The organism is Actinacidiphila oryziradicis (assembly GCF_005047355.1).
Classification (GTDB): Bacteria; Actinomycetota; Actinomycetes; order Streptomycetales; family Streptomycetaceae; genus Actinacidiphila; species Actinacidiphila oryziradicis.
Window position 1 is genome coordinate 1 of record NZ_SUMC01000049.1, and the last position, 56478, is coordinate 56478.

Genomic DNA, 56478 nt, shown 5'->3' on the forward strand with positions numbered 1-56478 from the left:
ACATCGACAACTGGAACACCGACGCCAAACCCTTCACCTGGACCGCGACCGCCGACGAGATCCTCGCCAAGGTCCGACTCGTCCAGACCAACATCAAGAAACTCGTCGACAACAACGCGAAGTGACATAAACAGGATCACGAGACACTAGAGCATTCCACGCATTCAAACTGCCCACCTCTGTGCCGGCCCAAGCAGGCCGCCGACCGGGTCCGCGACGACACGTGTACCTGGTCGGCGGAACATCCGCACGGCAACACTGCCTCACGGCCTGGTTTCCGTTCCCATCATGATGTGAGGGTCCTGGACCCCGGCGAGCCTTGCGAAGGCCAGGACATATTCCCTCGTGTTCATTTGGACCTGCCGCAGATCCCTGCGGCATTCATCCGCGCGTGGCCAAGCAGACTCGGTCAAGTCAGGCTCCGATTTCTCGAACTCGCGCAAAATCGGATGCCACTTGGACAGAAAGGGTCGTAGCTCTCGGTTCAGGAGGGTCACTGCCAAGCTTTCGACGGTGAAGCCGTTTTTACTAGTTGACGGGCGACTGGATTTCAGGATTTCGCGGGTGGTCGCGAACAGCCCGTAGAGAGAAGTCAGTGCTTCCCGGAGCAGGCCTTCATTGTCATCCAACTGCTGAGTCGAAGTTCTGGTGACCGATTCCACGAATAACTGCCATGCAACTCGCTGAGCATCATTGTTGACCACGAACGTGAGCTCACTCAGTTGGGGCACGGTGATCCGCACCTCGGTCAACCTTGCCGTTCGCCCGTAGACGTCCATGCCGAGCGCTACGACCACACCTAGTACTGCCCCGCCTATGGCGAAGACGTAACTGCTGTTGATTTGTCTCAGCCCATACAGGGCGATACCTGCTCCGCAACCGGCCAGCGCCGAGACGACAACACGGACTGCACGTCCGCCAAATACTGCGATCACGGTCGCTCCGCTCCTTCGAGGTGCGCTCAGTCTGCCACCGTGTGCCTGATCAGGTCGCCCTCGTGTCAGCACCGCGCGATCCCCTGAAAATGACGATGTTGAAACGGGGCTGTTCGTTCGGATTGGGCGGGCCCAGGGCCTGGTGCCGCGCTCGTCCGTGGACGCGTGGAAGCAGACCGACCGCCACCGCCACGAGCGCGAACTACAACGGGCACGTTCCCTGCTGTTCGTCGCCGCGACCCGGGCACCCGATGCCCTCACCATCTCCTGGAACGGAGAACCCAGCCGGTTCCTCCGCCCGCTGGGAGCGCGCCGCACCCTGAGGTGACCCAGCGGCGTCCTTTCTCTGCGCGGCTGGGGGACCGCAAAGCGGAGTTTCAGCAATCGATCCATTTCCGGCCTGCGTCGGCGACGGTCGAGCGGATCAGAAGGAGCCGCTGATTTCGCTCGCGGGCTGGGCGAAGGCCACTCGGCCATCCCCCTCCACGACTTCGCCTGTGATGGTGGAGGTGGTCCGCCAGGACACGTCCGTACCGTAGACCTCGGCCAGGCGCGCGGAGATCTCGCCGGTCGTCAGCCCCTTGGCGGCGACTAATCACGTCTCAGCATTGGTGTCGAAGACGAGCAGGGCGCCCAGCTCCGGGGCGTCCAGTGCCTGCCGGGCCCGCGGCAGCCGGTTGGAGCGCAGCCGGGACGAAGTAAACCCGCACGTCGAAGTCCACGCTGTGCGGCCGGGGGCCGGGGTGGGCTGGGGTGCGGCGGTCATGGGGAATTCCTCCCGGCCAGCCCGTCGTCGACTGGCGTGTCCTCCGGTTCGAGGGCGAGTCCCGCGGCGCGCGCCTCCTCCAGCAGCAGTGCGGCGAAGTCCACGCCGCCGTGCCCGGCGCCGACCGCCGCCTGGACCAGCTGGTGGACGGCGGCGGCGACCGGCATCGGGACTTCGGCGCCGCGGGCGGCTGCGAGACCGAGGTCGAGGTCCTTGCGCAGCATTGTCGTGGTGAAGGTCGGGGTGAAGTCGAGGTGCACCAGCGCGGGCGCCTTGTAGCGGGTGAAAGGGGAACCCATCACGGAGGAGTTGAGGAACTCCAGGAACGCCGCCCGGGACACCCCGTACTTCTCCGCGAGCACGGTGATTTCGGCCAGCGACTGCGCCACCACCCCGAGGAACACGTTGTGGGCGAGCTTGACCAGCCGCGCCGCCTCCCCGTCGCCGACGTAGGTGACCGAGCTGCCCAGCGTCTTGAGCAGTGGCTCGACGCGGCGGTAGACGTCCTCGGGCCCGGAGAGGGCCAGGCTCGCCCGCCCTGCCGCGACCACCTTGGGGTTGCCGCTGATGGGTGCGGCGAGCAGGGCGGTGCCGAGCTTCGCGGCGGCGGCCCGTACGGTGGCGGACACCTCGGCGTCGACGGTGGAGCAGTCCACGATGACGCCCGGCGAGGGAGGACCGGCCAGCAGTCCGTGCTCGCCTAGGGTGACCTCGGCGAAGTCGTCGGAGGCCGCCACCATGGTGAAGACGACATCGCATCCGGCGAGGTCCCGGACCGAGTCGACGACCACCGCGCCACGGGCGGCCAGCGGCTCGGCCTTGGCGCGGGTGCGGTTGTAGACGGCCAGGGGGGTTCCCGCGTCCAGCAGCCGGGCCGCGAGTACGAAGCCCATCCTGCCAGTGCCGATCCAGCCCGTCCGTGGTGCCTGGCTTTCGCTTGCCATCCGTTCAGACCTCTTCTTTCCGTGTTCCGCCGCCCGCGCCCAGGTACAGGCGCGCGACCCTGGGGTCGGCGAGCAGGGACACGCCGCTGCCGGTCAGCCGTACGCGCCCTGACTCCATGATCGCGCCGCGGTCCGAGACCGCCAGTCCTGACCTGGCGTTCTGCTCGACCAGCAGGATCGTCCGGCCGCCGTCGGCCAGGGACCGCACGGTCTCGAAGACGGCGTGCCGGGCCCGGGGTTCCAGGCCGATGGACGGCTCGTCGAGCAGCATCAGCGCGGGGTCGAGCATCAGGGCGCGGGCCAGTTCCACCTGCTTCTGCTCGCCGCCGGACAGCGACCCGGCCGCGTCGCCACGGCGGGCCGCGACGATCGGGAAGCGCTCCGCGATCACGTCCGCCCGCCTTCGTACGTCGGCCCGGCCACCGCGGCTACCGGGCAGTATGTGGCCGCCCATCAGCAGGTTGTCCCATACGCTCATGGCCGGGAAGAGGCTGCGCTCCTGCGGTACGTGCGCGATGCCGCGCAGCAGCCGCTCGCGGGGCGAGAGCGCGTCGACCGGTTCACCGCGCAGCAGCACCCGGCCGCCGCCCGGCCGCAGCAGGCCGCTGACGGTGCGCAGCACCGTGGACTTGCCGGCCCCGTTGGGCCCGATCAGGCATACCACCTCTCCTTCCGACACGGCCAGGTCCACGCCGTGCAGTACGTCGCCGAGTCCGTACCCGGCGGTGACGTTGTCCAGGACGAGCAGCTGACCGGCCATCGCGCGTCACCCTCCGAGGTAGGCGTCGAGGACGCGCGGTTCGGACTGCACAACGGAGGGCGGCCCCTCGGCGATGACGGTGCCGCCATCGAGCACGATCACCGGGTCGCACAGCCGCATCACCAGGTTCATGTCGTGCTCCACGAGGAGGAAAGCGGTCCCGGAGGCGTGGCGCTCGCGTACATGCCGTTCGATCGTGGCGATCATCGTCGGGTTGACCCCGGCCGTCGGCTCGTCCAGCAGCACCAGTGCCGGGTCACTCATCAGCAGCGCCGCGAATTCCAGCAGCTTGCGCTGGCCGTAGGACAGTTCACCGGCGGGTGTGTCGCGGTGCCGGGCGAGGGCGAATTCCTCCAGCAGCGCCTCGCCGCGCGCGGCGTCCCGGGCGCCGAGCCGCCGTCCGGCCAGCGCACGCCATCCGTGCCCGGCGGCGATCACCAGGTTCTCCAGCACCGTGAGCCCGTCGAAGGCCCGGGGCTGCTGGAAGGTACGGGACAGGCCGCGCCGGTACAGCCGCGCGGGGTCGGGCCGGGTCACGGCACGGCCGTCGAACACGATCTGACCGGCGTCCGCGGCCAGATAGCCGGTGATGAGGTTGAAGACGGTGGTCTTGCCCGAACCGTTCGGGCCGATGAGCGCGGTGACCGTCCCGCGCCGGACGGTGAAGGAGCAGTCGTCGACGGCGGTGACCCCGCCGAAGCGCTTGGTGAGGCGGCGGACTTCGAGCAGCGGTGCGGTGGTCATGTCCGTACCCCCGCCGTCCGCCGTCGCCGCCAGTCGGTCCAGGTGGGCAGCGCGCCGCGCGGCATGAGCAGCATGATGACGACGAACAGCGCCGCGTACGCGATGAGATAGAGCTGGCTGGCGCCGAACCGGTAGGCCAGGTACTGCTGCGTGGGCGCCACGACGAACGCCCCCAGTACCGGCCCCCACAAGGTGCCGCGCCCGCCGAGGAAGACCATCAGCACCATTCCGATCGACAGCAGCGGATCAATGGCGAACTGCGGGTAGATGAATGACAGGTAGTACGCCCACACTCCCCCGGCCATCGCCGTGACCGCCACCGACACGGCGAACGCCGTCAGCTTCGCCGCGGTGACCGGCACGCCCACACCGCGTGCCTTGTCCTCGTCGGCACGTACCGCCACCAGCGCGAGTCCGAGCCTGCTGCGGAGCACGGCGTACGAGAGTGCCAGCGCGGCCGCGAACAGCACCAGCATGGCGTAGTAGAAGGGCCGCTCGAAGGTGTCCGGGGCGAAGGGTGCGACGGGCATGGCCAGTCCCTGGGCGCCGCCGGTGAGCCCGCGCAGGTTGAAGGCGAGGGTCTGCACGACGAACAGCAGGGTGATGGTGACGATGGCGAAGACGTCCGCACGGGTGCGCATCGCGATCCAGGCGACCGGGACCGCCAAGGCGGCCGCCACCAGGCCCACCAGTGGCAGCGTCCAGAACGGGCCGTAGCCGGAGCCGGCGCTGCGGTGTGTCCACCAGATCGCCTCCGTGTACGCGCCGATGCCGAAGAAGGCGGCGTGGCCGAGGGAGGGGTAGCCCGCGTAGCCGCCGACCAGGTTCCAGGCGCTGGCCAGCGCCGCGTACATGAGAGTGAACAGCCCGATGTTGACCATCCAGGGCGCGGACACCACGACCGGGAAGGCGACAAGTGCTGCGCCGCCTGCGGCGAGGGCCGCAATCAGGCCGGTCCGACGGCTGACGGGGGCACCTCCCAGCCGGAGTCCGGGGGAAATCCTCGGCCGGTCGCGGCGGTTGACGGCTGTCACAGCGCACCCCGCAGCCGGGAGCCGAACATGCCCTGGGGCCGCAGCAGAAGTACGACCAGCAGCACCACGAAGAAGCTGAAGTCGGACCAGACGGGCGAGACCAGCGAGCCGACCAGCGACGAGGCGACGCCCATCACGAGGGCCGCGACCACCGTGCCGCCAAGGCTGCCGAGCCCGCCGAGGATCACCACGGACAGCAGCCGCGAGATCAGGTCGTAGTGACTGTTGGGGTTGAACGAGTAGACCATCCCGTACACCGCGCCGGCGGCCGCCGCCGTCGCCGCGCCGAGTCCGAAGCCCAGCGCCGAGACGCGCGCGGTCTCGACCCCCAGCAGCCGCGCAGCCATCGGATTCTGCACGGTCGCGCGCACCGAGCGGCCGAAACGGGTCCGGGACAGCAGCAGCCACAGCCCGCCCAGCGTGGCGAGCGACAGCGCGAAGGCGGCCAGCCGCACCTCGCCGACCTGGTACCCGGCGATCCGCCAGGACCGGTCGACGTAACTGGGCCGGGTCGAGCGGTAGTCGGTGCGGTAGACCAGCGTGAGCACGCCCTCGATGCCCAGCGCGACGGCGAAGGTGACCAGCAGGGACAGCAGCGCGGCGTCCTCGCGGTGCAGCGGCCGCAGGAACAGCCACTGCACCGCCGTGCCCAGACCGAACATCAGCGGCGCGGTGATCAGGATGGAGAGGAACGGGTCGATGCCCCAGGAGGTGAACATGCTGTAGCTGAGAAAGGCGGCCAGGATCACCAGCGCGCCCTGCGCGAGGTTGACGACCTTCATCACACCGAAGATCAGCGTCTGGCCGCTGGCCATCAGCGCGTAGACGCCTCCGGTGAGAATGCCGAGGATGACTGCCTGAATCGTCGCGTGCATGGCTCAACCACCCCACGGCAGCGCGGTGGTCACAGGAGAGTGGCGCGCGGTGCCGGGCGGATAGACCGGCAGCATCGCCCCTCCGATCCACTGCACCAGGACGTACGAGGAGTTGGCCGCGCCGTCCGCGTTCCAGCTCAGATTCCCTTCGAGCGTCTGCCAAGTGCCCGAGTGCAGGGTGGAGATGAGGGTGGCGTTGTTGACCTTGCCGGTCTTTTCGGCCACCTCCTGGAGCAACTGGCCGCAGGAGAAGGCCTCGGCGGACGTGCTGTCGATCGTGCCGGCGGTGCCGCCGTACTTGGCGGTGTACGCGCTGAGGAAGGCGGGGTTGCCGTATGTGGTGGAGCTGGGGAACCAGTCGCCGGAGGAGAAGATCCCGTTGACGTTGGACGGGCCGACGTTGCCCGGGAAGTTGTGCGGGTCGTTCGCGCCGTTGGACAGATACAGCAGCTTGGGCGCCCACTTGAGCTGGACCATGGCCTTGACCATCCGGTAGGCGTCGTCGGCCTGCGTACCGCCCACCACCAGGTCGGGCTTCTTGTCCGCCATGGCGGAGACCACCGGCGACAGATCGGTGATCTCAGCCGGATAGATCTGCTTGTACACGGTCTTGATCCCGGCTGCCTCCAGCCGGCCGCGTACCTCGTCGGCGATCGGTGAGGCGAACGGGTCGTCCAGTGCCGGGTAGGCGGCCGTCTTCGGGCGCTGCGCGGCGGGCAGCGAGAGGATGTAGTCGGCGAAGACATCGCCCTGTTTGACGACCGGCGCGGGCTGTACGAAGAACAGGTTGTGCAGGTGCTGGTCGAACACCTTGGGGCCGCCACCGGCCGGTTCCAGGAAGGCGTAGCCGTATCGCTTGGCCACCTGGGACGCGGGGATGGTCAGGAGGCTGGAGAACGGGCCGAAGGTCAGGTCGACATGGTCCTTGGTGATCAGGTTCTGGTAGTTGGTGACCACCTGGGTGGGACTGGAGGTGTCGTCAACGATCTTCAGCTGCACCTTGCGGCCGAGGATCCCGCCTTTGGCGTTCACGGTGTCGGCCCAGAGCTGGTAGCCGCGCTCCGCGTTCTTGCCCGGGTCGGAGAAGTCACCGGTCAGGGAAAGCGAGATGCCGATCTTCAGTGCCGCGTGGGAATTCCCGGATGTGGCGGGCTTGGACGAACTGCAAGCGGCGAGAACCAGCCCGGCGGCCGTGACCGCCGCGGCGGCGGCTCGGCCGTTACGCAGGTGACGCACGTGACGCATAGTCAGATACCCTTCCTGGCAGATGCGGTGGGTCTCCGGTGCGATCGATTGCAGTGGAGTGTCCTGCCGCCCGTCGGCACTGTCAACGAGGGAAGGGCAAAGCGACCGCAATGGATTGCGGTGGGCAACGCCTCCGCCTAGCGTGACTGTCATGACCCACGACCGCGCTCCCACCCTCGATGATGTGGCGCGCGCCGCGGGCGTCCACAAGGCGACGGCATCGCGTGCACTCAATCCGGCCACCCGCGACCAGGTGAGGGCGGAGACCGCCCGCCGCATCACCGTCGCGGCCCGGCGCCTCGGTTACGTACCGAACACCATCGCGCGAGGCCTGCGCACCAGTCGTACCGCCGCCGTGGGCGTGCTGATCCCCGACCTGACCAACCCGCTCTTCCCGCCGATCGTGCGCGGCATCCAGGACCGGCTCGAACAGAACGGCTACACCGCACTGCTGGTCAATACGGACGGCGACGAGGCCCGCGAGCGCGCGGAGTTCGCCGCGCTGCGCAGCCGCCGCGTGGAGGGCTTCATCGTGGCGACCGCCCGCCGACGGCATCCGCTGCTCACCGAGGCGGTGCGGGAGCAGATCAGCTTTGTCACGGTCAACCGGAGCGTCGAACTCCCCGGTGTGCCGGCCGTCGTGGGCGACGATGCCGACGGTGTCACCCAGGCGGTGGCGCATCTGCGCTCGCTCGGCCACACCCGGATCGCCCACCTCGCCGGGCCACAGGACCTGTCCACCGGAGCGGTCCGGTTACGTGCTTTCCAGCACGCCGCCCCGTCGTCACCCGTCGTGGAGTGCGCCGCCTACACCGAGGCCGCGGGCCGTACGGCCGCCGGACACCTCTTCGAGCACTTCGCCGACACCACCGCGATCGTGGCGGGCAACGACCTGATCGCGCTCGGCGCCCTCGCGGTGATCTGCGCCCGGGGGCGTTCGTGCCCGCGCGATGTGTCGGTCGTCGGCTACAACGACATGCCCTTCGCGGACAGATTCCGTCCCCCGCTGACCACTGTCCATGTCCCGCACCATGAGATGGGCGCGCAGGGCGCGCAGCTCCTCCTCGAACGCCTCCGCGATCCCGGCTCGCCGGCCAGAACCGTCCTGCTGCCGGCCCGGCTGACCGTACGCGGCTCAACCGCTCCGGTCCGCTGACGTGGCCGGAAAGCCCGGTGGGCCGGTGGGTGACTGCCCGGTTGTTCAGGTGTGCGTGCCGCTGGTCACGATCTTCACCGCGGTTCGCATGCGTGTGCGGTAGGTCGTGGGTGTCGTGGCTGTGTGCGTGAGGCCCGTCGATGTGGCGTAGAGATGCTCGGCGAGGTCATGCGCCGAGATGCCGGCCTCCTTCCACCCAGTGGCGACACCGGTGCGGGTCAGGAGATCGGCGACGCTGTTCACGAGGTCCTGTTCCATCTCGTGCACGAGTCGTCCCCCGAGCGACGCTGCGGTCTCGAGGAGCTCGTTGATGCTCTGGCTCCCCGCGGTTCCGATGGCGTGGCCTTGGAACGCCTCGAACGCGCCGAGAAGTCGTTCCTCCAGGTCGAGGTCGTCGCGGTCGATCGCGGCGCGCGCGGCCGCCCGGATCTGCGACGCCAGACGCAGGAGGGCGGCGGTGAAGAGTGCTTCCTTGGTCTTGAAGTGCAGATAGAGGCCCTGGCGGGACAGGCCCGCCGCCCGGGCGAGGTCGTCCATCGACGTCTTCTTGTACCCGTAGCGGAGGAAGACTCCCGTCGCGGCGTCGGTGATCGCCTCACGTCGCTCCGACGTTGCTTCCTTTGCTTCCGTGCCCATCATCAGGCCGCCTTGCTGAGGCGCGGAGTGAACGCGAAGGTGACCCCGGTGAGCTTCTCGCTCTCTTCCCAGAGCCGCTTTGCCACCGCGGTGTCCTTCGCGCGCTTGGAGATCCCGGCGGGGCCGGGAGGACCGTTCATCTCGAAGAGGCGCGCCGGCCCCCAGTAGCTGCCGCTGCCCGCGGAAAGGTCGGTTGCCGCGCGGAGTGTGGGGAGGGCGCCTGCTCGGACCGCGGTGCGGCCGGTCTGGTCGGGGATGCCGTCCAACGTCCAGCTCGTCATGGTCGGCTCCTTCATATGCACACTTGTCGAATGAGACGAACTTGACGCAGTAGGCACATGTTGTCAATGAAGCCTAGGGCCGGAGGATTGCCGCACCGGATCATCCGGATCCGCATGCTATCGACGCATCACCCGATATATCTACACATCATGCTATCTTCGGAACGATGATCTCTAAGCGCGCGCTGCTGGCCGATGGGCTGGACCGCATGGCCGACGCGACCGACACGACGCCAGCTCCTCGGCACGCACCTCGCAGGCGGGACGGCCGCGGTGGATGACCCTGGGGGCGTGGTGCTCGACGCTGTGCAGGGGCCGGTGGGGATGACCGGCGCGGTGATAGCGGTGGTCGACGCGGAAGGGACTGTGGTCGGGTGGTCGCAGGCCGCCCAGCGGCTTGTCGGCTACTCGGCCGCGGAGGTGGTGGGCCGGCCGGCCGCTGCCATGCTGCCCTCCGCCCAGGATGCGGCGAAGGCAGCGGCGTTCGCGCAGCGGTGCCGAGACCAGGGGCGCTGGTCAGGCCTGGTGGCACTGCGCCACCGCGACGGCCGCAGGCTCGAGGTGAGCCTGCGGGTCGCCCCGTTGTCCGGGCTGGACGGGAGGGCGCAGTGGCTGGTCTCGGCGACCGGCATGGCCGCGGTCGCCTCGTGGGCGGTGAACGGATCGGGGCTGGAGTCGCTGCTCACCCGCGCACCGATCGGGATCATCGTCCGTGACCTGGAGCTGCGCTGCACCTGGGTGAACGAGACCCTGGAGATGCAGGACGGCATCTCCCGCGAACAGCGGCTGGGGCGCCGGCTGACGGAGACACTGCCGGGCCCCGAGGCCGAAGCGGCCGAGGAGGTGATGCGGCAAGTACTGAAAAGCGGCACTTCGGTGGTCGACCACGACTTCCGGGCACGGCTGCCGTTGGACCGGCACCGGGAACGCGCTTTCTCGGTCTCCTTCTTCCGCCTCGAGGACGCGGACGGCCATGTGCTGGGCGTGTGCGCCATGTGGGTGGACGTCACCGGCAGAGAGCGGGCGCGGGAGCGCCTGGCGATCATCAGCGAGGCCAGCACCCGTATCGGCAGCACCCTGGACGTCATGCGGACCGGGCAGGAGCTGGCCGATCTCGCGGTGCCCCTCCTGGCCGACTTCGCCACCGTCGACCTGGCGGAATCGGTCCCGCTGGGCGAGGAGCCCCTGGCCCGGCTGGGGCCGATGGGCCGGCACACCCCCGTCTTCCGCCGCGCGGGCCTGGCATCGATCCACCAGGGCGCCCCGGAGGCCGTGTGCGCACGCGGGGAGGCGGTCTTCGTCCCGCCGACCTCGCCCTACACCAGCGTCCTGTCCTCCGGGAAGTCCCACCTGGAACCGGTCATAGACACCTCCCCCGGCACCTGGCTCGACCAGGACCCGGCACGGGCGCAGAAGATCCGGGAGACCGGGCTCCGCTCCTGGATGATCGTGCCGATCCACGCGCGCGGCACCGTGCTGGGCATAGCGGTCTTCGCCCGTACGGATAACCCGGTGCCGTTCGAGCAGGACGACCTGCTTCTGGCGGAGGAACTCGTCACCCGCGCCGCGCTGAGCCTGGACAACGCCAACCGGTACACCCGCGAACGCACCGCGGCCCTCGCCCTCCAGCGCAACCTGCTGCCCCAGCATCTGACGGGCGGGTCCGCGGTCGAGGTGGCCTCGCGCTACCTGCCGGCCGACATCCACCACGGCGCCGGCGGCGACTGGTTCGATGTGATCCCGCTGTCCGGGGCCCGGGTGGCGCTGGTCGTCGGCGACGTGGTCGGGCACGGCATCAACGCCGCGGCCACCATGGGCAGGCTCCGCACCGCCGTGCACACCCTCGCCGACATGGACCTGCCCCCCGACGAACTCCTGGCCCACCTCGACGACCTGGCCATCCGCCTCATCGAGGAGGACGCCGACGCGAAGGACAAGGAGGGCATCGCCGCCGCGGTCCTGGGTGTCACCTGCCTGTACGCCGTCTACGACCCCGTCACCCGGCGCTGCACGATGGCACGCGCCGGCCACCCCCCGCCCGCCATCGTCGACCCGCACGGCCACGTCACCTTCCCCGACCTCCCCGCCGGAACCCCTCTCGGCCTCGGACTGGTCCCCTTCGAGGCCGTGGAACTGGAACTACCCGAAGGCAGCACACTCGCCCTCTACACCGACGGCCTCGTCGAAACCCGCGACCAGGACATCGACGCCGGCATGCACCGCCTGAGCACCCTCCTCGCCCACCCCCGCCTCCCCCTGGAAGACCTCTGCGCGACCGTCGTCGACACACTGCCCACCCCGGCACCCTCCGACGACGTCACCCTCCTCCTCGCCCGCACCCGCACCCTCAGCCCGGACCAGGTCGTCTCCTGGGACCTGCCCACCGACCCCGCCGTCGTCAGCAGCGCCCGCTCCCTGGCCGTCCGCCAACTCACCCACTGGGGACTGCAGGACCTGGCCGTCACCACCGAACTGATCGTCAGCGAACTCGTCACCAACGCCATCCGCCACGGCACCGGCCCCATCCGCCTGCGCCTGATCCGCCACCAGGTCCTGACCTGCGAAGTCTCCGACACCAGCAGCAGCCTCCCCCGCCTGCGCCATGCCCGCACCACCGACGAGGGCGGCCGCGGCCTCTTCCTCATCGCCCAGCTCTCCCACCGACGGGGTACCCGCTACACACCGGACGGCAAAATCGTATGGGCCGAACAGGAACTGCCACCCGCGAACTGAGCAGGGGGCCAGGACCGGGTGGCGGGGCAGAAGCCGTCCCGGCGCCGCTGCCGGTCCCGGGACGGGCCATGCCGGTATCACGTCCGGTCAGCTGCTCACCGCGCACTTCCCGCGGTCGGCGGACTTGGGTCCGGCGGCGGTGGGACGGACGTCGAAGTCGAACACGGTGGTGGGGAGGTAGAGCGAGCAGCAGGCGTTGGGGATGTCCACGATCCCGCTGATGCGGCCCTCGACGGGGCAGGCTCCGAGCAGCAGATACGCCTGCTCGCCGCTGTAGCCGAACCTCTTGAGGTACTCGACGGCGTTGAGACACGCGCGGCGGTAGGCCAGCGTCGCGTCGAGGTAGTAGTTGGTGTCCGTGTCGTGGTCGACGGAGATCCCGATGAAGGTCAGGAACTCCGCGTACCTCGGCTCGACGTTGCCCGGCATGAACACGGGGTTGGTGGAGACGCCGTACTTCTCCATGCCGCCTTTGATGAGGTCGACGTGGAAGTCGATGAAGCCGCCCATCTCGATGGCGCCGCAGAAGGTGATCTCTCCGTCGCCCTGGCTGAAGTGCAGGTCGCCGCCGGAGAGCTTGGCATCCTTGACGAGTACGGGGACGAATACCCGCGAGCCCCGGGTGAAGTTCTTGATGTCCTGGTTGCCTCCGTTCTCACGGGCGGGCACCGTGCGGGCGCCATCGCGCGCGATCAGCTGCGCCGTGTCCCCGGTGGCCTTGCCGGCGAGCGCGTTGTCGGCCACCGGTGGGACGGCCAGTGGGGGAACCCGGTCCGGGTCGGTGTCGATCAGCGCCCGCTCACGGGCGTTCCACCGCTCCAGCAGTTCGGTGGACGGAGCGGTGCCGAAGAGCCCGGGGTGGGTGATTCCGGTAAAGCGGACCCCGGGCAGGTGCCGGGAGGTCGCCATCTGGCCGTGGAAGTCCCAGACCGCCTTGTACGCGTCAGGGAAGTAGTCGGTCAGGAAGCCTCCGCCGTTGGCCTTCGCGAAAATACCGGTGTAACCCCAGCCCTGGCCGGGTGCGCTGCCGGTCTGCTGCGGAACGGGGCCCAGATCGAGGATGTCCACGATCAGCAGGTCGCCGGGTTCCGCGCCCTCCACACCTATCGGCCCGCTGAGCATGTGGGGGACGGTGAGGTCTATGTCGCGTACGTCGTTGGCAGAGTCGTTGTTGCCGATCTGCGCGTCGGTCCAGTCGCGGCACTCGATGCGGAATTCGGCCCCCGGCCGCACCATGGCCACGGTCGGGACGTCCGGGTGCCACCGGTTGTGTCCCGGAACGGCCTGGTCGCGCATTGACTTGGTTTGGTCAACGGTGAAAAGAACTTCAGGCATGACAACTCCTGGATGATGATTCGGTCACGATGGTGGTCCACGGCAGGGGCGGACGCCTGGATCCTGGCGTGGGCGCCATGCCGGTGACTGGCGTCTCGTCCTGACAGGCACACCTCCGAACTCTCGACGGTGCTGCTTCCCGCGGCTGCTGGTCTAGTGCGCTCCGGCCGCCGTGGTGCCTCCGGCCCTCGATGCGCCGCGCGTCACCGAGCCGGGGGGCTTGGTGACCGGCCACAGCGCCGTGAACACCACCACGGCGAAGATGCCCAGCGCGATGCCGATCGCCTGGTTGTGCTCAGGCCTCCAGTAGCCGGAGAGCAGCAGCCCGGCGGGGATCACTCCGGTGACCCAGCCCTCGATGGCCGTGACCGAGCCCACATAGGTGGTGAGGGTCTCCATCTTGAGGCCGAGCAGCAGGAAGAACAGGAACCACAGGAACGACCAGTAGAGCCAGATGGCCCCGAACGCGTAGTCGTGGAGGAGCCGGAAATTGGCGTACGAGTACCCCAGCGCCGCGACCGCCACAAAGAGCGAGTAGTAGCCGACACCCGTGGTGTCCAGTCCCATGAGCAGGCCTATGCCTACATACAAGTAGGTGAAGCCGAACAAGTAGAGTCCGGAGGCCGTCAGAATCTTGTGCGGGTCGCCTCCGGAAGTGAAGATGAGATAGGTCGGCGTCAGTACCTGTAGTGCTCCTATGAAGAGGTTGAACACCGCGGCGGACCGCGCGTCGACCTTCCCCAGAAGCATGATTCCGTTGAGGAAGAGCACCGCACCGACGAAGAGCAGTCCTACATTTGCCACGCGCACGCACCTCCTGGGTCCGCGTGCGGGATAACCGGCACCGGCAACACCGGCGCCGTACCCCGCCCCATACTTGCCGCCGCTTTTACGGCCGGGGCAGCCGGGAGAGCGAGGGGTGCGGAGAGCGCCGCGGTGCCCGTGCTCGCGTGGGTACCTCGGAGACCACGGCAGGGGCCTCACGGGACTGTTCCTGCCGGTCGTGGAGGGAGGCCACGGCCTCCGGGGTCGCCCTCAGGCCCGGAGCGGAGAAAACCCGCCTCGCGGCGCCCGCACAGACGGGGCACCCGTACGAAACGGGCGCGGTGCCGATCGCCAGCCGCACCTCAAAAGGTCCGCAACGGCTGCAAGAGTATTCATAGGTCGCCATTCAAGCCCGCCTCCGGATGCCGGTGCACGGCTCGTCAACCTGGACTTTCGCGGCGTGCCCGGTAACCGCACGCCGTTATAACTTTCTTCTCTTTCAGGAGACGCCTGGAGAATCCCGATGTCAAGCTCAGGACGACCGTTCGGGCCCGCTGCCCGCAAAGTCCGGACGACGGGGGCGAATTGAGTAGGCCGGCCTTTTCGGAGCGCCCCGACCGATGATTGCGCGTCGAACGCACAGTCGACTAAAATTCGAAGAGCCCAGGCGCACGGGCACGTGTCCCGGCGGAAAGGCCGGACCGGACAGTCCGGCTGCCCCAGCGACGGAGGCAAGGAGCCATGGCAAAGATCCTTCTGGTGCTCTATCCCGACCCGGCGGACGGTTACCCTCCCGAATACGCCCGCGACGAGATTCCCGCCATCACCGCCTACCCCGGGGGACAGACCACGCCCACCCCGGAAGCCATCGATTTCACCCCCGGCCAGTTGCTCGGCAGCGTGTCCGGCGAACTAGGACTGCGCCGCTTCCTTGAGGACCGGGGCCACACCCTCGTCGTCACCAGCGACAAGGAAGGACCGGACTCGGTCCTCGACCGCGAGCTTCGCGACGCCGATGTGGTGATCTCCCAGCCGTTCTGGCCCGCCTATCTGACCCCCGAGCGGATCTCCCGGGCGACCCGGCTCAAGCTGGCGATCACCGCCGGGATCGGCTCGGACCATGTCGATCTGCCGAGCGCCATCGCCCATGGCATCACGGTCGCGGAGATCACCTTCAGCAACAGCATCAGCGTGGCGGAGCACGCCGTGATGCAGATCCTCGCCCTCGTCCGGAACTACCTGCCCGCGCACGAGTGGGTGGCCACCAAGGGCGGATGGAACATCGCCGACAGCGTCTCGCGCGCCTACGACCTCGAAGGCATGCAGGTCGGCGTCCTCGGTTCGGGCCGAATCGGCCAGGCGCTGCTGCGCCGCCTCAAGCCGTTCGACGTGAAGCTGCACTACTACGACCCGCACCGGCTGTCGCCGGAGGTCGAGAGGGAACTGGGGGTGACCTGGCATCCCGACGTACGCTCCCTGGCCTCCTCGGTCGACGTGCTGTCGATCCACGCCCCGCTGCATCCGCAGACCGAGAATCTCTTCGACGACGAGTTGATCGGGGCCATGAAGCGCGGTTCGTACATCGTCAACACCGCCCGCGCGCTCATCGTGGACCGCGACGCCGTGGTCCGCGCCCTGAACAGCGGCCGGCTCGCCGGGTACGCGGGCGACGTCTGGTACCCGCAGCCGCCACCGGCCGACCACCCCTGGCGCACCATGCCCCACGAGGCGATGACGCCGCATGTGTCCGGCACATCCCTCTCCGCGCAGGCCCGCTACGCCGCCGGCACCCGGGAGATCCTGGAGTGCTGGCTCGACGGGCACCCCATCCGCCCGGAGTACCTGATCGTCGACGCCGGCAAGCTGGCCGGTACGGGAGCTCTCTCGTACACCGTCCCCGAGGCCGAAAGCTGACAGGAGCAGACAACTCACCCCCACCCATCCGGCCGGCACCCCTTTCCGGGGCCGGCCGGAGCACTGTGAGCCGATTCACTCGGTTTTCGGTGGACGGGTGCCGACGGCCGTTTTACCGTCCCTTGGAGATATCGATTTCACGAAATGCGGCGGCAAGCGCGCCCGTCTCCGTGTGTGCGGACAGTACGTACGGATGGTCAGTGCCGGTCGGCCGGGAAATGCGTTGCCCGAAAGTCAGGGGCGAGGCGAACACGGGAAAGGTGAACCAGTGAGCATCGACGCCGTCTGGGTCCGGGGCGTGACGGGAATTCAGCTACACCACGTGACAAACCTTCAGGATGCCGGAAGATTCCTGGGCAACGCCGCGATGGCATTGCGGGCCGCGCATGTACGGACCGGCGACGACCGGTACTCCGCCCTCGCCGCCCAACTGAAGGCCGTGGTCACCCACGCCCGGGAACTGGAGAACGAGGCCCGGGCGGACATGCACGAGCTCCACGCCACCGATCCTGAGCGGTTCGTCCGCTGCCGTGAGGGCGAGGAGCCGTGGCCCAGTGAGATCGCTGCGGGCTTCATCCCGCGCCACACCTGCCGGGACGAGTGCCTCTACCACGATCACGACGTCCTCGACGCCATCATGCAGTGCACCTGCGGCCGTCCCCCGTGCCGGGCCTGCGAGGTCGGCGGCAAGCCCTGAGCGCTTCGCCGTCGCCGGTTCACCGCCGCTCGCCGGCCCAGCCCGACGAGTGGGAGCCGCTCACCGACCGCCAGGCGTGTGAGGCTTCAGGACTGCGATCCGCCATCGGTCTTCCGTCAGCCTGGGCTTGAAGAACACCTTGGGCTGGATGGGGTAGCACAGGGCGACCAGGACGTCCCCCGGTCCGAGCACCACATCCCGGGGAAGGACGACCCGCCGCGCGCGCGTGCCACCTGGAACCTCAACTCGTGGCGCCCGGGGGCCAGTGCGCGGTGACGACGCGGGCTCCAGCACCTCCAACGGCAGCCACATCCAGCTCTACACCTGCAACGGCACTGACGCCCAGAACTGGACGGTCATCCCCGACGGCACCCTCCAGGCCTTCGGCAAGTGCATGGACGTAGTCCAGGGCGGCACCGCCAACGGCACCAAGGTGCAGCTCCACGTCTGCAACGGCACCGCATCCCAGCAGTGGCAGGCCAACTCCGCGGGCGAACTGGTCAATCCCCGGTCCGGCCTGTGCCTGGACGACCCGGGCGGCACCTCCACCGACAAAACCCAGCTACAGATCTACCACTGCGTCGGCGGCACCGCCCAGACCTGGACCCTCCCGCACTGACGCCCCTCTCCGGGATCCGCGCGCGGTTCCCGGAGCGCGAGGCATGCTGGTATCCACACGCACGGATCGGTCGGGAGGTGCTGGGATGCGGTGCTGGGCCGGGTGGTGGGTCGCCGCCGGGGTTGCCCTACTGGCGGCGTGCAGCGGGTCGGCAGGCGGCGCCGCGGGAGGCCCCTCCGGGAGCCGCTCGTCGGGCCCGTCGCCGAGCCCGTCCGCCCCGGCCACCGGGTCATCGGCGGCGGGGAGCTGCGCCGCCGGGCACACGGAGGTCACCGTCGTCCCCGGGGACGCGGCCGAACGGCCGCTGTGCGCACGGCCCGGGGCCGTGGTGACCCTCATCCTGCGGCCCCGTGCGGACGACCGGCGGTGGACGGCGGTCCACAGCTCCGCGCCCGTATTCGTGCTGGTGTCCGGATGGCAGGTCGGCGCGGACGGCACCGCCCGCGCCGACCTGAGGTGCGCCGCGACCCGGGCCGGCGCCGCCGAGGTCACTGTGCTGGCGAAGGCGCCGGACCTGGCGGGCCCGGCGCACACCGCCTTCACGCTCCACGTGAGCGTGGTCCCGTACGCGAAGGAGGGGTGACCCCGGTACGGGGCCACCCCTCCCTCATCCGCGCGTGGGCGTCACCTCAAACCGCGGACGCCGATCGTGTAGATCCCACGGCCGTGGGTGGCCGCGTACAGCGTGCTGCCGTTCGGGCTGAGCTTCAGCTGGAGCACAGCGACCGCCGGGAGCCGGCCGATGCGCTTCCAGCTCGTACGGCCCGGCGCACGGTAGACCACGCCGAGGTCGGTGGCGACAGCGAGGCCGCCGTTCGGCAGGACGACCGCGGAGTCGGCCGGCACATCGGGCAGGTTCGCCGAGATGTCGGTCCAGGTGGTGCCTCCGTCCTTGGACTCGAAGACATGCCCGACACCCGCGCCCGGCCCCTCGGTCCACAGCCGGGAGAAGCCGTTGACCGTGAGGTACACGTGGTTGGCGTTCGACGGGTCGATGGCGAAGCCGCTGAGGTAGCGGTTGGGCACTGTACCGGTGGCCGGGAGGGTGATGTCGTGCCAACCAGTGCCGTCCGCGTTGCCGACGGCGATGCCGCGCGTGAAGCCCTGGTTGTTGCAGGGGCCGCACCAGGCGGCGTACACCTTGCCGCCCGACGAGGCGACGGCGGTAGCGGTGTGCCCGGCACCGAGGTCGTACACGCTGGTCCACTCGTCACTGCTGCGGATGGCGTAGCCGTGAGTCTGCACCCACACATGACGGCCGCCCGCGATCCAGGTGGAGCTGTTCTTCTGGTCGGCGGCGAGCGGGGCGATGAAGCGGGCCTCGCCGGTGGCGTTGTCGGCCGGGGCGACACTGTACGAGGTGATCTTGCTGGCGTCATTGATCCAGGAACCGTCGTTGACGGCACAGTTCTGGGTCACCTGGACTGCGAGGTAGACATACTCCTCGGCGATGTTGCAGCCGTTGGCGGGGTCGGTGAGCGTATCGCCACCGTCACCGCCGAAGTTGGAGCCCATGACGGTGTCGTTGCTGCGCAGCACCGACTGGCCGTTGTCCTGGAGACCGCCGGTGACCGAGACGCCGCCGTACGTCAGGTCCTTGCCGACGCCCACCGAGTAGTACTGGAGGGTGTCGATGGTGCCGTCGTTGAGCGAGGTCCAGTCGGTGGCGTGGCCGGAGGAGTCCTGCGCGCCGTTGACCGGCCGCTTGTAGGCACCCCCGTCGTTGCCCACGTAGACGTAACTCTTGCCGTGGTAGCTGCCGATGGCCACCCCGTGCTGGTCGGAGTGGGTGGTCTGGCTGCAGTCGCCGGTCTGCTTGGTGGGGTCGATGCTCCAGCAGGAGAAGCCGAAGTTCCAGTACGGGCCTACGGTCGACCAGCTGCTGCCGCCGTCCTTGGTCTCGTAGACCTCTTCCAGGCCCGCGTAGACATGCTGGGCGTTGGCCGGATCGACGGTCAGGAACTGGTTGTACCAGGCCTGTACTCCCGGCATGTACCCGGAGCCGGTCAGCGCCGAGTTGTCGGCGGCGAGGCCCTTGTAGTCGGCGATCTTCGTCCAGGGGCCGGTCGGCGAGCCGGACTTGGAGACATAGATGCCTTCCAGGCCGCTGTCCGGGTTGGTGTTCAGCTGTTGCGGCGACTGGTCGATCGCGTAGTAGCGCGAGCCGTCGGCGGACCGGGCGAAGGTGACGTTGCCGACGTTGGCCGCGTCGGACGGCAGGTCGCCCAGGCCGCTGGTGATCCGCGTCCAGACGCCGTTCACCTTGGTGTAGAAGCCGTTGTAGGCGTCACCGCTGCGCCAGCCGACCGCGAGGACCACCTTGGAGGGGTCCTTCGGGTCGATCGCTATGTCATTGGCGATGTTCTTGTACGCGGCCGAGGGGTCGCTCGCCAGCGAACCACCGGGCAGGTAGTCGGGGTTGGGCGCGAACTCCTGCTTCCAGGCACCGCTGAGCGTCTTCGTGGAGTGGCTCCACACCCCCCTGCTGGTCGCCGCCCACACCTTGTCGCCGGCGAATCGCAGCTCATGGATGGTGGTGCTCTCCAGCTCGGTGCCGCCGACCCGGCTGCGTCCGGAGAACGTGCCGTGGTGCGGGTCGGACAGCACGTACACGCCGCTGCCGAGGTACGAGTCAGCGTTGGTCGTCGCCTCCCCGGTCCCCAGCCACAGCCGCCCGCCGCCATCGAGCGCGAGCGCGCCGGTGGACTGCGAGGACAGCCCGTCACTGATCGCCTGCCAGTGCCCGCCGCCGCTCCGGGACCGCCATACCCCGCCGCCCGCGCTGCCCGCGTACACATAGCCGTCGTTGTCGGCGGCCATCGCCGCCAGGCGGCCGGTGACGTAACCGGAGCCGCCGCTGGAGTTGGAGGCGTAGTCGCGGTAGCGCGAGTCGTCGGAGTTGTACGGCAGATTGGTGACGTTCTGCCAGCTGCCTTCGGTGCTTGGCAGGTTGGTGAGGGAACTCCAGGCCGCGCTGTACGCGCCCGGTGCGACGATGCCCGGCGAGGTACGGGCCTCGGCGTACTGGTCCGCGCCCTCGGCGATCTCGTCGGCCTCGTTGCCGTTGTCTGCGTCCTTCGCTGTCACCTTGGCGGTGACGCCGCCTGCCGACTGCGAGCGCTCGGCCGCGAGTTGCTTGAGCGTACGGACCCCGAAGGGACTGCTGTGCCGGCCGGGGGCGGCGCCTGCGGGTATGGCGACCAGAGTTGCGGATGCGGCGATGGCACAGACCGTGAACCATCGTCTCTTACGGGTTGGTGCTGACACCAGGTCCTCCCAAACGGACATTGAGACAGCCATCGGGGGAGACCCGATCACAGACAGGGGAGATCGTCCTCGGTTTGGCCAAAACTTTGTCCAGAACCTGCCACTGCCCATCCCGGGCGGCGGCCGGCTCGCCGCGCCCTCGCCGCACGACGACGCCGTATACGTCTGGCCACCGCTGGACGGCGAGTGCGTCGCCGTCGGCCTCTATGCCGAGGTACTGTCCTCCGTCATGGCTTGGGTGCCGGAGCAGCTGCCATGGCGGACCTGCTCGATCATCCCGGCGGACCGCCCGACGCGGTCTTCTGCTACAACGATCCGCTGGCCCTCGGCGCGATCCGCACCCTGCTCACCCGCGGCGTGCGGATCCCGGACGACGTGGCCGTCGTCGGTTTCGACGACATCGAAGCCGGCCGCTACAACACGCCCACCCTCACCACCATCTCGCCGGACAAGACGATGATCGCCCAGCTGGCCGTGAACCGGCTGTTCAGCCGGCTCGACGGGCGATCCCCCGGCGAGCCGGGAGAACTGTGGGCGCCCTACAGCCTCGAGATACGTGAGAGCACGGGCGGCTGACACCTCCCACGGGCGGCCGCTGTCCTGCCCATTGGCGGCCGCCGCAGCCGTCCCCGGCGCGGCGCCCCGTACCCGGACAGCGGGCGCGAGACCGACCGGGGCAAGGACATCGGCGCACCATACAGCCACCCCTTGCCGACGTCGACGAACGGCCGGCCGTAGCCATTCCCGAGTGCCGCGCAATACCGGCTGCCCGATCGGGCAGCGCGGCCGCCTGCCACCGGATCTCCCCAATGTGGGGGTTGACACCGGAGTATGGTCTAGACCAACCTTGGTTCAGCTTAGGCTTGTCCAATCCATCTTAGTGCAACGCATGTTCGGCGAGGTGAAGGTCCTGGCCTGGCTGCTTGCCGGATGAGCGAGCTGACTTGCCGACGCCGTGAGTCCACTGTGGGGGTCTACGACCTGTGATGGGCACCGAGTACAAGGAGGTAGGAATCCCACTTCCGTCTTCGCGGAGAGCCACACCATCCACGGGGCGACCGACTCGCGCGACAGTGCGCTCTTACTAAGTCTGCTTGCCGTGCGCCTGTTTACCCTCGTCGCTTGCGGATGAACCCCCGCACCGCATGGCAGCCTTACACGACTCTCATCCTCGGATGGCACATCTTCGAGGCATGAGCGGCAGTCACGATTGGACAGCCGAACCCATCCGCAGCCCGTGACTTACCGACAGCCGGCCGTGACCACACCCTCCGAGTCGGCCAGTCGATCCGCTTGGTCGGCGAACCGCGTCGATCCCGGTTGGCAACGGCGGTCGCGCTGAAGCCACAGCAAATTCGAGCCTGGAGTGATTACATGCCGACGTCCGACCGATATCTGCATCGAGCCCCTTCGGACATCCCATATTTCAGCTCAGACGGTGAGACGTATCTGGCGCAGACACCGCTGAGAGATCTCCAAAAGTCACGAAAGCTTCGAGTGCTCTCCGAAGAGGACTTCGACTTCTGGCAGACCTACGGCTATGTCATTGTAAAAGAGGCGGTTCCCACCTCTGTGGCGGAACGTCTGCTGGAGTTCACATGGGACTTCCAGGGACTCGATCCGGCCCGGCCGGACAGTTGGTACTCAGATCGGCTGTTCCGGTCGGATTTGGACCGAGAGCTCCACATCTATGGGTTCGTCGAGGCCTACCATCACCAGCTCATCTGGGACAACCGCCAGGCACAGCGAGTCTATGATGCCTTCGTCGACGTGTGGGACTGCGAAGAGCTGTGGGTGACCCTGGACCGGCTCAATCTGAACCCGCCCAACATCAAGAACCGCGATCGCGCGCTTATAGCGCCCACGGACAAGGGGTTCGACATCGAGCTCCACTGGGATGTCGACTCCACGCTCAGTGTGCCGCCACAAAGAGTCCAGGGGATCATCGCGCTGAACGATACAAAGCCAGAACAGGGCGGTTTCCAGTGCTCGCCCGAGTTGTTCCGTCAGTTCGACCGCTGGAAGGCCGTTCAGCCGTCGGACCGGGACCCTATCAGGCCCGAGGCCGACCGGGCGGAGTTTCCCGTGGTCCGACCGGAACTCAAGGCCGGCGACCTGCTGATCTGGAACGGTCTGCTTGCGCATGGGGTAGCGCGCAACACCTCGGAGAACGGTGTTCGAGCGGTCCAGTACCTCTCCATGATGCCCGCTCTGGAGTCACACCATGAGATGAGGCGATCCCGGGTCGACTCATGGCGCCATCTCAGCACACCGGACTGGAACCAGACGCTGGTCGGTGACGCGACGAAGCATGAATCCCTCAGGTACGGCACTCCCACGCTGAACGACCTTGGCGCAAAGCTGCTGGGGCTCGAATCCTGGAGTGGGCAAGAACTCGAACGGTCGACCGGAGAACTGGCATGCACAAAATCTGTCTGACCCTTCCCACGAACAGAGCATGCTCCGCAACGATATCGGCCATAAGTGAGGAGGCAGCTTACGCGGCCGAACACTTCGATGTCGAGGTCCACCTGTTGGTACTGGACTCTTCCGACGAGCATGCGTTTGCGGAGCACGCCAAAGTCGTCAGCGAGGCCTACAGGGCGCCGAACGTGGTCGTGCACCATCTGGGTGAAGCGGAGCAGCGGAATTTTCTGCGGCAAGTGATCCACCGGGCCGGCGTCGCCAAGCCCGATCTGATACTCGATCTCATGCTCCCGGACGACGTTTCCTACGGTGCCTGCACCAATCGCGCGTTCTTGATCGGTAGCGCGCTCGGATGTCAATCGGTGCACCGCAGGGATTCGGACAGCAGCTATCAGGTCCTGAATGGTGAACCCGTCTTTCCTATTCACCACGAACTCATGTCACTCGGGAAACGCGCGATCGACGCGGAAAATGGCGTGTCCGAGACCGCACTGGATCCGGCGCACGCACACAAACCAGTGGTGTTGGTGGGCAGCTCCTTTGTGGGTGAGCTGTCCGTGGACATAAGCGAGATCTATCAGCTCGACCGCGACATCTACTACGATGTCGTCAGCCTGTGGGCCCCTGGCGAGTGGTCGGACGAGGAGAAAAGGGACCTGGTCGACGAATCCTTCAGGGGAGCCGGCACCGAAACGTTCATCCGCGATCACTCGACCCTGACCATCGTCGACCCCATGCGGGTGGACATGTGCAACATCAGTTTCCATCAGGTACACGAGCGCGTGCCGCTGCCGCCTGCGACCAACACCATCGGCAGCGATTACTTCCTCATGCACCTGGTCTATGACGCCAAATTGCCTGGCGTCCTGCACAACCGCAACATCGTGAACTTCTACACCAATGAAAGAAGAACCGACTCTGGATTCATGGCCTACCAGATGCGGTTCACGAAGTTTTTCCTGTCGATGCTCTACTTTAATTTCATCTACGACAGGATGGCAGCAGCCGACGAGTCACTGCTCGACGATCAGAATCGCGTCCGTGCCTCCACGATCGTCGAATTCACCAGGGAAAGCACCTGGTTGGACAAGGAGGAGAACATACAGCGGCTGAACAGCCTCGACCGTTCCTACCGAAAGCTGGGGGGCAGATATGCCGAGTTCGCCGACCTCCTGGCGTCACGCAGTCGGCAACTGCTCGACGAAGCCCAGCAGGACATCGAGGACTTCGCGCTGCTGATCGAAGCATGGGAACCGCTGATACAGGCGAGCAGGGCAACGAGCGTCCACCAGCCGCAGCGGCACCGGTAGCCGGACCCAGAGTGTCGATTATGGACGAGAATACGCATATGCGCGCCGCCCTGGCAGCCGCTTCCGAGGACCAGATCATCTTCGATCTCGCAGGAATTGAAGGACAATACGAATCGTTGATGCGGGAGCTGCCAGACATCTCCGTCCGATTTGCAATGAAATCCTGTCCGGTGGACGAGGTGCTTGCCAGTCTGGCGAAGAAGGGTGCCGGCTTCGACGCGGCAAGTCCCAACGAGATTGCGCAAGCGATCAGGACCGGCGTGCCGATCGGCAAGATACATTACGGCAACACCATCAAGTCCGACCAGAATATCATCGATGCACATCGTCTCGGCGTCAGGGACTTTGCGACCGACAGCCGGGAAGACGTGGCGGCGATCGCAGCCCATGCTGCCGGTGCTCGAGTGTTCTGCAGGCTGGCCACCACCGGGGACGGGGCACTCTGGGGTCTCAGCCAGAAATTCGGATGCTCCGGTACCGACGCGGTACTCGTTATGGAAGCAGCACGGGCAGCGGGCCTGAAACCGTCAGGCCTGTCCGTTCATGTCGGCTCCCAGCAAATGACAGCCGACGCCTGGCAAAATGCTTTCGAACGCCTTGCTGACGTGCTCGCGGCCCTGAACCAGCGAGGGATCTTTCTGGACCATATCAATCTCGGTGGTGGCCTGCCCGCCCTCGGTTATCTCGACAGGCGAAGCAGGCCCCTGGAACCTCCGATGGACAAGATATTCGCCGTGATCCGAGAAGGCATGCAGCAGCTCAGGGAGGTGTCGGGATCCCACCTGGACTTCATCATGGAGCCGGGCCGCTATCTGGTCGCCGACCACGGCGCAATCAGGGCACACGTGTCCCGGCTGTCCTCCAGGCAACAGCTGAACGATGAACGCCAGTACTGGCTGTACCTGAGCTGTGGAAAATTCAACGGCTTGTACGAGATGGACGAACTGCAATACAAGCTGGTGTTTCCTTCTCACCTTGACGCGGAATACGTCCCAGCTGTTGTCGCGGGCCCTACCTGCGACAGTGATGACGCCTACGCCTACGGGCACAATCTCGTTCAAGTGCCCAAGGCGGTGGCATCAGGAGATCCGGTCTGGATACTCTCCACCGGTGCCTACGCCACCAGCTACACGACCCAAGGGTTCAATGGTTTCAGTCCGCTTCCGTACACCTGGATACACGGCGACATATGCATGAAAGGTCTGGAGTAAATGGGCCACGACGTTCATATACGGCACGTCTCCGACGGCGACTGGAGCGGCATTGTAGCGCTGGAAGCCAGTGCGTACACCGACAGCGCGCTGTCGGAGGAACGAGCCGCACTGGAGTCCAGAGCTCACGCCTCGCCGGCCACGTGCTTTGTACTGGATTTTGAACAGCAGATAGCGGGCTACTTGCTGGCACTGCCCTACCCGATGTTCCAGTATCCGGATCTGAGCCGGATGGAGGAGACCATTTTTCACTCGCGTAACCTGCATCTGCACGATCTCGTCATCGGCGAGAGTTTTCGCGGCAGGGGGCTGGCAAAGCGTCTCCTGCACCACCTCACGGTAACGGCAGGATCAAAGATGTACGAACGGATATCCTTGATCGCCGTCGGAGGCAGTGAGACCTTCTGGTCGGCAAACGAATACAAAGCCCATCATGAGGTCGCGCTCCCGAGGAGCTACGGCGCAGACGCGGTGTACATGTCCAAGGCGGTGTAAGGATGCCGAACCAAGAAGTCGAAGCCGACCAACGACCCGCTGCACCGGTCACCGCCGGAAGACGAAGTAGGCTGATTCGCATGTTCCGCGTTCGCGATCCATTCCGTCGAGCGCAGTTGGCGATCGCGGCGCTGTTCTTCATTCTTGGGTTTCAGTACGGCACCTGGGCATCGCGGCTGCCCACGATCAAAACGCAACTTCACCTGACCACAGCGGAAATTGGCCTGTTGTTGATGGCCTGTGGTGCGGGCGCAGCAGCATCCTTTCCCCTCGTGGCGATCCTGACGAAGCGACTGGGCTCCCGGCGCCTCGCGCTTCTGTCGGCCCTCTGTCTGGGCCTGCTCCTGCCTGCGTTGGCTGCGGCGCCGGACTATCCCGTCGCTCTGGTGATCATTTGTTGCGACGGCATCGCCGTCGGGGCCTTGAATGTCGCCATGAACGCGCAAGGAGCCGCACTCGAAGTCACATACCAGCGAACGGCTATGGCTAAATTTCATGCGACGTTCAGCGGTGGATCATTGTGCGCCGCGCTCCTCGCGTCCGGCATGAACATATTGACCCCGTCCCTCGCGGCGCATTTTGGTGTAGCCATCGTCATCCTGTTGCTGCTGGTCGGATACGCCCAATCGGGATTGCTGACGGAGGACCACCAGCCGACGGAAGACCCCCGGCCTCTGAAGAAGAACCGTCGCAGGTTGACCGTACCGTCTCGCGTGACGATATGGATGGGTTGCGCGATGGTGTTCGGCACCGTGACCGAAGGCGCCATGAACGACTGGTCGGCGCTTTATATGAAGGACGTTGTCAACGCGGCATCAGAACTGGCCCCCATGGGCATCGCAGTCGTCTCGGTCATGATGGTGCTGGCTCGTATTTTCGCCGACGGCTGGCGCACCCTCTGGGGCGACGGACGTATTGTCCGGGTCGGTAGTGCGGTGGCCGGTGCGGGGCTGGCGCTTGCCCTGCTGGTTGGTGGCGTAGTGCCGGCGTTGCTCGGGTTCGCCTGCGTCGGGCTGGGCATTGCAGCCGTGACACCCTGCATTTATGTGGCCGCGGCAAGACAGGGCTCGGACGCATTGGCCCTGGTCGCCGCCATGGGTACAACAGGCTTGCTGGCCGGACCAGCGGTGATCGGCTTCATAGCGAGCGCCAGCAGCCTGGTCTGGGGCATGGGCGCCGTTGCCGCCTCGGCGATCCTCGTATCCCTGTGCACCACACAGATCCGTTGGCCGACCCTCGCCGACGCCTGATTCCCTCGGTCCTGGACGGTCCCCTCACGGCGTGCCGGGAATGGAGACGGCGTACCTCGCACTGCTCGACACGAGGAACGTCGCACCGGCGACCAGGCTGATGACGAGCATGCACGGGCCGAACACCCAGGCGCCAAGCCGCCGATGCCATCGCCGAGGCGCTCGGGATCCTGGGCCGGCCCGAGCAGGAAGCACTCGGCGCATTCCAGGCGCGACTGGACCAGTTCGCCCGCACCAGCTGGTACATCCGTGATCTGCTGGGCCCCGCTGAACGCGGCGAACGCTCCGAGCCGGAGCCTCCTCAGACCGCGAACTGGAGGGAGCGGCTCTGGCTGGGGAGTCTGGAGCGCCTGGAGGTGGTCTTCATAACCCGAAGGAGAGTGCTCCCCAAAACCGGCATTTTTGCTTCACAGTAGCGTCACGGTAGGCTCACAAAAAGCCATGTCAGGTGCATGATATTTGCCCTCGCGATGGGAGAGTTCCGCCTTGCCCGGTTCCAGGTCCAAGCGCCGCATCGCAGCCGCGCTCACCGCCGCACTCACGGCGTCAATGGTGTCCGCCACAGCGGCTCCTGCCCTGGCCTACTCGGGCAGCGGCGCCGCGAGTTACGCCGACCAGTACGCGCTGCACCCGAATACCCCGTCCTACCCGGTGTTCGGTGGGGACTGCACGAACTTCGTGTCCCAGGCCGCCCACTTGGGCGGCGGCTACCCCTTCCGGGGGGCTTACACCAACGGATCCAGCGACAAGGTCTGGTGGAGCAGCGGCAGCGGCCCCACCAGCAGCACCTTCAGCTGGAGCAACTCCTGGGCCGCAGCTGACGGATACTACCGCTTCCTGCTGGCCGACCAGCCCGGCGGCCACCCGGGGGGCACCGCTCCCGGATCGTCGACCGACTACTGGACGCCCGACAGCGAGGCCACCGGGGACGTGCTCTTCTACGACTGGGGCCAGGGCGAGGGCGTCAGCCACGCGGCGATGCAGGTCGGTTACGGGACCGAGCCGAGCAGCCCGGCGTGGAAGGGAAACTACGTGGATTATCACACCACGAACCGGTACCACGCCTTCTGGTCTCTCAAGCCGTACAACGCCAACTGGGCGACGACCACGATCTACTTCGTCCACATTGACGCCGCCAACTGACCCAGCCGTCAGCAACGCCCGCGAACCGGAGCCAGCAATGCCCCTCGTCAAGCACACCCGGTTGGTCACGACGCTGGTCAGCGTCCTGGCAGTCGCAACCGCCGGCGGCGCCATCGCCCTCAGCGGCGCCGGCAGCGCGTCCGGAAGCCAGCAGGGCGTCTCCAGCGCGGTCCTGGCCGACACCGCGCAGCTGTCCAGGGTCAGGAGTGCCTTCACCGCCGCCGTCCAGGCCACCCGTGCCGTCGAAGCTCCCCCCGCGTCCGCCCTCGGCCGCGTGTCGAGCCTCGCGACCGGCCAGGCCGCGCCCGCGATCGGCCCCTTGGTGCGCCGGCGGCAGCTGTCGGCCGGCTCGGCCACTCTCGCCGAGCACTTCACACCGGCTCAGGCCGGACACGAGGCAGTCGGCCTGCGCAACGCCGTGGCCGCCGAAGCGGACCCGAAGTTCCGCAATCTCGGCAGCGGAGCATCAAAGGTGGCCTTCACCCGGGTGGCTGTGTCCGGCTCGACCGCGACGGTCCAGGCCAGGGTCACCCTGTGGGCGAAGTTCCAGCAGCAGCTCGACGGCAAGTGGGTCACGGCCAATCCGGTCAACGTCATGGACTACACGGCCACGCTGGTGAAGGATTCCGCGGACCACTGGCTGGTCAGTTCCATGACGGGCGACTTCGCCGCGAACGAGGGGCCGTGAGGCCGCTGCGCATCGCAGCCGGTGGCCTGATTCCCGTCCTGGCCACCGGCTGCGCGTACACCGCTGCCACACCGAGCGCGCAGCAGCAGGTCATCGGTTTGGTCCACAGTGCCTACCAGCGGACGACGGCGCTGCCCGCCGTGACCGCTGCCGTCACCGAGACCGTCGAGTCCGGCACCATTGCCGTGGCGCAGGGCAAGGGCACGGTCACCTGGGAGTTCCCCCGGGAGATCGGAGAGACGCGGCTGACCGTGGACGGCCGGACCCCGGTCGTCGCCGTCCGGGTCAAGAACAGCTTCTATGAGGGCAAGACGCCGCAATCCCTGACCGGCACCGGGCAGGACCTGGGCCGGACGGGCGCGCGAGACCCCGGGACAATGCCGCAGATCCAGGCCCCCGGGCTCGACCCCTTCCAGCTGACGACTCTCCTGGACGCCACATCCTGGCCCGATTGCGTCGTGAACTCGAAGCCGGTCGTCACCTCCGATGCCGCCGGTCAGCACACCGAGTACCAACTCGGCATCGACACCGCCAGACTGGCCCCCCACGAAGCGGCAGCCGACCGCGCCTGGCTGACCGAGATGTCACATCAGGCGGGAGGGTCTGTCGTCGCCCTGGTCGCCACGCTCGTCCACGGCCGTATCAGCACGCTCTCGGCGCGGCTGCCCATACCCGGACCGCCGTCCGACGCCAAGACGGCCGCCGCAGCCGGTGCCCTCCCCACGCCCAAACCCGTCACGATCCTCGTAACCGAACAGTTCGCCTACACCAAGAGTCCGGATCCGATCGCTACACCATCCTGAAGGGTGGGGGTGGGTTGCCTATTCGCGGCCTTCTCCCGCTGTCGACTCGACTTCGCGCTCGATCCAGCGGCAGATCACGTCCACGACGTACGCCCGCTCCTCGCGGCTGAGTTCCCGGCCCTTGGGGATGTCGTGCCAGCGTTGCAGGCAGGTGCGGCAGCACGTGGCAGTCGCGTGCTGGGCGACGAAGACCGGATGGCCGCGATAGGGCGTCTGCTTGCCGTCCTTGTACGGCTCCGCCGGTGCCAGGCGCTTGGCGATGAGGTCGTACGCGTGCCACCGCATCGTTGACGGGCCACTGAGCTCCGCGGTCACCCGTTCGCGGCCACGCAGGTGGAACTTGGCGCGGAACGGGTGCCGGGCGATGGTGTCCAGTCGTTGGTCGAGCGAGTCGGGCATCGTGCCCCCAGCGGGAGACTACGCCGTGCCTCTCCGGTTGCCTCTCCGGTTACCGGGCGCCGTCAGGGTGCAGAACGACCTTCGTCCACCCGTCGTCGCGCCGGTCGAAGTGCTCGTAGCCATCGGGGGCCTGGTCCAGCGGCAACTCGTGGGAGACGATCCATGACGGCTTGGCCTTGCCCGTCTGGATGAGGTGCATCAGCTCGCGGTTGTAGGCCTTCACATTGCACTGCCCGTTGCCGATGCTCTGGCCCTTGAACCAGAACAGGCCGTAGTCGAAGGCGACCTCGCCCTCCTTGTAGAGCGGATCGGGGCTCTGCGGGTCCCGGGGCACGAAGACTCCCACGACACCGATGGAGCCGGTGAAGCGCACGCTCTTCACCAGGTTGTTCAGGGTCATGTTGGGGTGCTCGTGGCCCTGCGGATCGTGGGCCTGGTAGCCGACGCACTCGCACCCGCGGTCGGCACCCAGGCCGTCGGTCTGCTCCATGATCTGCTCGATCGGCGACGCCTTGGAGTCGTCGATGGGGATCGCGCCGATCTGTTCGGCGAGGGCGAGCCGGTCCGGATGGCGGTCGACGACGAAGATCTTGCTGGCGCTCTTGAGCGTGGCGGACAGGGCCGCCATCAGGCCGACCGGGCCGGCGCCGAAGATGACAACCGTCTCTCCCGGGCGCAGGTGGGCCAGCTCCGTGGCGTGCCAGCCGGTGGGGAAGATGTCCGAGAGCATCACGTAGTCCGTCTGCCGCTCGCGCGCTTCCGGCGGCAGGATGAGGCAGTTCACATCGCCCCAGGGGACGCGCAGCAGCTCGGCCTGACCTCCGTTGTAGGGCCCCATGTCGGCGAAGCCGTACGCCGCGCCGGCCATGCCCGGGTCGGGATTCGCGGTGAGGCAGAAGGCGGTGAGCCCCTTGTCGCAGTTCTCGCAGAAGCCGCAGGCGATGTTGAACGGCATGCACACCATGTCGCCGACCTTGACCCTGTCGACGGCTTCGCCGACGGCGATCACCTCGCCCATGTTCTCGTGGCCGAGAACCCGGCCGGTCTCCATGTCGGTACGGCCCTCGTACATGTGCAGGTCCGAGCCGCAGATGTTGGTCGTCGTGATTTTCACCAGCACATCGGTGGGCCGCTCGATGCGCGCGTCCGGGACGTCTTCGACGCTGACGGTCATCGGTCCTTCGTAGACCAGTGCTTTCACGTGGATCACCTCCGGGTGGAAACCCGATTCGGTCGGCACAGGACGCCAAGACGCTGAGGCAGACAGGGAGGAAGGCGCAAGGAGAGGAGCGCTGTGCACGCGAGAGCTGCACGCTCCGGGAACACTGTGTGCCCGGTCGCCTCAGGCGACCCGGGGCCCGCCCGGCGCCTGGTTGGCGGCCAATATCGGCGGGCCGTACCAACTCCAGCCTCCCACCCCGAAACGAGCTGTCAAATCGGGCCAACTCGGGCGTCGAGCGCCGCGTCAGTGCCCGGTCAGCGCCGGGCGATCCGGGGGAAGACAGCGTCGTCCAGGACGAGCCCGATGGCCACCGCGACGGGGATGGCGAGCAGAGCGCCGATAACGCCCTCCAGGGCGCCTCCGGCCAGCACCGCGAGGATGGTGACCAGGGGGTGGACCTCGATGGCGAACTTCATGGCACGGGGCATGATCAGATAGTCCTCGGCGAGCCGGAAGACGACGTAGAACACGGCGGTGGCGATCGCCACCGGCAGTGAGACCACCAGCGCCACCAGCGAGACCACGATGCCGCCGAGGGTGGACCCGACCAGGGGTATCAGATCCATCAGCGCGACGAACACCCCGAGCGCCGCAGGGTAGGGAACGCCCCAGACCTCCAGCCAGATGAACGTGGCGAGTCCCGCGATGACCGAGGTGGCGAGGTTGGCGAGCATGTAGCGGCCGGTGCGCAGCAGGATCTCGTCCACCAGGGCCTCGGCGTGTTCGCGCCGGCTGCCGGCCACGAAGCGCAGCCCGAAGCGCTTGAGGGTGGGCAGTCCGGCCAGGAAGTACATGGTCAGGGTGATGACCAGGAACAGGCCGGTGACGGTGGTGGCCACCAGCTGGCCCGCGCCCATCAGGCCGCCGGCCAGACTGCTGGTGTCGGTGCCCAGTTGCTTCTTGGCCTTTTCGGTGATCTTGTAGCGGTCCTCCAGCCTGCCCAGCAAGGACTGGTGGTCGTGGAGTTGCTGCAGCCAGGTCGGCACCTTGTGGACCAGGGCTGTGATCTCGTTGGTGACGGGTGCGATGAACAGCGTCGACAGGCCGCCCAGGAAAAGGAACAGTCCCACGATCACCGCGGCCACCGCCCAGGAGCGGCGCAGCCCCCTGCCGGTGAGCCAGCCCACGACCGGGTCCGCGCTGATCGCGATCACCAGGGAAAGCAGCACCAGCATCAAGGTGCTCTCCACGTGCTGGACGGCCAGCACCAGCCAGTACGCCGCCAGCGCCCCCAGGCCGGCCCGGAACCCGATGGAGAACCACGACCGTGACAGCCGACGGTCCGGGTCCGGACGGCGGGCGGCCACCGCGGGTACAGGGGCCGGGCTGGTCTCATCCGCACTCACCGGCGCACTCCTGGAGGTCTGAACGGGCTTCCTCGAAGCGCATGCGCGCTCACACACGCACCGTCTACCCCGCTCCGCGTGATTTAGAGGCCGCGCGAACAGAAGGGGCGGCGCGCGGACCCGGGTGGTACGTGGTCAGGTCCCCGGCCGGGCCCAGGCCGCATCGGCGGACGAGAGGCGGCGGGTGGTCACGGAGGTCACAACGAGCAGCAGCAGAGCCAGGCCCAGGGAGGCGGAGAGGTCGGCGTGCAGGACGAACTGAGCGCCGATGAGGGCGCCGAGGAACATGGCCAGTACGGACAGGACACGACGGCCGGGCCGTGGTGCCGTACCGCCGGCCGGGGTGGAGTCGGCGGCGAGTCCGGTCAGGGTGAGGGTCAGGACCGTTGTGGTCAGATCGGGGACGCCGAGACGCCGGGCGACCGCGTTCTGGAGTCCCATGCTCACTCCGAGGAGCACGATCAGGGTGTACTGGACGCCGGTGGTGACCCTTCCGTGAGTGACCGCGGCGGTGACCACGGCCACGGCGACCAGGATCGTCTGGGCGGCCGTGGCGACGGTGAGCAGATGCCCCCGGTGGGCCGCGAGCCGGATACCGAGACGGCCTCCGGCGAGCGCGCCGGCAAGGAAGGAGGCCAGCGAGACCACGGAGGCGAGGGCGGACAGGCCCTTGGCACCGGCCAGGGCGAAGCCGAGGAAGACCACGTTGCCGGTCATGTTGGCGACGAAGACATGCCCGAGCCCCAGGTAGCTCACCGCGTCGACCAGGCCCGTGACCACTGTCAGCGCCAGCATGAGCGGCGGCAGCGGACCATGCCGGTCCCCGCTGGGTGGCACGAGGGTCTGGCCGACGTCAGTCAGTAGTTTGCGCATACGGCATCCTTTACTACCGTGCTCAGTGCCCGCGCAGCACCGCCCGGTCGGCGTCGTCCCACCGGACCGGGGTACCGGCGCTGACGAGTGCCGCGAAGCCCCCCGGCATGGCGCCCCCGTCCTCGGTCATGATGGTGACGGTGTAGAGCCGCTCGGTGGCGGAGGTGTTCTCGATGCGGTGCACCGAACCGGGCGGCAGGACCAGTACGTCGCCGGGGCCGATCGGTACGGAGTGTTCGTCGCTGTGCGCGATGGCGTGGCCGGTGAGGACCACAAAGATCTCGGTGGAGTCGGGGTGGGAATTGTCGGGCTGAGCGCCGCCGGGTTCCCAGGCCTCGAAGAAGACGCTGGCCGGCGACCCGTCGGCGGGGCCGGCCAGGAGGGCGAGCCGGACGGTGTCGGCCGGAGAGATCAGGTGCGGTACGACCTGGTCGAGGTGGCGCAGGATCGGGGCGGTGCTCATACTGCGTTCTCCTTGTTCTCCTTGTTCCCCTTGGAGTCGCCGGCAGCGGTGGCCAGCGCGTCCAGCAGGTCGGGCGTGGACGCGGTGAAGCCGAAGCACTGGCGGGTGTTGTAGACGGTCGCGTCGTGGCAGTACGACGGCGAGGTGGTGGCCGAGGCGTCGGTGAGCATGACGACGTCGTAGCCGAGGCAGGCCGCGTCGATGAGGGTGGCGTACACACACTGATCGGAGTTGACCCCGGCGAAGATCAGCGTGTCCACCCGGAGATTGCGCAGGATGCTGTCCAGGGGGGTGTCCCAGAAGCCGCTCATGCGGTATTTGTCGACGTGGATGTCCTGCGGCTCGGCGACCAGACCGTCCACGAGCGCGGCGCCCCAGGCGTCCTTGGTGAGCACTCGTGAGCCGTTTCCGGCGGTGCGGGAGCCGATGCCCTCGCCGGTGCCCGCCGGGTCGTAGACATGGGCCACGCCCGGTGGCAGGTTGGCCTGGTCGGGTCGGTTGCCCCAGTTCAGCCAGATCACCGGTACGTCGGCGGCGCGGGCGGCCGACACCGCCTGCGCGCTCAGCCCGACCGCCGCTGCCAGCACCGATACATCGACGCCGATGCCGTGCAGCCAGCCGCCCGGGGCGCAGAAGTCGTTCTGCAGGTCCACCACGACCAGGGCGGTACGGGACGGATCGATGACAACCGTGGCGGGTTCGGCGCGCAGGGTCGCCGAACGGGACGCCAGTCGCGGCCGGTGCAGATCGATGTGCGGGCCGGGGAACTGCCAGCGGTTGCGGTGGCGCAGGGGTGCGTACCGGTCCTCGGGGCCCGGGTGCGTCATGGTGCGATCTCCAGTCCGGCGGCGAGGGTGAGCAGGCTGTGGTCGGCTCCCGGTGCGCCGAGCAGGCACAGGCCCGCCGGGCGGCCGTCGGCGGAGCGCAGCAGGGGCAGTGACAGCGCGGGTGCACCGGCGAGTCCGGCGAGGCAGGTCATCCGGAGCGTCGCCGCGCGCTCGGCCTCGATCTGTTCCCCCGACGCGCTGCGGGCCGGCGCCGGGCCGGAGGCCGAGGGGATGGCCAGGACGCTGCCCGAGAGCCATTCCCCGAGCTGCTCGCGCGCGGCGGCCGTCAACTCGCGTGCTGCCGCTGCCTGTTCTTCGCCGACCTCGGACGCCTGCGCGAAGCGGGCGGCCACATCGGCGCCGAGCGAGCCGGGATGTCCGGTGATCCATGAGCCGTGGGCCTGCCAGGCCTCCCACGCCTGTACGGTACGGAACGCGGCGAACCAGCGTTCCAGCAGATCACGCGGCAGCTCCACCACCTCGGCCGGTGGCAGCTGCCCGGATTCGGTCAGCCCCTGGACGGCGGCGGTGAAGGCGTCCCGTACGTCCGCCCTCGCGAGTGCCTCGACCTCCGGTAGGCGAACGGTGCGGCGCACCGCCACCGCCTCCGTGCCGGGGAGCAGGATCCCGGCGACGGCGGCGGATGTGCGCACGTCCCGGGTCAGCCAGCCGACGGTGTCGAAGGACCGGGCCAGCGGCAGCACACCGTCGGTGCCGATCGCGCCGTGCGTGGTACGCAGCCCGACCAGGCCCTGGTAGGACGCCGGGACCCGGATGGACCCTGCGGTGTCGGTGCCGAGCCCGGCCGCGGCCTGGCCGAGGGCCACCGCGCTGGCCGGCCCGCTGGTCGAGCCGCCGCTCACACAGCCGGGCGCGGCCGGGTTGGGCGGGGTTCCGTAGTGTGCGTTGGTGCCGGCCAGGCTGTAGGCGAACTCGTCGGTGCGCGCGATGCCCACGAGGTGCGCCCCGGCGTCCAGCAGCGCCGCGACCGCGGGCGCCGAGTCCCGCTGTGGCTGCTGCTCGGCCAGCCAGGCCGGGACACCGGCGCCGACGGCGTGCCCGGCGACCGCGAACAGATCCTTCACCGCGACGCCGATGCCCTCCAGCGGCCCCGGTGCCGTCGCGGCGGCCAGCGGATCGCCGACCACCCGCCAGAGCGTCGTATCAAAAGGCGCGATCCGTTTGGGCGCGACGGGCAGGCTCACATGTGCCGCGGCGACCACCCACCGGTCCCCGTCCAGCCGCCACAACTGCGTCTGCAGTCCGGTCGTGTCGCCGTCGCGGGTGCGCGCCATCAGCAGCGCGGCGTCATCGGCGATCACCTGGACGTGCAGCTGGACGACCGCGCGCGTGGGAATCCTGGCGCGCGCGGACCGGAAGCCCGCGATCGCCTCATGGCCGACGAGCAGCGCCTGCCCGTCACCCCGAATAGTGTGCGGGCCGCGCATGAACAGCTCGTCGAGAGTCGGCCGGTCGTTGCCCAGCAGGGCCTTGTCGTAGCGCCAGAACGCCTCCAGCAGGCCCGGCGGCGCGCCGACGGGTGCGATCACCTCGCACTCTTCGCTTTCCTCGTGCCCGCTCATCGCCATGCGTGTCCTTCCACCAGTGCGAAATCGGAAAGCCTGATCCGAGCGTGTACGCCCTTGACCACGTCGACCACCTGGGAGATGTCGAAGTCGGTCGCCGCGCTGAGATAGGCGTACGCCAGCTCGTGGTCCATTCCGAAGGATGCCTTCAGCAGTTGCAGCGCGTTGTGCGCGCACTTGGCGACCGCCTCGTCGAGGTCGGTGTCCAGGCCGGTCGGCACGAGATACTCCGGGGTCCGCGCCACCGGGCCGCGTGCGTCACCGAACAGCTCGGCGGCTCGCTGCCGGGGTACGACGTCGATCGTCAGCGTGGCGCGCAGCGGTGCCTCCAGCGCCGTCAGCGAGATCTCGCCGTCGCCCTGCGCGAGGTGCGGGTCGCCGATGTAGAAGCCGGCGCCGGGTACCTGGACCGGCAGATACAGGGTGCTGCCCGCACGCAGCACCGAGATGTCGAGGTTCCCGCCGTGTTCGCCGGGCGGGGTGGAGTGCAGCCTGCCGGGTCCGGGAGTGGCCACGCCCATCAGGCCGAGGAACGGCGCGATCGGGAAGCGCACCACGCGATGGGTGGAGCCGGCCGTGAGAGGCAGTGTCGCCTGCGCGGCGGAGGCGCCGTCGACGGCGTCGAGCACCGAGCAGAAGATGCTGGTCAGCTTTCCGCCGGCGGGGAATCGGCTGGGCAGCAGCCCTTTGCCGTGCCGGCTGGAGATCACTCCGTAGGCGGTACGCGGGATGAGCTCGTCCACCCGTACGGCGAGATAGTCACCGGCCGCAGCGCCGCGGACCTCGATCGGCCCGGTGACGATGTGCGGCCCGTCGGCCGGGGTGTGGGCGCCGCCGGAGGCGATCGCGATGGCGTCGGCCAGGACGTCTTCGCCGGGGACGCCGTGTCTGCCGAAGAAGGCGACCGGGTCGCGGCCCTGGTCCTCCAGGATGCCTTCGTGGCTGACGGTGTCGATGGAGATCTGCTCGCCCGGGTCGACGGTGAGTACGGGTGCGTCTTCGGCGCAGGGCAGCCGGCCCCACAGTGTCGTCGACACCGAAGCACCGAGGTGCCGGCGTGCCGCGGTTGTCATCGTTCCTCCAGTTACGTTCAGCTTTGAATTGCCCCGATGCGCTTTCAGCGACGGGCGCGGACTCACCACCCCGTGGCGACCGGCGGCGGCAGTCCCCGGTCGCTCGCCGCCCGGACGAGCCGGGAACGCAGTTCCCGGCCGGCCTCGTCGGCCCGCGGGTGCAGTGACCGCCCTTCCTCGCTGACCAGAGCTCCGCCGAGGTAGACCTGTTTGAGATTGCGCAGTCCGCAGGCCATGACGTAGCAGGCGTACTCGTCCCACATCGGCCCGGTGTCGGGCCGGGCCGGGTCGACGACCAGGAAGTCGGCCAGCTTGCCCGTCTCCAGGCTGCCGACGCGGTCGGCGACGGCCAGCACCTCGGCCGAACCGAGGGTGTGCATCCGCAGCACCTCCCGGGGCATCAGCACCTCCGCCCGGGAGTACCGGGCCCGGATCGCGTACATGCCGATGCGCATGTTCTGGAAGGGATCGGAGATGTCCGTGCAGGACTGGTCGTCCAGCCCCATTCCGATGGGGATCCCCCGGTCGCGGTAGCGGACGATGTCGGCGAGGCCCGAGCCGAGCCGGCCGTTGGAGGTGGGCTGCCAGACCACCGCGCTGCCGGTGGCGGCGACGGCGTCGATCATCGCGTCGGTGGGGTGGACGAAGTGGCCGAACAGCATGCCCGGACCGAGCGCTCCGGCCTCGGCGTACCAGTCGAATTTCGCCTGCTGAGCGGCGAGGTTTTCGGCGGTCTCCACGAAGTGCGCCTGGTTGACGACCCCGAACAGCTCCATGGCCCGGGATTCCAGGACGGCGGTGTCGGGCGAGCCGGACCACTGCACCGCGCCGTACACCGAGATGCCCAGCTGGGCGTCGTCCGGCATGCGGTCCCGGACGTCGGCGGACATCAGGCCGAAGTTGTCCAGCGCCGCCTGCGGTCCGAAGACCTCGTCGTCGAGCCGGATGGCGGTGTACACCCGCAGGCCGGAGTCGGCCGCCGCGTCGAACTGCCGGGTGAGGAAGTCCTCGGAGTGGATCCGGGCGGGCTCGTCGCGGCCTGTGACCTGGTCGTACATCCACAACACCCGGTTCTGGGCGAAGTTGTACGCGGAGGTGATGCCGTTGCCGATGAAGTCCAGGCAGCCGTGCAGGGCGAGCCAGTACATGTCCTCTGCGCCGACGCCGAGCAGGAGATCGTTGTTGGCCCGCACCCAGGGGTAGAGCGTCTCGGCCGTCGCCAGGCCGCGCAGGCCGGAGGTGTGCAGATGGCTGTGGGCGGAGACGAACCCGGGCGCGATGATCTTTCCGGTGGCGTCCAGGACCGTGCCCTCGCGGGACGGCGGCTCGCCGGGGCCGATGCCGGTGATCCGGCCGTCGGCGCCGACCGTCATCCAGCCGGTGAACGGGTCCTGGCCGTCGGCCATGGTGAGGAAGAGTCCGCCGGTCACGGTCAGGGCCGTCCGGGTCGGGTCGATACCGGGCAGCGCGCTCACCGTGCGGCTCCGTCCGGAGCCGGGAAGGAGAAGGCCTGGACCTCCAGCAGCGCCTCGGCCAGCAGCTCCGTCCAGTGCAGGGCGATCCGCTTGCCGGTCTCCGCGCCGGCCCCGGCCGGGTCGCCGACGACGCCCGAGGCCGAGATGTCGTCGATCAGCCATGCGGTGGGCACCACGCCCTCCAGGGTGAGATGCCGCTGCGCGCGGTACAGCTCGCCGGCCCGCAGACCGTCGGCGACGGCCCTGTCCAGCCGTACGAGTTCCGGCGCCAAGGCCAGCATCAGCGACGTCTCGACGAAACCGGCGTGGATGCCGAACGGGTCCGGGTCCTCGACGCCGTCGGGCAGCGGGAACCGCGACGGCATGACGGAGAACACTTCCAGGCCGAAGTGGTAGCGGATGTCGCGGGCGACCACGTCCAGCAGACTCGGCTGGCCGCCGTGCCCGTTGACGAAGACAAGCTTGCGCACACCGCTCCTGGCCAGCGATTCACCGAGGTCCAGGCACACCGCCTGGAGGGTCGCCGTCGACATCGCGATCGTGCCGGCCCGGCCGAGGTGTTCGGTGGACTTCCCGTAGTGCAGGGTCGGCAGGACCCACATGTTGGAGTCGGCGCCGAGCCTCTCCACCGCTGTACGGGCGATGACCCTGGCGGTCAGCGCGTCGGTGACCAGCGGCAGATGCGGGCCGTGCTGTTCCACCGCGCCGATCGGCTGGATCACCACGGCGCTGTCCTTGGCGAGGCCCTGGACGTCCTCGGTGGTCAGCTCGGCCCACAGATATTGGTGCGTGCTCACGAGGGTGGCTCCTTGTTGTTTAGAGGCCGCACGAATAGGTGGGGCGGCCTCTTATTCGTCGGTCGGCAACGCGGACTCGTGCCACTTGCCGAGCAGGTACCTCTCGACCAGGACGACGACCGCGAACAGCAGCAGCGACACAACGCTGGCTCCGATGACCGCCAGGAAAAGCTGGGGGGTACGCAGCTGCACCGCGCTCTCGGTGATCACATAGCCCAGGCCGCCCGAGCCGCCCCCGACGCCCGCGACGAACTCACCGACGATCGCGCCGATCACCGAGGCGCCGGCGGCCACCCGCAGCCCGGTCAGGATCGCCGGCAGCGCCCCGGGCAGCCGCAGGAACATCAGTTGCACCCTGGGCGGCGCTCCGGCCATCGTGTAGAGCTGCACCAGGTTGCGGTCGATGGACTTCAGTCCCTGCAGGGTGTTGGCCGCAACCGGGAACAGCGCGATCATGGCCGCCACGAGGGTGTTCGTCGCTATCCCCGCGCCGAGCCAGACCACGAACAGCGGCGCCACAGCCACGATCGGGATCGTCTGCAGCAGGATCAGATAGGGGTAGAGGCTGCGTTCCATCAGCCGCCAGCGCGCCATCAACAACGCGCTGAGCACACCGACGACGGCCGCGATCACAAAGCCCAGAACAGACTCGCGCAGCGTCACCCAGGTCGGTTCACCGAGTGTGCCGAACTCATCGGTGATCGTGCTCGCCATCGTCGCCGGCGAGGGCAGCATGTACCCGGGAATGCCGAAGACGACGATCACCAGTTGCCACAGGCCGATTCCCACCACGAAAGCGCCGACGGGCGGCAGTACGGTCTTCACCGCCAGCGACCGCCAACGCCGTGCCGGCAGCTGTGCCGGGGCCACCGCCGGCCGTTCCGGTGCGTCCACTGCCGTCATATCCCGGCACCTCCCAGCATCGTCGAGATCTCGGTGCGCAGCTCCCGCAGCGCGTTGTCGTCCCGCTCGGTCTTCGGGTCGGACGTGGGCGGGCTCGGCGATCGGAAGATCTGCTTCACATGGCCCGGTCCTGTCCCCATCACCGCGATCTGGTGCCCGAGCCGGACCGCCTCGGGGATGGAGTGCGTGACGAACATGACGGTGACCTGACGGGTGCGCCACAGATTGATCAGCTCGGCGCCCATCTTTTCCCGGTTGAATTCGTCCAGCGCCGCGAACGGCTCGTCCATCAGCATCAGTTCCGGCTCGCTGGTGAGCGCCCGCGCCAGCGACGCGCGCATCTTCATGCCCCCGGACAGCTCGCGGGGATAGGCCTTCTCGAACCCCCGCAGGCCCACCAGGTCGATCGCGTCCTGTGCCCGTTCCCGGCGCTCCGGCCGGGGCACCTTCTGCAGCTTCGCGACCAGCTCGACATTGGCCCGGACCGAACGCCAGGCCAGCAGCGTCGGGTCCTGGAACACATACGACATCCGCTCGGTGCGCCGGGTCATGACGCCGTTCGTCGGTGCGGTCAGGCCGGCCGCCATCCGCAGCAGCGTCGACTTGCCGCAGCCGGACGGGCCGACCAGAACGGTGATCTCCGCCCGTGGCAGCCGCAGACCGATCGGGTCCAGCGCCCGGAAGCCGCTGTTGTAGACCTTGTCCGCGCCTTCGAACGAGACCAGCGGATCGAGACCGGCCGCCTGGTTCTCAACCTGGTTCTCAACCTGGTTCTCATCAGGGGCTGTACTCATGTGTGTGCTCCTCCCGGGCGCTCGCGGAGTCAGTAGGAACCGGCCGGCGCCGCGGGCAGGGCCGTGGGCGCGGCGACCTTGGGCAGCAGCGAGGAGTCGTAGAGATCCGTCACCTTCGGGGTGCTCTTGAGCTGGCCGAGCTGCTTCATCTGGTCGACGAAGGTCGTCCAGCGCTTCTGCGTCATGGCGCCGAGCTGCTGCTTGCCCTCGTCGGCGACCACGTACTTGCGCTGCTTGTCCCAGGCGTACCAGGCGCTCTGCGAGGTCAGCTGGTTGTCCGCCTTGAGGATGGCGGCGTTGGCCGTCTTGGCAACCGACAGATCGCCCATGTAGTCGTGCCAGCCCTGCATGCTCGCCGCGAGGAAGTCGGTCAGCTCCTTGCGGTGGCTCTTCAGATAGGACTCGGAGGTGAAGAAGACGTCGTTGTACGGGTTGAACCCGGAGGACGAGAACGGAACGAAGTTGACCTTCGCCCCGGCCTTCTCGGCCTGGTACGCCTCATTCGTCGGCCAGCCCTGCTGGACCAGGCTGTCCTGCTTCAGGAAGTTGGCGATCGAGCCCTGGTACGACTGGGTCGTGAAGCTGATGCCGGTCTTCTTCTTGACCCACGCCGGGCCGAGCTGGCCGGTCTGCACCATCCAGGTCTTGCCGCCCATGCCGGCGAAGGAGGTGATTCCGGTGCTGGCGTGCACCATCACGCCCACCGGGTTGTCCTGGTAGAGAGCGCCGATCGCGACGATCGGAATGCCCTGCTCGCGCGCCTGGATGATGCCGGCCGCGTCGGTGAAGCCGACCTGGGCACGGCCCGCCGCGACGAGCTGGGTGGCCGAAACCTGGGGGCCGCCGGGCTGCAGGGTGACGTCGAGGTTCTTGGTCTTGTACAACCCTTCCGACTTCGCCGCGAGGAAGCCGCCGCCCTCGGGATCGGCGTACCAGGGAAGAACGATCTTGAACGCCTTCGCTCCTCCCCCGGAGGACGAGGAGGAGGACGCCGAGGACGACGTGCCGCCGCACGCCGACACCGCGACCAGGGCCAGCGCCGCGGCACTGGTGAGCGCCGCCGTGCGAAGCAGGCGCACGCTTCTCAACTGGGATTTCATGGGTTGCTCATTTCGCGGAAGTGCCTGGTGGAGCCGGTTCAGAACGAGGGGTAGCTGCCCCTCGTGAGATTCGCGACGTCTGCGAGGTGCGCCAGCATCGCGTCTCGTGCCGCGGCGCCATTGCCGCTCCGTACTGCGGTGAAAATCAACTGGTGCCCGTGGTGTGAGGACCGGCGGGCCTCGGCGGTCTCGTGCGAGAAGGAACGCACCGATTCCGTCCAGCTGTTGGCCAGGGAGTTGAGGGCCACCATCAACGGGTTCTGCGACGCCTGGGCCAGCAGCATGTGAAAGCTGATGTCGGCTTTCAGCGACTCCTCCTGCGACAGGTCGCGGCCGCTTTTCTCCAGCATCTGCTCAAGGGCGTACAGGGTCGCCCGCGTCGCGCGTTCGGCGGCCAGCTGCGCGAACTTCGGCTCGATCGTCTCGCGCAGCTCCGCGACATCGCGCAGCGTCCGCTCGGACTCCGACACCTCCCCGTACAGCGCCTGTGCGTGAGACGGCACCTCCAGCACGATGGTGCCCCGCCCCGGCCTGCGCTCGATCACCCTCTTGGCTTCCAGCTCATGCATCGCCTCACGCAGCGACACTCGCGAGACCTTCAGCACCTGGGCCAGCTCCCGCTCCGGCGGAAGCTTGGTGCCCGGCTCCAGAGAGCCGCTGCTGATCAGGGTCTCGATGTGAGCGACGATCTCGGTGCTCACACTCAGCGACCGACGCACGAACGCGTCGAACCCGTCCAATGACCCTCCTACCGTGATGCCCCTCCGGCCAGTTGGTCTGACCAACTGATGAACTGAACCGTAAGGACGATCCGACGCGAAGAAAAGCCCGCCAATCACATGGAAACCAGACGTTTACGCAGGTCGCATGGATGTAACACGAATGGCCCGGTCGGCCGCGAGCGCCTTGATCATCCCGATTTGTGAGAAGGCGCGGCGCCGACCGGTTCGTGTTACTTGGGGCCGGAGGCGCAGAACTGCTGGTCGATCAGGGCGTTCTTCGCCACCTCGGTGGCGCCGTTGGCGTCGCCGTCACCGGTCGCCTCCAGCACGACGACCCGACGGCCGTCGGCGCTGGTACCGTCCCGGGTGCTGTAGCCGGCAAGGTCACCCGCGTGACTGCAGCAGCCCCCGCCGCACGACAGCGGAATCCACATCAGGCCCAGGCCGTAGCGCGCACCGGGCCACACGGGGTCCGTCCCGATGGGGTGCTCACACCCGTGTGCGGGGTGAGGCCGGCTACACCATGGGAATGCAAAACTTCACCATCCATCACACCGTAGGTATTCATGGGCGTTACGGGTGTTCGTTGAGATCCGTTCTCCTCGCGTGGGCCTCTCTTGAGATGGTGTGATTCCGGGCATACCTGAACATAACAGGAAAGTTCCCGCAGGTAAGTTACCCGGCAGTTAAGTCAAATAAGCTTAGGCTGGGCTAATTTTGGCACTCTTCGTCTCGTCTACTGAGATTTCACGCCGATTTTCCATAAAATCCCATCTCAAAGAAGATACAAAGGCTCCGTTTAGCTGCCTATCAGCTATTCATGCTGCGTACGGATACTCGTCGACATCCGGTCTTCGCATTGCACCTAGATTCTTCCTCGCCGCGCCGCACCAACTTCGTGATCGGTCGTCGGCTCCGACGGAGGACACATACATGCGTAGCCCGAGAAAAGCCAAGCGGACACTGGTCGCAACAGCCACGATCGCCCTGGTGGCAACCGCTGCGGGTGTCACCTACGCCGAGGGGGACTTCGGTAACACCCCGCTCGGTCACAAGGTCGTCGGCAAGCAGGCCGACGGTTCGTATCTGACGCACAACAACCAGTTCGTCACGCCCGCCGGCAACGTCACCAAGGAGAACGGCCGCCCGTTCGGGCTGGCCCTGAACCCCGACGGCAAGACGGCCGCCAGTCTCAACACCGGCGGTGCCACCACCGGCAACGTCACCGTCTTCGACCTCGTCAGCCACAAGGTGCTGCAGCAGGTGGGCAGCGGCCGGATCTCCGACGGGGGCATCGTCTACTCCCCCGACGGCAAGCACTTGTGGGCCGCACAACCCTCCGATCTGGTGCGCTATGACGTCGCCTCGGACGGGACCCTGTCCAACCCGGTCGTCGTCAAACTGCCGGGCGCGAACGGCCGCCAAGCCGTGCCGGCCGGCCTCGCCTTCGCGACGAACGGCACCGACCTGCTCGTCACGCTGAGCGGCAACAACACCCTGGGCGTGGTTGACACCGCCACCAACACCGTCACGAAGCAGATCCCGGTCGGCAACGCGCCGAACAGCGTCGTGGTGATCGACGGCAAGGCGTACGTGAGCAACCAGGGCGGCCGCCCGGCGCTGCCGGGTGACCGGACGGACGACTCGTACGGCACACCCATCGTCACCAACAACAACAGCGCCGTTCCCTCCACCGGCACCGTCTCCGAGGTCGACCTGACCGGCGGTCAGCAGATCAAGACGTTCAAGGTCGGCCTGGAGCCCAGCGCGTTGCTCGCGGTGGGCAAGAACCTGGTCGTCACGAACACCGACGACGACACCGTGTCGACCATCGACACCGTCAAGCAGCAGCTCGGCCGCACCTTCGCCGCCAACCCGGCGCCCGGCGCGCCCTACGGCGCCCAGCCCAACGGGCTGACGATGCTCGACTCCACACACCTGGCAGTCAGTCTGGGCCGGGACAACGCGGTGGCCGTCTACCAGTACAAGGACGCGTACACGCAGCCCAGCTTCGACGGTCTGATCCCGACCGGCTCGTTCCCCACCGGCTTGATCAAGGACACCCAGCTGAACCAGCTGGTCGTGGCGAGCGAGCAGGGCCTCGGCTCGGTCGGGGCGAACGGCACGGTCAACGAGGGCACCGGGACCACCGCCGCCACTTCGCACTTGGGCTACAACTTCGTCGGCACCGTGCAGACGGTCGCGGCCCCGACGGCGAAGCAGATGCAGAAGTACACCCAGCAGGTGTTCAAGAACAACCAGTGGAACGGCCTCCAGCAGCGCAACCAGGCCGGCAGCGGCAAGGCCGCGCCGGTGGCGGTCCCGCTGCATGTCGGCGACCCGTCGAAGATCAAGCACGTGTTCCTGATCGTCAAGGAGAACCGCACCTACGACCAGGTGCTCGGCGACGACCCGCGCGGCAACGGTGACCCGAGCCTGACGCAGTTCGGCAAGACGGTCACGCCGAACACCCACGCGCTGGCCGCGACAGGCCCGCTGATCGACAACCTGTACTCGGACGGCACCAACTCCGCCGAGGGCCACCACTGGCTGGACCAGGCGTTCGTCAACAACTACATGCAGCAGATGTACGGCAACTACACCCGGTCCTACCAGACCGGCGACCCGCTGAGCAACACGAAGTCCGGGTGGATCTGGGACGACGCGCTGGCCCACGGCAAGTCGGTCACCAACTGGGGCGAGCAGATCGACAGCTATGTCGACTCAAGCGGCAAGGGCACAGCCGCCGGCAGCTGGCCGAAGTGGTACCAGGACTCGCAGGTGATGGAGGGCAAGGCCTCCGGCCCGCTGAACTACCCGCTCGGGTCCTACCAGCCGAAGACGGACATCCCGTCGCTGGCGAAGATCACGCAGCCGAACTTCCCGAACTTCGACCTGAACATTCCCGACCAGTACCGGGCGGATCTGTTCCAGCCGACCTTCGCGAAGTACGAGAAGAACGGCAACCTGCCGGCGCTCAACATGATGTGGCTGATGAACGACCACACCGAGGGCACCGCGCCGGGCGCCATCACGCCGGCCGCGCACGTCGCCGACAACGACCTCGCGCTCGGCCGCATCGTGGACACGATCTCGCACAGCAAGGACTGGAAGAGCACCGCGGTCTTCGTCCTCGAGGACGACTCGCAGAACGGTGTCGACCACGTCGACGGGCACCGCAACCCGACCCTGGTGGTCAGCCCGTACGCCGCGCACGGCAAGGTGGTTCACACCTACTACAGCCAGCTGAACGTCATGCGGACCATCGAGCAGATCCTCGGTCTGCCGCCGATGAACCAGCAGGACATGGCGGCAGAGCCGATGTACGACACGTTCACCAACAAGCCGAACTACACGCCGTACACCTACCTGCCCAACCAGATCCCGCTCACCACGACGAACCCACAGCCCGCGCAGACCACCAACGCGACGGCCGCGGCCTGGGCGACGTGGTCGGCCAAGCAGAACTTCAAGTCCGAGGACATGGTGAACATGGCCCAGGAGAACCGGGACATCTGGTACTCCTCCAGCAACTTCACCAAGCCCTACCCGGGCGACTCCAAGGTTCTGCTGCCCAACCAGGTACCCGGCGCGGGCCCCGCCCCGACCACCCCTGACAACAGCGACGGCTGACCACCGTCGCGGAAAATGCGGGGCCGGCCCGGTAAGGGCCGGCCCCGCACGTTTTTGGTGCACCATCATGCGCCTGACCTGCTCGGATTGGCTCTTCAGCTGCCAGGCGACGTCCGGTTGTTCCCTCAACACCGTCGATTTCAGGGCACGTTGGCCACTCCTGTGCTCTTGTGCAACATTCGCAACCTGGTCTAGTCCTTCACTGTCCGCCCGGTACCTACCGGATGGACCGCGGCCGTTAACCTCGGCGGCCGAGAATCTCGATGAGCATGACAACGTCACCTCTTCCCCCACAGGAGAACGCATGCCCCGTTCGCTGCGCACCGCCGCGCTCGCCCTGGCCGCCGCGCTCGCCCTTACCTCCCTGTTCGGCGGGGTGTCCGCCGGTAAGGCGAGCGCCGCCGACACCGGCGGGCTCTCTCTCGCCCAGGCCACCACGGTCGGACTCCACAACACCTATGTTCCGGCCACGTTCAGCTACCTCGCCCAGGCGCTGGACACCGGTACCTCCATGATCGAGCTGGACGTCTGGGACGACTTCATCACCAAGGAGTGGAAGGTCAGCCACGACAACCCGCTCGGCAACAGCAACAACTGCGTCGACGCCTCGGCCGCCTCCCAGCTGTACTCGGGCGGCGCCAACAAGGACCTGGAAAGCTGCCTGGACGACGTCCGGGTCTGGCTTGCCGCGCACCCCGGCCACGCGCCCCTGTACATCAAACTGGAGATGAAGGCCGGCTTCCAGTCCACCTACGGGCTCGGCCCGGCCCAGCTCGACACGGCCATCAGAAGCCACCTCGGCTCCGACGTCTTCCGGCCGGCCGACCTGCTGGCCAAGCCGGGCGGCGGCACGTACGCGAACCTCGACGAGGCCGCCCGCGCGGGCAACTGGCCCACCCGCGCACAGCTCGCCGGCAAGGTCATCATCGAAGCAATCCCCGGCACCGTCGAGGAGAGCAACCCGACCGACACCCTCTGGACCGACGTCGAGTACGCCACCTACCTGCGCAACCTGAACTCGGCCGGAAACATCGGCAACGCCGAGGTCTTCCCGGCCGTGCACAACGCCGCGAGCGGTGACCCGCGCACCCGCTACGCCGACACCACCATCCGGCCCTGGTTCGTCGCCTTCGACGGCGACGCCTCGACCTACATGGGCGGCACCATAGACACCTCCTGGTACGACACCAACCACTATCTGCTGGTGATGACCGACGCGCAGAACGTCTCCCCGGCCATCAGCGACACCAGCCCCACCGAGGCGGAGGCGCAGGCACGCGTCGCCCAACTCGCCGCCGCACACGCCAGCATCGTCTCCAGCGACTGGACGACGCTGCCGACGGTCCAGGCGCAGTCACTCCCACGCGGCTGAGCCGCGGCGCGGTGTCCGTCCGTCCGCCGCGGCGAGAGCGGGCGGACGGACGGACATCGCGCATCAGTCAGATCCCGCCGAGCTCGGGGCCCCAGACGGCTTCGCGGTACCGAGCAGACACCACTGCGGCGGCAAGACGGCTGTGGGGCCGGTCGTTGAACTGGCCCGGGAGATCGGCGTCAGTCACGGAGCGCCACGCCAGCACTTCCCCGACAAGCCTGCCGTGCTCGACGCTCTCGCGATCCACGGCCTGGAGCGCCTCGGGCGTGAGCTCGACAGCGCCTTGGACCGGCCGACCGGGACCTTCGACGAGCGCCTCACCGCCTTCGCGCGGACGCAGCCAGCAGCGCCCGGCACACTTGCAGTGCGGCTCCGCCGCCGTTCGACGCGACGGCCGGCAGCCAGTTGCGCCGACCCGCGCCGACACGGGTACCGGCATCGAGCGCCGCCCGCACCCCGGCCAGGCCCACCGCCGGCACTGGCCGTCGGCAGGCCACGTGTCGTACCCCTCTGCACACCGAAGCCGGTTCCCGCCAGCTGAGTCACACCGCCGAGGCACCTGGCGTAGTGTTTACGTAGAAGCAATTCACATGCGTCACTGCTATGACTTAATACTGTGCGTGTGCACTGTTATTCGTTTATGGCCAAGGAGCAATGACGGGCTGTGAGACGGCGATTCACCGTCCTGCCACGCCGGAAGACCGGTGACGGAAGTCCGGAGCGGAATCCGGAGCGGCCCGGCGCGGTGGAGCCCGCCGGCGACGGCGAGGACGCGGTCCACGTCGAGGAGATCGACGGCATCCACTTGTTGCGGACCTTCGGCGGACCCTCCCCGGACCCCATGTCGGTGGCCGAACTCGGGTACGCCATGCCGTCGGAGGCGGGTTCCGCCACCATCGTGGTCAGTCTGGACAGCGAACGAGCCTGGCCCTGGCTCGTGGGGCTGCTCGACTCCCTCCGGGCGACCGGCGCTTCCGAGGTCCGGCTGGTGATGTCCGGCGCCGCCGCCGACCGCCAGGACCGGCCCGCCGTGGCGCGCTGGATCGCCGATGAATGGGACATGCGGGTGATCGCCCCGGACGGGGTGGCGCTGCTCGTTCCCGGCGGCTCGCTGTTCGTGCCGGAGCACGCGGAGCGTCCGCAGGCGGTACGGGACCGCAACCGGGGCTGGTGGTGTTTCGCCCCGGGTGAGGAACCGGAGCCTCTGGGACGCCAGTTGCCGGCGCCGTCCTGGCAGGCGGAAGTGGAACGGTTGGCCGCCACTGCCGCCGGGGGGACGGTCGTGCACCGGATACCGGCGGGCGTGCTGCTCCGGCCGGAAGGCGCGGCCCCGCCGCTTCCCGGCGACCTGTCGTTCGCCGTGCCGGTCAGCACCGGCCGCCCGGTCGTGATCGTGGGGGCCCCGGGGGACGAGGGGGACGTTCCCGCGCATGGTGTTCTCGATGTTCTGGCCGCCCTGCCCCCCTCCCTTCGCTCCGCCGTCCGTCTCGCCCCGGGGAACCCCACCGACCTGCTGCCGACGGCACAACTGGCCGCGAACAAGCTCGGCTTCGAAGTGGAGGTGCTCACGGGATCGCCGTTGATGGCCGATGACTCGCCGACGGGAACGGCCGGGCACCGGGTACGGGCCGTCCTGATCGGTGCGGACGGTACGCCGACATGGCGGCCGTTCGTCGAGTCTGTGGTGTGCCGCCCGTCCGGTGACGGCGGAAGCAGGGCGCCCCGGCTGCTGCGTTGGCAGCCGCCGGTGTCCGGCATCGGTACCGCGCACGCGGGGGTTGTACGGCTGCCCGACGGCTGGCAGGTCGCGGTGACCCGGGCCGGTCTGCGGATCTGCAGGGCGAACGGGGCGCGGATCAGCCTTGCCGGGCGTCCGGTGGACGCCGACGCGCCGGCGATCGAACTGGGTACGCCCGGAGAACCGCTCGACGGACCGGCGATGTCCGCTCTCGGCAGGCTCCTCGATGGGCTGGGCGAGGACGTACGCGAGCGCGCCGTACTGCATGTGTACGGTCACTGCGGCGGAGAACAGATGCGCGAGCTGAGCCGGGTGATGGCCAGCCACGGGATCAGACGGCTGCGTACGATGCCCCCGCCGCCGTCACCCTCGCGCGTGACGCCCCCGCCGCCGTCGCCCTCCACGCGCATACCGATGGCGGGCGATACCCCGGCACCCACCGCCGTCCCGTCGGGGGCCGCCGCCTCGCCTGCGGCGGATCCCGTGGCTCCCCCGAGCCCCCGGCGCCTGGCGGCGCCCCTTCTCCTCTCCCCGGACCACAACAGCGAAGGAGCCGACCGCAAGGCCTTCCGGGCCCTGGCGGACCCGGTGTGGGAACAGCACAGTGCGGCTGTCAGCCGGGCCCTCACACAGATGCCGGATCCGCGCCCGCCCGAACGGACCGATCTCGTCGCCGTGCATCTGTACCTCAGTTCTCCGGACGGTCCGTTCAGCCACCGGAAGCTGGCGGAAGCCTTGCGTGCGGGCGACCCTCGCGTGCGCCCCTACGCCGCCTGCCTGACCTCGGGGCTGTGCCACCTGCCCCCGTACCGGGGCGCCGTAGTGAGAGGCGGCGTCCCGGCGGCCTCCGGAGGGTCTTCCGGAAAGCAGTTCGAACCCGTTCCGGGCCGGGTGCTCCGCACCCCCGAGCCGGTGAGCGCGCTTCCGGCGGACACCGCCGGGCCCGCCGCCACCACGCGGTACGCCATCTGGTCGTTCACCGGGCGGCGCGTGAACCCGCTGCTGAGCGGCACCACCGAAGCCACCCCCACCGCCCCGGACGAGATCGTCTTCGGTCCCGGCACGGCCTTCCGGGTGCTGGATGTGCGCGAGGTCGGCGGTTCGGCCCTCGTCCTGCTGCGGGAACTGCCGCCGGCCGCGATCCGCACTGCCGCCTCCGCCCCGCCGGACGGGCCGGAGGACCAGGACCGCGCGGTACTGGCCCGTCTCACCGAAGCGCTGGAGCAGCGCGTCCCGGCGGGGTCACGGGGCCGCGCCGCCCACTGGCCCGAGCGCTGCTCCGGCCCCGTGGGGTGGGAGTGAGGTCCGGCTCAGACGAAGTGCCAGTGGTGGTCGTCGCTCGTGCTGTCGCTGCAGGGGTCTATTTCGAGGTTGGCGTCCTTGCCGCCGGTGCCGGGTCCTGCCACGTTCAGGCACAGGCCGCTGCTGTAGTTACGGATCCAGTAGGTGCCGTCCGATCGCGGGACCAGCCACCACAACTGGTTGTCGCCGGTAGTGCTGTCGCACGCGTACTCGGTGATCGGCGTACCGGCCGCATTGGCACCGTAATTGGGCAGGTCCATGCACAGGTGGTCCTTGTCGTTCTGGATGATGAAGAGGCTCGACCCCTGGGGCCCGCCGGTCCTGTCCGCCACCCCCAGGTCCCACAGCTGGTTGTCGGCGCTGGTGCCGTCGCAGGTGAACTGTCTGACCGGACCGTTGCTCTGCCCGTTCCCGTAACCGGGGACATCGGCGCACAGGCCGGTCCTCAGGTTCTTGAGCAGGACCCTGGTGGCGCTGGAGGCGGCGTTGGCCCTCGCACGGTCGGTGGCTGCCTTGGACGGGCTCTTCGCCGTGACCGGCTTGGTCCCGGCCTGCGTCTTCTTGGGGGAGGCTGACGGGGTCGGCTGGGCAGCCGCCGCCGGCTCGCCCTGCGTCGACTTCGTCGACTTCTTGGTGCCGCCGTGCCGCTTCGTCGATGGTGCGGCCGAGGGGGACGGCGACCTGGTGGCGTGTGCGCTCGGCGCCTCGCTGAGCGCGTGGGTGTCCGTGAACGTGACGACCGGAACCTTCGCCTCCACGGTATGGGCCGCTTTGCCGCTGCCCCAGGCCGCCACCGCGAACGGCGCCGCGATCGCCAGCGCTCCCACGACGGCCGCGGCGACCAGCAGCGGCTTCCTCAGGCCACCCGAGGGTGGCGGCGGTGCCTCTCCCCCGTTCGTACCGCCGCCCGGGGCACGTATCACGGCGGTGGGCGCGGTGAGTACGGGTCCTTCGGAAGGAGATGCTTCCCGAACGGATGCGGGCTGCCCGGCACCGCGCTCGGCGGATCCGGAGTGCTCCGGGTCCGGCTGGGCCGGCTCGCCCCGCCGCGCCTCCTGTGAGGCGGTCGCGGGGACTGCGGCGCCCTCGATGACCGCCGTTCCGCGCACCTGGTCAGGGCCACGCGGGGACGACAGGCCGGGACCGGGGCCCCCGGACGGAGCGGGCAAGGCGACCGCACGGCGGATGGACACCGGCGGCATGCCCGCGGTCGGCTGCGGCCCGCTGCCGGCAGGGGGCTGCTGTCTGGGCATCGTGGTCTCCTTCGCTCTGTTGCGTGGTGCTCGCTGTGACGGATGGGATCGGCCATGCACAGCCAGCGGTCGGACGCGACCCGGGCGGCCTCGATGACGTGGTCCGGAGACGCAGGCATCCGTCCGCGGGTTCCCGGCTCGTCCGGCATCCCTGGCCGTTCGGGATCTCGTCCATGCCGTTGTCACTGGAGAGGCCGAAGAAAAGCGGGGGAACAGAGACGAGGGGATCGTACACGCTCGCGATGGCAAGGAAATGATCGGAACCTCATCACTACGGCTCCATACTTTGGCTCCAACCGAGCACCCAGTACGGCGGCTTGGTCCGGGCATACGGGGGGACGCCGCCCTGTCCCCTCAGCCGCAGCACCGCGCCGGCTCACCGCTGGATTGACGCGCAGTCAGACCGCCCGGGGTCCGGGCCCCGGGCGCTGCTGCCCGATGGTGTCGAGTTCCGCGACCGCGACCGCGTCCGCGGACAGGACCAGGTCGGCCGCGGCGGCGTTCTCGCGCAGATGGGCGACGGAGGAGGTGCCGGGGATCAGGACAGTGGTGGCCGAGCGCTGCAGCAGCCAGGCCAGGGCGACCTGCTGCGGCGAGGCGTCCAGGCGGGCGGCGAGGTTGGTGAGCGTCCCGGACTGGAGCGGGGTGAAGCCGCCGAGGGGGAAGAACGAGGCGACCTCTCGCGATGGGGCCCACCGGCAAGAAGTCGGCCTCGTAGGGTTCGAGGGACACTTGACGCGGTATCGAGCCGCGATTTCGTCATTCGTAATTCCCGAGGAGACGGTGTGACCATTCTGGACGACATCCTGACCGGCGTCCGTGATGACCTGGGGCAGCGACAGAGCGCGACCCCGCTGGCAGAACTCCGGGCACGCGCGGCGGACATGCCACCGACCCGTGATCCGATGCCGGCCTTCCGCTCCCCCGAGGTGTCGATCATCGCCGAGGTCAAGCGGAAGAGCCCGAGCAAGGGCGAGCTCGCGGACATCCCGGACCCGGCCTTCCTGGCGGGCCAGTACGCGACGGGGGGCGCGTCCGCGATCAGTGTGCTCACCGAACGGCGGCGTTTTGGCGGCTCGCTGGCCGACCTGAGCGCCGTCCGCGCAAGCGTCGACGTCCCGGTCCTCCGCAAGGACTTCATCGTCGACCCCTACCAGCTGTGGGAGGCCCGCGCCTACGGCGCCGACCTGGCGCTGCTGATGGTGGTGTCGCTCGACGGAGGACAGCTCGCCGATCTGCTGGGGCTGTGCACCCAGCTGGGCCTGACTCCGCTGGTGGAGGCGCACACAGCGGACGAGGTCCAGCGGGCGCTCGACGCCGGTGCGCAACTCCTGGGTGTCAATGCCAGGGACCTGACCACGCTGCACGTCGACCGGTCGGTGTTCGGAAAGCTGGCGCCGGACATCCCCGAAGGAGTCGTGCGGGTGGCGGAGTCCGGTGTCACCGGCCCGGAAGATGTCGCCGAGTACCGCGCACGGGGGGCGGACGTCGTCCTCGTCGGTGAGGCCCTGGTGCGCTCCGGCGATCCGAGGTCCGCCGTCCGCCGGTTCATCGAGGCCGCGGCGGCAAGCGACCTGCCGGTCTGACGGAGGGCGGTCGCGACCCGTTCCCCGAGCCACTACTCCGTCCCGTCCAGGGCGCCGGATGCCGCCCTCTTCGACAGTGGCGGCCGTCATGGCCTCGTACGACGTCGCGTCACCTCCGCTCGACGCCGTCCGGCGGCCCCTGAGGCAGACCGAGGGCATGTGGCAGAACCACGGCGCTCATTCCCGGAATCGGAAGGTTGTGGACCGCCGCGGTGGAGGCCTTCGCGGACGCCATGGCCAGCGTCCTGGTACGCGCAGGGCGCCACGTGCATGGACATCCGGCGGCGGGTCATCGCGGGCATGGAAGCCAACATGATCTCCACCACCGAGGACACCGTCGAAGTCATCGGCGGCGGGACCGTGGTGATTGCCGCGAGCTGACCAATCCGGGCACCGCCTGACGTTTCCCCGTCAGACCCGCCCGACGCAACCAGGCGGGGCGGGCGGGGAACGTGCCGGCCGCCGGGTTCAGCAGCGCGAACGCTGCCCGAGAGCAGGCTTGCCTCGACGTCGGCCCGGCCATTCGGCCACTCGTGGGCGAGGCAGCGAGCGGCCATCGGCCGGATCAGCTGCCGGACAGCTCTTCGTTCCGGCGGTGGAATGGCGCCCTGAAGGAGAGGTCGCGTCCATGCGCCCGGCGTCTGTCCGCCCTGGAATCCAGCGGGCAGCGGGGCGGTGTTGAGGCGTGGGTGCCCACCGGGGGCAGGATGGCTACGCGGCGCGACGCCGGCTGACCGACCGGCCGGGTGGCCGAGAGGCGGGCAGATGGGGGCAGATGGGAAATCGGACTCTTGCCCCCCTCGGGGCGGAACGGCTGACACCATGGCCGGCATGACCACCGGGCCTGCCTTCCGCCTCGCACGAGCCGCGATCTTCGCGGCTGTGTGCGTGGTGACGACGGCCCTGGGGCACGCGCTGATGTCCGGCGACACCTTGTCGGGCTGGGCCGTCGGCTACGCGTTCGCCGGTACGACGGCGGGCGCGTGGTGGCTGACCGGACGACGGGAGCGCGGGGCGCTCGCGGTGACCGGGGCCACCGTCGGCGCGCAGTTCGCGCTGCACGCCCTGTTCAGCACGTCGGATGCACTGGGCATGCACACGCCCACGGACGCCGGCAACATGGCGGGGATGCGCGCCGCCTCCGGGCCCGCGACCCTGGCCTCCGCCGGACACGGGTGGTCCGCCGGCATGGTGCTGGCCCACACGCTGGCGGCGCTCGCCTGCGGGCTGTGGCTGTGGCGCGGCGAGGCGGCGGTGTTCCGGCTCGGCCGGTCGCTGGCTGCGTTCGTCTACGCACCGCTGCGGCGCGCCCGGCGCGCGCTTGCCTTCGCCGGCCCGCTGCCGTCGGCGCGGCCGTTGGCAGCGCTCGGCCCGGCCCGGCCGCTGCGCCGGCTGCTGCTCCAGCACGTCGTCTCCCGCAGGGGCCCGCCGGGACGACCGGTCTGCTGCTGACCGCTCGTCCCCACGTCCTCGCGTCCTGGTGGCGGGCGGAATTACCGGCGTACCCACGTGACGCCGGCCCTGAGAGGCCCCACGGACCAGCCCACGACACCGGGCACGGCACTTCACGCCCTGGCCGCGCGGCCTCTTGAGCCCTGCGGCTCTCCGCCGACCCCCGCCCCGCTCACTGAGCGCGGGCAGGCCCGGAGGGCTGCACATCACGCATGCGAAGGACCCCTGCGATGACTCCTGCCCTGGTGCAAGCACCAAGCGCCTCGTCCGCCGCGCGCAACGGCCGCAACGGCCGCAACGATCGCGACGACCAACAGGTCACCGAATGGGCGCTGGCCGCCCGCAGCGGCGACCGCGAGGCGGTCGAACACTTCATACGCGCCACCCGCAGCGACGTCTGGCGCTATGTCGCCCACCTCAGCGCCGATGTGCACGGCGCCGACGACCTCACCCAGGAGACCTATCTGCGGGCGCTGACCGGCCTGGCCGGGTTCCAGGCCCGTTCCTGCGCCCGCGCCTGGCTGCTGTC

53 protein-coding genes and 1 pseudogene (1 of these 54 only partly in view) are annotated in these 56478 nt (G+C 68.5%); 22 read left to right on the top strand and 32 right to left on the bottom strand.

Going from position 1 to position 56478, the window contains the following annotated elements; genetic code table 11:
- Window positions 1-263: 263 nt before the first annotated feature.
- Window positions 264-935, bottom strand: a complete 672-nt coding sequence (locus tag FCI23_RS34910) for a hypothetical protein (RefSeq protein WP_136728186.1) — start codon at window positions 933-935, stop codon at window positions 264-266.
- A 157-nt stretch (window positions 936-1092) separates the two neighbouring features.
- Between FCI23_RS34910 and FCI23_RS34915 the strand changes: the two genes are divergently transcribed.
- Window positions 1093-1263 carry a hypothetical protein gene (locus FCI23_RS34915; RefSeq protein ID WP_211265578.1) on the top strand — a complete coding sequence of 57 codons (171 nt, stop codon included), beginning with the start codon at window positions 1093-1095 and terminating at the stop codon, window positions 1261-1263.
- A gap of 267 nt (window positions 1264-1530) precedes the next feature.
- Here the strand turns inward: FCI23_RS34915 and FCI23_RS56975 are convergent, their stop codons facing one another.
- Genes FCI23_RS56975 through FCI23_RS34950 form a run of 7 tightly spaced genes read right to left on the bottom strand, consistent with a single transcriptional unit; the run spans window position 1531 to window position 7294 of the window.
- Window positions 1531-1701 (bottom strand): hypothetical protein, encoded by a 171-nt coding sequence (locus FCI23_RS56975; protein WP_169317073.1) that lies wholly within the window; start codon window positions 1699-1701, stop codon window positions 1531-1533.
- The gene (locus tag FCI23_RS34925) at window positions 1698-2645 is read right to left on the bottom strand and encodes an NAD(P)-dependent oxidoreductase (RefSeq protein WP_136728187.1); all 948 of its coding nucleotides are present in this window, start codon (window positions 2643-2645) and stop codon (window positions 1698-1700) included. Before FCI23_RS34925 ends, FCI23_RS56975 begins: the two co-directional genes overlap by 4 nt.
- A gap of 4 nt (window positions 2646-2649) precedes the next feature.
- Window positions 2650-3405, bottom strand: coding sequence for an ABC transporter ATP-binding protein (locus FCI23_RS34930; RefSeq protein ID WP_136728188.1), 756 nt, complete (start codon window positions 3403-3405; stop codon window positions 2650-2652).
- Window positions 3406-3411: 6 nt separating this feature from the next.
- On the bottom strand, window positions 3412-4149 hold the full coding sequence (locus FCI23_RS34935; protein WP_136728189.1) for an ABC transporter ATP-binding protein: 738 nt from the start codon (window positions 4147-4149) through the stop codon (window positions 3412-3414).
- Window positions 4146-5183 carry a branched-chain amino acid ABC transporter permease gene (locus FCI23_RS34940; protein WP_136728190.1) on the bottom strand — a complete coding sequence of 346 codons (1038 nt, stop codon included), beginning with the start codon at window positions 5181-5183 and terminating at the stop codon, window positions 4146-4148. The genes FCI23_RS34935 and FCI23_RS34940 overlap by 4 nt, the downstream gene beginning before the upstream one ends.
- Complete coding sequence (locus FCI23_RS34945; protein WP_136728191.1) at window positions 5180-6058, bottom strand: branched-chain amino acid ABC transporter permease; 879 nt, start codon at window positions 6056-6058, stop codon at window positions 5180-5182. The genes FCI23_RS34940 and FCI23_RS34945 overlap by 4 nt, the downstream gene beginning before the upstream one ends.
- 3 nt (window positions 6059-6061) lie before the next feature.
- The gene (locus FCI23_RS34950) at window positions 6062-7294 is read right to left on the bottom strand and encodes an amino acid ABC transporter substrate-binding protein (RefSeq protein WP_169317074.1); all 1233 of its coding nucleotides are present in this window, start codon (window positions 7292-7294) and stop codon (window positions 6062-6064) included.
- A 160-nt stretch (window positions 7295-7454) separates the two neighbouring features.
- Between FCI23_RS34950 and FCI23_RS34955 the strand changes: the two genes are divergently transcribed.
- Complete coding sequence (locus tag FCI23_RS34955; RefSeq protein WP_136728193.1) at window positions 7455-8459, top strand: LacI family DNA-binding transcriptional regulator; 1005 nt, start codon at window positions 7455-7457, stop codon at window positions 8457-8459.
- A 45-nt stretch (window positions 8460-8504) separates the two neighbouring features.
- Here the strand turns inward: FCI23_RS34955 and FCI23_RS34960 are convergent, their stop codons facing one another.
- Window positions 8505-9098, bottom strand: coding sequence for a TetR/AcrR family transcriptional regulator (locus tag FCI23_RS34960; protein WP_136728194.1), 594 nt, complete (start codon window positions 9096-9098; stop codon window positions 8505-8507).
- Entirely contained in the window at window positions 9098-9376 is a 279-nt protein-coding gene (locus tag FCI23_RS34965; protein ID WP_136728195.1) for an SDR family NAD(P)-dependent oxidoreductase, read from the bottom strand. The genes FCI23_RS34960 and FCI23_RS34965 overlap by 1 nt, the downstream gene beginning before the upstream one ends.
- Window positions 9377-9700: 324 nt before the next feature.
- Here FCI23_RS34965 and FCI23_RS34970 point away from each other — a divergent pair, with 324 nt between their 5' ends.
- Window positions 9701-12109 (top strand): SpoIIE family protein phosphatase, encoded by a 2409-nt coding sequence (locus FCI23_RS34970; RefSeq protein WP_136728233.1) that lies wholly within the window; start codon window positions 9701-9703, stop codon window positions 12107-12109.
- 87 nt (window positions 12110-12196) lie between these two features.
- Here FCI23_RS34970 and fmdA read toward each other — a convergent pair whose 3' ends face one another.
- The 3 genes from fmdA to FCI23_RS64045 all read right to left on the bottom strand — a co-directional run bounded on the left by fmdA (window position 12197) and on the right by FCI23_RS64045 (window position 14615).
- Entirely contained in the window at window positions 12197-13444 is a 1248-nt protein-coding gene (fmdA, locus tag FCI23_RS34975) for a formamidase (protein WP_136728196.1), read from the bottom strand.
- A 153-nt stretch (window positions 13445-13597) separates the two neighbouring features.
- Window positions 13598-14248 carry an AmiS/UreI family transporter gene (locus tag FCI23_RS34980; protein WP_136728197.1) on the bottom strand — a complete coding sequence of 217 codons (651 nt, stop codon included), beginning with the start codon at window positions 14246-14248 and terminating at the stop codon, window positions 13598-13600.
- Window positions 14249-14333: 85 nt separating this feature from the next.
- Window positions 14334-14615 (bottom strand): FmdB family zinc ribbon protein, encoded by a 282-nt coding sequence (locus tag FCI23_RS64045; RefSeq protein ID WP_136728198.1) that lies wholly within the window; start codon window positions 14613-14615, stop codon window positions 14334-14336.
- Window positions 14616-14950: 335 nt separating this feature from the next.
- On the opposite strand from FCI23_RS64045, the gene FCI23_RS34990 reads away from it, so the two are divergent.
- The 4 genes from FCI23_RS34990 (at window position 14951) to FCI23_RS60535 (ending at window position 18022) form a co-directional block, all read left to right on the top strand.
- Window positions 14951-16123, top strand: coding sequence for an NAD-dependent formate dehydrogenase (locus tag FCI23_RS34990; RefSeq protein WP_136728199.1), 1173 nt, complete (start codon window positions 14951-14953; stop codon window positions 16121-16123).
- Between the two features lie 268 nt (window positions 16124-16391).
- The gene (locus tag FCI23_RS34995; protein WP_246144360.1) at window positions 16392-16820 is read left to right on the top strand and encodes a hypothetical protein; all 429 of its coding nucleotides are present in this window, start codon (window positions 16392-16394) and stop codon (window positions 16818-16820) included.
- A 265-nt stretch (window positions 16821-17085) separates the two neighbouring features.
- Window positions 17086-17439: a ricin-type beta-trefoil lectin domain protein gene (locus FCI23_RS35000; protein WP_246144361.1), complete on the top strand. Its 354-nt coding sequence runs from the start codon at window positions 17086-17088 to the stop codon at window positions 17437-17439.
- A gap of 85 nt (window positions 17440-17524) precedes the next feature.
- Entirely contained in the window at window positions 17525-18022 is a 498-nt protein-coding gene (locus FCI23_RS60535) for a hypothetical protein (protein WP_246144363.1), read from the top strand.
- A gap of 41 nt (window positions 18023-18063) precedes the next feature.
- Here the strand turns inward: FCI23_RS60535 and FCI23_RS35010 are convergent, their stop codons facing one another.
- Window positions 18064-20706, bottom strand: a complete 2643-nt coding sequence (locus tag FCI23_RS35010; protein ID WP_136728201.1) for a beta propeller repeat protein — start codon at window positions 20704-20706, stop codon at window positions 18064-18066.
- A gap of 186 nt (window positions 20707-20892) precedes the next feature.
- On the opposite strand from FCI23_RS35010, the gene FCI23_RS35015 reads away from it, so the two are divergent.
- The 9 genes from FCI23_RS35015 (at window position 20893) to FCI23_RS35055 (ending at window position 30033) form a co-directional block, all read left to right on the top strand.
- A complete protein-coding gene (locus FCI23_RS35015) occupies window positions 20893-21282 on the top strand; it encodes a substrate-binding domain-containing protein (protein WP_407646070.1) in 390 nt (129 codons plus the stop codon).
- Between the two features lie 798 nt (window positions 21283-22080).
- Window positions 22081-23145: a phytanoyl-CoA dioxygenase family protein gene (locus tag FCI23_RS35020; RefSeq protein ID WP_136728203.1), complete on the top strand. Its 1065-nt coding sequence runs from the start codon at window positions 22081-22083 to the stop codon at window positions 23143-23145.
- Complete coding sequence (locus FCI23_RS35025; RefSeq protein ID WP_136728204.1) at window positions 23127-24443, top strand: DUF6271 family protein; 1317 nt, start codon at window positions 23127-23129, stop codon at window positions 24441-24443. Before FCI23_RS35020 ends, FCI23_RS35025 begins: the two co-directional genes overlap by 19 nt.
- Before the next feature lie 20 nt (window positions 24444-24463).
- Window positions 24464-25654 carry a type III PLP-dependent enzyme domain-containing protein gene (locus FCI23_RS35030; protein ID WP_136728205.1) on the top strand — a complete coding sequence of 397 codons (1191 nt, stop codon included), beginning with the start codon at window positions 24464-24466 and terminating at the stop codon, window positions 25652-25654.
- A complete protein-coding gene (locus FCI23_RS35035) occupies window positions 25655-26149 on the top strand; it encodes a GNAT family N-acetyltransferase (RefSeq protein WP_136728206.1) in 495 nt (164 codons plus the stop codon).
- 80 nt (window positions 26150-26229) lie between these two features.
- On the top strand, window positions 26230-27399 hold the full coding sequence (locus FCI23_RS35040; RefSeq protein ID WP_136728207.1) for an MFS transporter: 1170 nt from the start codon (window positions 26230-26232) through the stop codon (window positions 27397-27399).
- A gap of 486 nt (window positions 27400-27885) precedes the next feature.
- The gene (locus FCI23_RS35045) at window positions 27886-28542 is read left to right on the top strand and encodes an amidase domain-containing protein (protein WP_136728208.1); all 657 of its coding nucleotides are present in this window, start codon (window positions 27886-27888) and stop codon (window positions 28540-28542) included.
- A gap of 37 nt (window positions 28543-28579) precedes the next feature.
- Window positions 28580-29230 (top strand): hypothetical protein, encoded by a 651-nt coding sequence (locus FCI23_RS35050; protein WP_136728209.1) that lies wholly within the window; start codon window positions 28580-28582, stop codon window positions 29228-29230.
- The gene (locus FCI23_RS35055; protein WP_136728210.1) at window positions 29227-30033 is read left to right on the top strand and encodes a hypothetical protein; all 807 of its coding nucleotides are present in this window, start codon (window positions 29227-29229) and stop codon (window positions 30031-30033) included. Before FCI23_RS35050 ends, FCI23_RS35055 begins: the two co-directional genes overlap by 4 nt.
- A gap of 18 nt (window positions 30034-30051) precedes the next feature.
- On the opposite strand, the gene FCI23_RS35060 is transcribed toward FCI23_RS35055, so the two are convergent.
- The 15 genes from FCI23_RS35060 to FCI23_RS35130 form a co-directional block, all read right to left on the bottom strand.
- Complete coding sequence (locus FCI23_RS35060; protein WP_136728211.1) at window positions 30052-30432, bottom strand: DUF4186 domain-containing protein; 381 nt, start codon at window positions 30430-30432, stop codon at window positions 30052-30054.
- Between the two features lie 49 nt (window positions 30433-30481).
- Window positions 30482-31633: a glutathione-independent formaldehyde dehydrogenase gene (locus FCI23_RS35065; RefSeq protein WP_136728212.1), complete on the bottom strand. Its 1152-nt coding sequence runs from the start codon at window positions 31631-31633 to the stop codon at window positions 30482-30484.
- Window positions 31634-31908: 275 nt separating this feature from the next.
- On the bottom strand, window positions 31909-33000 hold the full coding sequence (locus tag FCI23_RS35070; protein ID WP_136728213.1) for an AI-2E family transporter: 1092 nt from the start codon (window positions 32998-33000) through the stop codon (window positions 31909-31911).
- 135 nt (window positions 33001-33135) lie between these two features.
- Window positions 33136-33873: a YoaK family protein gene (locus FCI23_RS35075; protein ID WP_136728214.1), complete on the bottom strand. Its 738-nt coding sequence runs from the start codon at window positions 33871-33873 to the stop codon at window positions 33136-33138.
- A 22-nt stretch (window positions 33874-33895) separates the two neighbouring features.
- Window positions 33896-34336 (bottom strand): cupin domain-containing protein, encoded by a 441-nt coding sequence (locus tag FCI23_RS35080; RefSeq protein WP_136728215.1) that lies wholly within the window; start codon window positions 34334-34336, stop codon window positions 33896-33898.
- Entirely contained in the window at window positions 34333-35163 is an 831-nt protein-coding gene (locus FCI23_RS35085; RefSeq protein WP_136728216.1) for a cysteine hydrolase family protein, read from the bottom strand. The genes FCI23_RS35080 and FCI23_RS35085 overlap by 4 nt, the downstream gene beginning before the upstream one ends.
- Window positions 35160-36746, bottom strand: coding sequence for an AtzH-like domain-containing protein (locus tag FCI23_RS35090; protein WP_136728217.1), 1587 nt, complete (start codon window positions 36744-36746; stop codon window positions 35160-35162). The genes FCI23_RS35085 and FCI23_RS35090 overlap by 4 nt, the downstream gene beginning before the upstream one ends.
- The gene (locus FCI23_RS35095) at window positions 36743-37822 is read right to left on the bottom strand and encodes an acetamidase/formamidase family protein (RefSeq protein ID WP_136728218.1); all 1080 of its coding nucleotides are present in this window, start codon (window positions 37820-37822) and stop codon (window positions 36743-36745) included. Before FCI23_RS35095 ends, FCI23_RS35090 begins: the two co-directional genes overlap by 4 nt.
- 62 nt (window positions 37823-37884) lie before the next feature.
- Window positions 37885-39297, bottom strand: coding sequence for an amidohydrolase family protein (locus FCI23_RS35100; protein ID WP_211265579.1), 1413 nt, complete (start codon window positions 39295-39297; stop codon window positions 37885-37887).
- Window positions 39294-40094: a creatininase family protein gene (locus tag FCI23_RS35105; protein WP_169317076.1), complete on the bottom strand. Its 801-nt coding sequence runs from the start codon at window positions 40092-40094 to the stop codon at window positions 39294-39296. Before FCI23_RS35105 ends, FCI23_RS35100 begins: the two co-directional genes overlap by 4 nt.
- 51 nt (window positions 40095-40145) lie before the next feature.
- Window positions 40146-40997, bottom strand: a complete 852-nt coding sequence (locus tag FCI23_RS35110) for an ABC transporter permease (protein WP_136728219.1) — start codon at window positions 40995-40997, stop codon at window positions 40146-40148.
- Window positions 40994-41791 (bottom strand): ABC transporter ATP-binding protein, encoded by a 798-nt coding sequence (locus FCI23_RS35115; RefSeq protein WP_136728220.1) that lies wholly within the window; start codon window positions 41789-41791, stop codon window positions 40994-40996. Before FCI23_RS35115 ends, FCI23_RS35110 begins: the two co-directional genes overlap by 4 nt.
- A gap of 29 nt (window positions 41792-41820) precedes the next feature.
- Window positions 41821-42891, bottom strand: a complete 1071-nt coding sequence (locus tag FCI23_RS35120; RefSeq protein WP_136728221.1) for an ABC transporter substrate-binding protein — start codon at window positions 42889-42891, stop codon at window positions 41821-41823.
- A gap of 38 nt (window positions 42892-42929) precedes the next feature.
- Window positions 42930-43631 (bottom strand): FadR/GntR family transcriptional regulator, encoded by a 702-nt coding sequence (locus FCI23_RS35125; protein WP_136728222.1) that lies wholly within the window; start codon window positions 43629-43631, stop codon window positions 42930-42932.
- 212 nt (window positions 43632-43843) lie between these two features.
- The gene (locus tag FCI23_RS35130) at window positions 43844-44080 is read right to left on the bottom strand and encodes a hypothetical protein (RefSeq protein ID WP_211265580.1); all 237 of its coding nucleotides are present in this window, start codon (window positions 44078-44080) and stop codon (window positions 43844-43846) included.
- Between the two features lie 466 nt (window positions 44081-44546).
- On the opposite strand from FCI23_RS35130, the gene FCI23_RS35135 reads away from it, so the two are divergent.
- Entirely contained in the window at window positions 44547-47246 is a 2700-nt protein-coding gene (locus FCI23_RS35135; RefSeq protein WP_136728223.1) for a bifunctional YncE family protein/alkaline phosphatase family protein, read from the top strand.
- A gap of 304 nt (window positions 47247-47550) precedes the next feature.
- Complete coding sequence (locus FCI23_RS35140) at window positions 47551-48618, top strand: phosphatidylinositol-specific phospholipase C domain-containing protein (protein WP_136728224.1); 1068 nt, start codon at window positions 47551-47553, stop codon at window positions 48616-48618.
- Window positions 48619-48685: 67 nt separating this feature from the next.
- On the opposite strand, the gene FCI23_RS56980 is transcribed toward FCI23_RS35140, so the two are convergent.
- Window positions 48686-48865: a hypothetical protein gene (locus tag FCI23_RS56980; protein WP_169317077.1), complete on the bottom strand. Its 180-nt coding sequence runs from the start codon at window positions 48863-48865 to the stop codon at window positions 48686-48688.
- Between the two features lie 417 nt (window positions 48866-49282).
- Between FCI23_RS56980 and FCI23_RS35150 the strand changes: the two genes are divergently transcribed.
- Window positions 49283-51658 (top strand): hypothetical protein, encoded by a 2376-nt coding sequence (locus FCI23_RS35150; RefSeq protein WP_136728225.1) that lies wholly within the window; start codon window positions 49283-49285, stop codon window positions 51656-51658.
- A gap of 8 nt (window positions 51659-51666) precedes the next feature.
- On the opposite strand, the gene FCI23_RS35155 is transcribed toward FCI23_RS35150, so the two are convergent.
- The gene (locus FCI23_RS35155; protein ID WP_169317078.1) at window positions 51667-52911 is read right to left on the bottom strand and encodes an RICIN domain-containing protein; all 1245 of its coding nucleotides are present in this window, start codon (window positions 52909-52911) and stop codon (window positions 51667-51669) included.
- A 398-nt stretch (window positions 52912-53309) separates the two neighbouring features.
- Window positions 53310-53579: pseudogene (locus FCI23_RS35160) on the bottom strand (aldo/keto reductase); the annotation flags it as partial.
- Between the two features lie 117 nt (window positions 53580-53696).
- Here FCI23_RS35160 and trpC point away from each other — a divergent pair.
- The 3 genes from trpC to FCI23_RS35175 all read left to right on the top strand — a co-directional run.
- On the top strand, window positions 53697-54497 hold the full coding sequence (trpC, locus tag FCI23_RS35165) for an indole-3-glycerol phosphate synthase TrpC (protein ID WP_136728227.1): 801 nt from the start codon (window positions 53697-53699) through the stop codon (window positions 54495-54497).
- An 831-nt stretch (window positions 54498-55328) separates the two neighbouring features.
- Entirely contained in the window at window positions 55329-55949 is a 621-nt protein-coding gene (locus FCI23_RS35170) for a hypothetical protein (RefSeq protein WP_136728228.1), read from the top strand.
- 230 nt (window positions 55950-56179) lie between these two features.
- Window positions 56180-56478, top strand: partial view of a sigma-70 family RNA polymerase sigma factor gene (locus FCI23_RS35175; RefSeq protein ID WP_136728229.1) — the beginning only. 346 nt of this gene lie beyond the right edge of the window; only the first 299 of its 645 coding nucleotides appear in the window; it begins with the start codon at window positions 56180-56182; its stop codon lies off the right edge, out of view.

What these genes read in the sequence shown, in the direction of transcription:
- FCI23_RS35025 (WP_136728204.1), top strand. Translation starts at nt 23,127, where the DNA reads ATGCACAAAATCTGTCTGACCCTTCCCACGAACAGAGCATGCTCCGCA.
- FCI23_RS34990 (WP_136728199.1), top strand. Translation starts at nt 14,951, where the DNA reads ATGGCAAAGATCCTTCTGGTGCTCTATCCCGACCCGGCGGACGGTTAC.
- FCI23_RS35075 (WP_136728214.1), bottom strand. Translation starts at nt 33,873, where the DNA reads ATGCGCAAACTACTGACTGACGTCGGCCAGACCCTCGTGCCACCCAGC.
- FCI23_RS56975 (WP_169317073.1), bottom strand. Translation starts at nt 1,701, where the DNA reads ATGACCGCCGCACCCCAGCCCACCCCGGCCCCCGGCCGCACAGCGTGG.
- FCI23_RS35115 (WP_136728220.1), bottom strand. Translation starts at nt 41,791, where the DNA reads ATGAGTACAGCCCCTGATGAGAACCAGGTTGAGAACCAGGTTGAGAAC.
- FCI23_RS35155 (WP_169317078.1), bottom strand. Translation starts at nt 52,911, where the DNA reads ATGCCCAGACAGCAGCCCCCTGCCGGCAGCGGGCCGCAGCCGACCGCG.
- FCI23_RS35040 (WP_136728207.1), top strand. Translation starts at nt 26,230, where the DNA reads ATGTTCCGCGTTCGCGATCCATTCCGTCGAGCGCAGTTGGCGATCGCG.
- FCI23_RS34960 (WP_136728194.1), bottom strand. Translation starts at nt 9,098, where the DNA reads ATGATGGGCACGGAAGCAAAGGAAGCAACGTCGGAGCGACGTGAGGCG.
- FCI23_RS35090 (WP_136728217.1), bottom strand. Translation starts at nt 36,746, where the DNA reads ATGAGCGGGCACGAGGAAAGCGAAGAGTGCGAGGTGATCGCACCCGTC.
- FCI23_RS35080 (WP_136728215.1), bottom strand. Translation starts at nt 34,336, where the DNA reads ATGAGCACCGCCCCGATCCTGCGCCACCTCGACCAGGTCGTACCGCAC.
- FCI23_RS60535 (WP_246144363.1), top strand. Translation starts at nt 17,525, where the DNA reads ATGCGGTGCTGGGCCGGGTGGTGGGTCGCCGCCGGGGTTGCCCTACTG.
- FCI23_RS35085 (WP_136728216.1), bottom strand. Translation starts at nt 35,163, where the DNA reads ATGACGCACCCGGGCCCCGAGGACCGGTACGCACCCCTGCGCCACCGC.
- FCI23_RS64045 (WP_136728198.1), bottom strand. Translation starts at nt 14,615, where the DNA reads ATGGCGACCTATGAATACTCTTGCAGCCGTTGCGGACCTTTTGAGGTG.
- FCI23_RS35050 (WP_136728209.1), top strand. Translation starts at nt 28,580, where the DNA reads ATGCCCCTCGTCAAGCACACCCGGTTGGTCACGACGCTGGTCAGCGTC.
- FCI23_RS35020 (WP_136728203.1), top strand. Translation starts at nt 22,081, where the DNA reads ATGCCGACGTCCGACCGATATCTGCATCGAGCCCCTTCGGACATCCCA.
- FCI23_RS34925 (WP_136728187.1), bottom strand. Translation starts at nt 2,645, where the DNA reads ATGGCAAGCGAAAGCCAGGCACCACGGACGGGCTGGATCGGCACTGGC.
- FCI23_RS35140 (WP_136728224.1), top strand. Translation starts at nt 47,551, where the DNA reads ATGCCCCGTTCGCTGCGCACCGCCGCGCTCGCCCTGGCCGCCGCGCTC.
- FCI23_RS34955 (WP_136728193.1), top strand. Translation starts at nt 7,455, where the DNA reads ATGACCCACGACCGCGCTCCCACCCTCGATGATGTGGCGCGCGCCGCG.
- FCI23_RS34965 (WP_136728195.1), bottom strand. Translation starts at nt 9,376, where the DNA reads ATGACGAGCTGGACGTTGGACGGCATCCCCGACCAGACCGGCCGCACC.
- FCI23_RS34930 (WP_136728188.1), bottom strand. Translation starts at nt 3,405, where the DNA reads ATGGCCGGTCAGCTGCTCGTCCTGGACAACGTCACCGCCGGGTACGGA.
- FCI23_RS34945 (WP_136728191.1), bottom strand. Translation starts at nt 6,058, where the DNA reads ATGCACGCGACGATTCAGGCAGTCATCCTCGGCATTCTCACCGGAGGC.
- FCI23_RS34935 (WP_136728189.1), bottom strand. Translation starts at nt 4,149, where the DNA reads ATGACCACCGCACCGCTGCTCGAAGTCCGCCGCCTCACCAAGCGCTTC.
- FCI23_RS35170 (WP_136728228.1), top strand. Translation starts at nt 55,329, where the DNA reads ATGACCACCGGGCCTGCCTTCCGCCTCGCACGAGCCGCGATCTTCGCG.
- FCI23_RS34970 (WP_136728233.1), top strand. Translation starts at nt 9,701, where the DNA reads ATGACCGGCGCGGTGATAGCGGTGGTCGACGCGGAAGGGACTGTGGTC.
- FCI23_RS35030 (WP_136728205.1), top strand. Translation starts at nt 24,464, where the DNA reads ATGGACGAGAATACGCATATGCGCGCCGCCCTGGCAGCCGCTTCCGAG.
- FCI23_RS35060 (WP_136728211.1), bottom strand. Translation starts at nt 30,432, where the DNA reads ATGCCCGACTCGCTCGACCAACGACTGGACACCATCGCCCGGCACCCG.
- fmdA (WP_136728196.1), bottom strand. Translation starts at nt 13,444, where the DNA reads ATGCCTGAAGTTCTTTTCACCGTTGACCAAACCAAGTCAATGCGCGAC.
- FCI23_RS35120 (WP_136728221.1), bottom strand. Translation starts at nt 42,891, where the DNA reads ATGAAATCCCAGTTGAGAAGCGTGCGCCTGCTTCGCACGGCGGCGCTC.
- FCI23_RS35095 (WP_136728218.1), bottom strand. Translation starts at nt 37,822, where the DNA reads ATGACAACCGCGGCACGCCGGCACCTCGGTGCTTCGGTGTCGACGACA.
- FCI23_RS35135 (WP_136728223.1), top strand. Translation starts at nt 44,547, where the DNA reads ATGCGTAGCCCGAGAAAAGCCAAGCGGACACTGGTCGCAACAGCCACG.
- FCI23_RS35035 (WP_136728206.1), top strand. Translation starts at nt 25,655, where the DNA reads ATGGGCCACGACGTTCATATACGGCACGTCTCCGACGGCGACTGGAGC.
- FCI23_RS35110 (WP_136728219.1), bottom strand. Translation starts at nt 40,997, where the DNA reads ATGACGGCAGTGGACGCACCGGAACGGCCGGCGGTGGCCCCGGCACAG.